Below are 57671 nucleotides of genomic sequence, written 5' to 3' on the forward strand. Positions count from 1 at the left end.
TTCGCCCCGCCCGGTGAGATGAACCCCATGACACCGAAGACGGCTGCGAGGAGGACGGCGACCATGGCACCCGAGAACGCCGCCACGGACAGCCGGCGCATCGGCGACTCGGAGACGTCCGGCTCCCCCTGCAGCAGCGCCAGGCCGACCCGCTGCATCATCAGCTTGTGGGCCTGGTAGAGATCGCGCCGGGTCTGCATCGATAACCCTTTCAGCCCTTGAGGCCGCGGATCGTGGAGTAGATGTCGAGGGCGGCCAGCGCCAGCGGGATCAGCGAGATGATCACCAGCATGTCGACGATGTCGCCCGCGCGCCCCCAGAACGGGGTCGGCCGGTGGCCGGGCAGCCACATGGCCATGCCCACGACCACGCCGGCGAGAACGAGGAGTGGGAGCAGCACGCCCGCGAGCGTGGTCACCTGGTCGCCGCGGAGCGCCAGGCCGATGTCGAGGGCCCCGAGCCCGACCAGGCCCGCGGTCAGCATCCACACGCGCTGGCCGCGTCCACGGAAGATCCGGGCGCGCAGCAGCAGCGAGATCGCCATGGCCGCCGCCGTCGTCGGACCGGACCACTTGTCGGAGGAGGCGAGGAAGAGCATGCCGCCCATGGCGACGAGTGCCACGGCGGCGACCAGGCCGGTCGCGTACCTGTCGGCCACGACCGTGCGCTTGAGAACGGCGCGGCCCTCGACCAGTTCGGTGTCGCGTCGCAGGTCCTCCGCGCTCGTCGGCACGGGCGGCAGCGGCAGCCGGGCGAGGCGGAACGACAGCGTCGGGATCAAGGCGGTGAACGCCATCACCACGGCGGCGACCGTCCCCGCCACGCCGGGCGCCGGGAGGCTCGGGAAGGCGTAAGAGAGGCCGCTGCCCACGGCGCCCATGGCGGCGGCGATGGCGACGCCGAGGAAGACGGGCACTCCGTCGGCGACCGCGAACGCCGCGATGACCGCGACCAGCATGGCCGCGCCGAAGGCCGCCAGGAGGTGCGGGGCGCCGACGTGCGTTATCTCGACGCCGCGCCGGGCCGGCGCCAGCAGGCCCGCGAGGAAGGCGTACGGCACGGCGGCGTAGCCGAGGATGGCGCCGGCGCCTGAGTCACCGAACGCGCGGGACACGGCCAGGCCGCCGATGAGCAGCAGGAGCGCGACGATGCCGGCGGCGATGGCCGGGGCGGTCCACGGCGGGCCCGACAACGCGACGGCGACGACGCCGACGGCGAGCGCGGCCCCCGCCGCGCCGAGACCGTAGCTGCGCGTGCTGTGCGGCCGCCACCGGTCGGAGCGGTCCTTGATCCCCGTGGCGATGACGTCGGCGACGTCGTCGAAGGACATCTCCGGGATCTGCGCCATCCCCGGCCGGAGGTACAGCACCTCACCGTCGCGGATCCCGAGCTGGGAAAGCGAACGCCCCGGGTCGAACGGCGCGTCGTCGAGTCGCTGCAGCACCCAGCCGGAATGGGCCAGACCGGCGTCCGCCATGTTCGCACCGGCGACGCGCAACAGCGTCGGCAGCATGTGCGCCAGCGGGACGTCCGCCGGGAGCGAAAGGTCGATCCGGCGCTGCGGGGCGACGATCGTCACCCTGCTCAGTTCCGTTCCTGCCGTCGAGCTCACCGGTCTTCCATCCTCTTCGGCTACACGGCTCGGGCTGCCTATGCGTCACACTCTTCATAGGATGGCCCCGAATACTTACAAGATCTGGCCACAGCAGGGTAACGGCCGCGGAGGCATCGGTTGAGTACGATCTTGGTACGTCGCCAGGAAAGGCGGCCCGCTCCGCCCATACCCAAGGGCGAGATCCTGCTCGAATCCCCACCGGAGATCCCCGAGGTGACCAGCGGCGGGTTCCAGGTCGTCATGACGTACCTGCCGATGGCCGCGATGGCGGGGATGAGCGGCCTGATGGTCGCGGCCGGCGGTGTCACGAATCCGTTGTCGCTGGTCAGCAGCGGTGGCATGGCCCTCGCCATGGGCGGCATGATGTTGGGCCAGCTCGGCCGCGGAGCCGGCGAGCGCAAGTTCAAGCTGAACGGCGAGCGCCGCGACTACTACCGCTACCTCGCGCAGACGCGCCGGAAGGTGCGCCGGGCGGCCAAGCAGCAACGCGAGGCGCTCGAGTGGAACAGTCCCGCTCCCGACTCGCTGTGGTCCCTCGTGATGAGCGCCCGGCTGTGGGAACGCCGCGCGCGCGACGAGGACTTCGCCAACGTCCGCATCGGGACGGGCCCGCAGAAGCTCGCCGTGCAGCTGATCGTGCCCGAGACGAAGCCGGTCGAGGACCTGGAGCCGATGACGGCGGGTGCGCTGCGCAGGTTCGTCCGCGCCCACTCGACCGTTCCCGAGCTGCCGGTGGCGGTCTCGCTGGCGTCGTTCGCCCGGATCCAGGCGATGGGAGAGCCGGAGACCACCCGCGGCCTCGTACGCGCGATGATCTCCCAGATCGCGTCGTTCCACTCGCCCGACGACGTGCGGATCTGCGTGTGCGCGTCACCGGAGCGCATGGCGCACTGGGAATGGGTCAAGTGGCTGCCGCACTCCATGCACCCGAGCGAGAACGACGCGGCCGGCCCGGTCCGGCTGATCACACGCAGCCTGTCGGAGCTGGAGTCGCTGCTCGGCCAGGAGGTGAAGGACCGGCCGAGGTTCAGCCCCGGCCTGACCCAGGACGACCTGCCGTACCACATCGTCGTCGTGGACGGCGGAATGGTCACTCCCGACTCCCAGATCGGTGCGGACGGCATCGACGGCGTCTGCGTGATCGACCTCACGGGCTCGGTGAGCCCCACCTCGGACAACACGATGCTGCGGCTGAACATCACGCCCGACCGGATGCAGATGCTCAACCGCGACCGTACGGGCAAGGACGTGCCCACCGCGATCGGCAAACCGGACCAGTTCAGTCTCGTGCAGGCGGAGGGGCTGGCCCGTCAGCTCGCGCCGCTGCGGGCCAGCGAGGCGGCGGGCGAGGAGTACGACGCGCTGTCCGGCAGCATGAACCTCACGTCGCTGCTCGGAGTCGAGGACCCCTACAGCGTCGACCCCGGGGTCACGTGGCGGTCGCGCGCGCCCCGCAACCGGTTGCGCGTACCCGTCGGCGTGGACGTCGACGGACGCCCCGTCGAGCTCGACATCAAGGAGGCCGCGCAGGGCGGCTTCGGCCCGCACGGCCTGTGCATCGGCGCCACCGGTTCCGGTAAGTCCGAGTTCCTGCGCACGTTCGTCCTCGGGCTCGCGATGACGCACTCGTCCGAGGTGCTCAACTTCGTGCTCGTCGACTTCAAGGGCGGCGCGACGTTCCTCGGCATGGACGGTCTGCAGCACGTCTCGGCCATCATCACCAACCTGGAGGACGAGCTCCCCCTGGTCGACCGGATGTACGACGCGCTGCACGGTGAGATGGTGCGGCGCCAGGAGTGGCTGCGGGCCGCCGGGAACTACGCCTCGTTGCGCGACTACGAGAAGGCCCGGGAGCAGGGCGCGCCGCTCAAGCCCATGCCGACGCTGTTCGTCGTCCTCGACGAGTTCTCCGAACTGCTGAGCGCCAAGCCCGAGTTCGCCGAGCTGTTCGTGATGATCGGCCGCCTCGGCCGGTCGCTCGGCGTGCACCTGCTGCTGGCCTCGCAACGGCTGGAGGAGGGCAAGCTCCGCGGCCTGGACGTCCACCTGTCGTACCGCATCGGCCTGCGGACGTTCTCGGCGATGGAGTCCCGGGTCGTGCTGGGCGTGCCCGACGCGTACGAACTGCCGCAGGCGCCCGGTAACGGTTACCTGAAGATCGGTACCGAGGCCATGATCCGGTTCAAGGCGGCGTACGTCTCCGGGGCGTACAACCCGGAGGGCCACGCCGGTCGCCAGGAGACCGGTCCACGCGTGGTCAAGCAGATCGTGCCCTTCGTGCCGGACTACATCCGCCCGAAGATCCTTGAGGATCCCCAGCCGGCCAAGCCGGAGCAGGACGAGAAGAACCAGGACACCCTCTTCGACATCGTGGTCCGGCGCCTGGCCGGCCAGGGCCCCCCGGCGCACGAGATCTGGCTGCCCCCGCTGGACGAGTCGTCCGCGCTCGACGAGATGCTGCCCAACCTGCAGGTGACGCCCGAGCACGGCTACACCACGGCGGGATGGGACGGCCGCGGCCGGTTGCACGCGGCGGTCGGCATCGTCGACCGCCCCTTCGACCAGCGCCGCGATCCGATGTGGCTCGACGTGTCCGGGGCCGCCGGCCACATCGGCGTCGTCGGCGCACCGCAGAGCGGCAAGTCGACCGTGCTGCGCACGATCGTCACGTCGCTGGCGCTGATGCACACCCCGCAAGAGGTGCAGTTCTACTGCCTGGACTTCGGCGGCGGCACCCTCGCCGCGCTCGACGGCCTGCCGCACGTGGGCGGCGTGGCGACGCGTCTGGACGGCGACCGCGTACGCCGGACGGTGGCCGAGGTCGCCGGGCTGCTGGAAGAGCGCGAACGCTACTTCGCCGAACGCGGCATCGACGGCATGGCCACCTACCGGCGAATGCGCGCGTCCGGTCAGATCCCCGGTGACGGCTTCGGCGACGTCTTCCTCGTCGTCGACAACTGGCTCATCGTCCGCCAGGACTTCGAGCAGGTCGAGTCGACCGTCACCGATCTGGCCGCGCGCGGGCTGGGCTACGGCATCCACGTCGTCGCGGCCACCAACAAGTGGTCGGAGTTCCGGATGAACATCCGTGACCTGTTCGGGTCGCGGATGGAGTTGCGGCTCGGCGACCCGTACGAGTCCGAGTTCGACCGGAAGATGGCCGCGAACGTCCCCGAAGGGCGCCCAGGACGTGGCATCACCCGGGAGGGCCTGCACTTCCTCGCCGCGCTGCCCAGGATCGACGGCCGGTCCACGACCGAGGACCTCTCCGACGGGGTACAGAAACTGGTCGAGACGGTGGCCGGGTCCTGGCAGGGTCCCGCCGCCCCGAAGGTGCGGATGCTGCCCGCGTCGCTGCCGCCGGCCGCCCTGCCGAGCGCGCAGGAGACGGGCCGCCGCGTGCCGATCGGCATCGATGAGGACACCCTCGGTCCGGTGTTGCTCGACTTCGACGCGGATCCCCACTTCGTCGTGTTCGGGGACAACGAGAGCGGCAAGTCGAACCTGCTGAGGATCATCGCCGACTCGATCGTCGAGCGCTACTCGCCGCAGGAGGCGCGGCTCGTCTTCCTCGACTTCCGGCGGTCCCTCCTGGACGCCGCGGAGACCGAGCACCGCATCGGCTATGCGGCGTCGTCGACGGCCGCGACGCAGTTGATCAAGGATGTGCACGGCGCGCTGATCAGGAGGCTCCCGCCGGCGGACCTGACCCCCGACCAGCTGCGGAACCGCTCCTGGTGGACCGGCTCGGACCTGTTCATCGTCATCGACGACTACGAACTCGTCGCGACGCCGTCGGGCAACCCGCTTCAGCCGCTCGCCGACCTGATCCCCCAGGCCCGGGACATCGGTCTGCACGTCGTCCTCGGGCGCAATATGGGCGGTGCGGGCCGGGCGCTGTACGACCCGATCATCCAGCGGCTGAAGGACATGGCCTCACCCGCGCTTATCATGTCCGGCAACAAGGACGAAGGCGCGCTGTTCGACGTGCGGCCCAGTCCACTGCCGCCGGGCCGCGGCACCTTCGTCGAACGGCGGACCGGGCACCGGCTCATCCAGACCGCTCACCTGGAGCCGGAGAACTCCTGAGATCCCGCGCCGCGCCACGCCGAGAGAAAGGGAGTCACATGATCCCCTATGAGGGAGCCGTCGACGCGAGCAAGGGTATGGAAGGCGTTCGTAAGCAGCTCACCGAGGAGGCCGAGCGGTTCGCGGAGATGCGGGAGAAACTCGCCGAGACGCGCGGACGGGGTGAGGCCGCGGACGGCAAGGTGGTCGTCGAGGTCGCGCCGGGTGGCGCCCTGAAAAGCCTGCAGATCGACCCGCGGGCCATGAAGCTCGGTTCCGAAGCGCTCGCCGCGGCCGTCCTCGAGGCCGCCGGCCACGCGTTCAAGGACCTCACCGACCAGACCAACGAGCTGATGAAGCCGGCGTTCGGGGACCCCGCGAAGCTGGCCGAGCAGTGGGGCGCCGGGAGTCCGGACGGGCCCGGGTCCCCCAAGGAGGCCATGTCCAAGGCCATGGGTCTGTTCGAGGACATCTTCAAGCGCTATTCCTGACCCCCGGGGGCCGGGCGCTCGGTACGGTCAGGCGGCTCCGCCGCGTTGGCGGCGGGCGTCCTCCAGGCTCTGCTGGTAGAACGCGATGTCCCGATCCAGCCGGTCGCGCGTGAAGCGATCCGGGGCCGCGCGGCGGGTCTCGGCGCCCAGCGGTGTCCAGAACGCCTCGTCGGGGACCTCGTCGGCGCCCTCTGGCAGGTGCTTCGCGGCCTCGATCGCCGCGTCCCGGGCGAACTCCCAGTCGGCGACCACGGCGCGGTGGCGTTCCTCCGACGGGTCCTGGGCGTACGCGATGCCCTCCCGCAGTGCCCGCCGCGCGTAGACCGTGCTGAGCTGGATCCACTGACCGGCGTCGATCAGTTCGGAGGTGTCCGTGCCGAACCGCAGGCCCCTGCGTCGCGCCGCCTCCTCGGTGGAGTAGCGCACCCGGACCTCGATCGGTTCCGGCCGGTCCCGGCCCGCGTCGTGGCCCTGGAGGGCGTCATGGATCCGGCCGCCCCCATGGTCTTGACCGGCCTGGCCGGCGTCATCGCCCTGGCCGGCGTCGTCCGCGCCCTCGAGGCGAAGCGTCCAGGCGTCCTGGCCCTCGGTCAGGGTCGTCCGCGCCCGTACGTCGCCGGCCGAGCCGGACTCGGCCGCCGCGAGGTCGAAGTACAGGTACGCCTCGACCAGGGTCCTCGCGTATCGCAACGTCTCAGCCCACTCCTCGCTCGCGTGCCGTACCGGTGCCGGCCCCCTGCCGGGACAGATCCTCCCGGAGCTCGACCAGCCGCGCGTGGGTGAACCGGGCCGGGTCCTGGTCGCGGACGCGCCGCCCGGTCTCCGACCAGAACGCCCGCTCCGGCACCCGCTCGGCACCGGCGCCCATGAACTTGAGGATCTCCGCCACGGCGGCGGTCGCGATGGCCAGCGTCGCTCGCGCCTCCTCCGGGTCCTCCGTCGCCGCGGCCCCCTCCGCGGACAGGTCGGCCACCCAGAGCCATTGTCCCGCATCCACCAGCTGTGACGGCTCCGGACCGCCGAACGTCGGGAAGCCGACCGGCACGGTCTCCCGCTCGGGCAGGCCGAACAGGTACTCACGCGGCCGGCCGCAGCTCGCGCAGGTGCCGGCGTACCGGTTGGCCAGCTCGCCGCCGACGTCGACCAGCGCGTTGTCCCAGGCGGTGTCCACCGACCCGCAGTCCTCGCACGGGTGCAGGTCGAGGTAGAGGTGCGCCTCGTCCCGGGTCCGCGCTACCGCGAACGGCATGGTCCGTCCCCCTTTCCGGCCCGCCGCACGCCTGGCGTACGCCCGGGATCACGGCCCGCCACGATCGTGCCGTCACCCGTCGGGGCGGCGGCCCGCTCTCGCGGCGGAGTCACGCGCCGCCTCCCGGCGCGTGGCCCGGCGACACGCTGCCCTCGCCGGTCACCTCGCCCTGCCCGGGCTTCGGCCGGCCACCGGCCCCAGACGTCAGCGTGGCCGGCGCGGCCGCCTCCGGCGGGATCGGGATGCCCCGCGCGGTGAACTCGGCTCGTACCTTGTCGGCGAACGTGCCCTCACCACGTTGGTTGAACACCCTGTGCAGATCGATCCCCCGCTCGTCCGCCGTGACCGCTAGGGCCGGGTGCAACCTGCCGAACCCGTCGGCGAACCCTCCGTCGATCCAGGGTTCGTCGTCGCTGCGCAGCGTGCCGTCCGGCAAGGCGGTGTAGCGTCGCACGCCGTCCGGGCCACCGGGCACCTCGATCGAGACCGCTCTGTCGTCCATGCGGGCGTCGATGAGCGCTCGCCGCAGTGGCGCCGACGGCTCCGCCGGATCGAACTCGACCGGCTCCCAGCCGCCGGCCGCACGCCGCCCGGTCCCACGGCGGGCGCGCCGCCGTCCGGGATCTCGGGCGGCGGCGTCGTCTCCTGCCGTGCCCGGGCGTCCGCGAGCTCATGCCCGGCGACCGTCAGGTTGACGCCGCCGTGCGTCACCGCCTCGTGCATGAACTTGCCGTCCCGGCTGAAGGTGATCCGGTACTTGGCGGTGAAACCGCCGCTGTGCGCCTCGTTGGTGGTGGCGAACACGTTGTGCTCGAACCGGGCGCCGCCGCTGTCCGAGATGGACCTGGACGCCTGGGCGCCGGAGGACTGTTTGACCCCGAGCCCCAGCTCGCCGCTGACTCCGACGCTGCGGCTCGGCGGGAGCAGCTCGCTCCGCGACGCGGACGAGGACTCGGTGTACTCCCGCCGGTCGACCTGGCTGAGCTCGGCGCCGCCGACGTCGCGGATCCGCGGGTCCGACAGCTCCATCCGGACGACGGCCTCCACCTCGTGCCGGCCGACCTTGACGCGGATCGGGTAGCCGTCCTCGCCCATCATCTGCTCGACCCGGCCCTGCCGCTGCAGCGCCGACCATTCGTGCTCGAGTCGCCTGTCGACCTCCCACTCCGATCCCTTGCCGAGCAGGTCGACGAAGTTCTCCCGCATGGCCTGGTGTGGGCCTTCGGGCGCCACCCGCTCGACGGCGAAGTCGCTGCCGATCGTGAGCGGCCGGTGATCGGGCACGTGGTCGGCCGCCGAAGGGCCGGGCTCGGCGGCGTCCCGGACCATCCGCGCCGGCAGTGTGCGACCCACCGTGCCGTGCACCTCGACCGGGATGGGGGCCGGGCGTTCCCCGCTCGGCGGCTTCACCTGTCCCGGCTCCAAGGGGACGGTCTCGGCGGTGACGGTGATCTTGACCGCGTGCTCGAGCTGTGCCATGCCCGTCTTGTCGTCGAGCAGGCTGCGCTTCCCCGTCTCGTTCGTGGCCTTGGCGGCGTTCGCCGCTGGGCTGTCGGCGTCCGTCCACATCAGCCGCTTCACTCTGATGTTCTCGTGACCGACGGACGTGGTGACGGACCTGCTACGGCCGGTCCCGACCGAGCCGTTCACCGAGCCGCCGGCAGCAGTGCCGTGAGTCGCGTTGACGTCACCGCCGAGGGACTGGCTGAGGGACTTGGTCGCGCCGTGTCCCTTGTAGCCGTACGCCTGGAAGATCGGCACCTTCCCGGGGATCTTGTCGTACATGACCGGCCGGCCGTTCCATTCGGCCTTCACCCTGATGGTCACCATGTGGCTACGGCCGGTCTCGTCCACCACCCGCACGTCGTCCCTGGCTCCCCAGGGGTCGAACATGTTGTCGCTGGGGCCTTCCCAGCGTGCGCCCTCGTACATCTGGGACAGCGCCTGCCGCAGCGTCGGGTCCCGGTCCAGCGCGCCGGGCGAGTTCTTCTCGACCGCCTCCAGGACCGCGGTATGGATGGGCTTGTCGAGGCTGACGTGGTCGTACAGGCTCATGCCCACCCCCTTCTCGTACGCCTCGGGCACCGCTACCTCCACAGGCGGCATTTCCAGATCCGCGGCGTGGGTGGCCACCTCGTTCAGGCGGTGTTCCTCGGGCGTCCCGGTCAGATCGTGGCCGACTCCCGTCACCTTCTCCAGCACGTCGCCGAGGAACTCCGGCGTGTGCGACTGGGCCAACGGCGGCAGTTCCTCGCCGGAGTGGATGGCCGCCCGCAGGTCCTCGGCGTACCGGCCGACCACCTTGACGGCGAGGTTCGGACCGAGTTCGGAGGCACCGTTGCCGAGCCGCTCGACGAGGTCGGACATGCGATCCAGGGGGAGGTGGTACTCGTCGTTCAGATGCATCGCGAGCATGTCGTTCTCGCGCACGGCCAGCCGTGCCCCGACGTCACCCGACGACTCCCAGCTCTTGCCGGTGCGGTCGTCGGTAACGGTGATCTTCAGGTGTGCGCTCGCGTGGACTCCGACATCCTTGCCGACCTGGATGTCCAGCCGTTCCAGCCCGGAAGAGGAGTTCTTCGACTCTCCGGTCGTCGTGCTTCCGGACCGGGTGAGGTCCGCGCCGCCGTCCAGGCTCGATCCGTCGGCACCATGGTGGCCGCCGCCGGCCGAGCCGCTGACGTTCCCGCCCTTCGTGTGCGACGAGGAGGTCGACGTGCCCTCGACCGTCAGGTTGACGTCTCCGGTCACCGAGTCGTGCGCATCGGTGACCTTGGACGGCCCCATTTCGACCTCGGCCTTGATCGTGTAGCTGCGTGGCCGCGGCCCATGCGGGTCGACGACCACGCTGGTCTCGTATCCGCTCCCCAGCAACTTCTCCTTGGCGCCGCGGAGACTCGACGAGCTGAGGAACGCCTTGGCGCCCTCCGTCGCCAGCACTCGGGGGGGCGCCTTCTCGCCGAGGTCTTTGAGCACCGGGCCGGCGTCGATCTGCTCCCAGTACGCGTCCTTCGCCAGCTTCTTCGGCGTCGGCTGCGTGCCCTCCGGGGACTGGAGACGTTCCACCTCGGCCGGCCGGGCCTGGGCATCCGGCAGGATCTCGCTCGGCCACCTGACCGCGGCCGTACCGTCCGCGGTGAACCGGCCGACCAGCTTTTGGTGGCGGTCCCGGATCTCCACGACGGCCTCGTGCTTCCCCTCGAAGAGGCGCACCTGCTTGAGCTCCTTGAGCCCGACGTGGTTGACGAAGGCCGTGTCCGACCGGCCTTCGGAGTGGCCGCGGTTCACTCCGCCACTACCGCCGAGATTCGCGTCGAAGCCGGCCTTGTGGTCGCCGAAGTTCTTCCAGGCGCCGGAGACGCCACCGCCGCCGGACAAGGACACCGAGTCGTTGACGCCGGTGCTGGACGACTGAGAGTCGATGTTCAGCCCGACGAGGTTCCTCGACCCGTCCGGGCCGAGATCGGTGAACTCGTCGAAGCGCTGTTCCAGCCGTACCGTGAGGGAGTGCCCGTTGGGCAGCTCGAAGCCCATGCCCTCCTGGCAGAGCTGGTCGTAATGAGGATCGAAGAACCGCTCCGGGAAGTCCTCCAGTCTCCGCAGGTTCGCGAGTTCGTGCAGGAACTCCAGCCGATCGGGATGGTTCGGCGCGATCGGCATCTCGTTGCCGTCCAGCTTCGGGACGAGTTTTAGATCCCGCATCATCGGCATCGCCTTGGTCACGGCTTCGCCGATGCCCGTGATGTCCCGGACCAGCGCGAACCCGGCCCCGCGCAGCTGGCCGGGGCCGTCGCCGATGTGCACCGGGATGCCCTTGCGCTCCGACGGCGCGACCGGGCCGTGGTCCTCCGGCGTCGCCACCGAACCGTCGGGGTTGCGGACGATCGCACCCGACTGGTCCACCTTGACCGCCGCCACGTCGACGGGCATGCCGGCCTCGGCGGCATCCTTCGCGGACAGCCGGATCAATCCGCCGAGGTCCCCAGAAACGGTTCCCAGCGGCCGGTTGTCCGACAGCGAATAGAGGTGGGCCTTGACCACCACTCCGCCCGGCTGGATGAGCTCGGCCTGGGTCCGCCCCACGAAGCGCTCGACGAACACCGCCACCGACGTGCCGCCGACGTTCACCGACTCGGAGTGCGTGACGCCACGGCTGCCGTTCAGCTTCCCGCTGATGCCGACGTTGACCTCGTGCGGTCCGGGCATCAGGTCCTTGGCGCCGCCCCACAGCTTGTCGATGGGGAGCGGGATCGAGCCGCCGACCTGCTTGGACACGTTGAACGACTGGTTTCCGGACGTGCCCGAGAGGCCGACGTCGACCTTCTCTATCCAGTCCACCTTGCTGGAGTGCATGGCGACGAACTTGCCCAGGTCGAGTTCGGCCTCGAACCGTACGGCCAGGTCCGTGCCGGGGATGGCCCGACGCTCGCCGTTCGGCTTGTTGACCATCTGCCCCAGATGTTCCTTGGCCTCCTGAGTCAGGATGTTCCGCAGCTGGTCCCTGGTGACAGGGTCGACCTCGCCCTTCTCCTGGGTGATGGCCGCGACGACGTCGTCGTGCCATTTCTCGAGGCCGCTCAGCTCGGCCACGTGGTGGTGGGGCATCTTCCCGGTGCCCTCGCCTGCGGGGAGTTGCACGCTCTCCGGCAGGTCCCGTCCGGTGAAGCTGTTGGACAGCAGCACCTGCATGGTCGGGGAGTCCTCCCGGGTGCCCTCGGTGACATGCGTGACCGGTGTCTCCGGAACGTCATGCCCGGGAATCACCGACACCTTGTAGGTGACGCGGCCGTCCAGCACCCGCACCTCACCGTTCCGGATGTCGACGACCGCTCCGGGCTGCCCGTGCTGGAGGCCGTTTCCGCTGACCGACCGGCCCCGGCCGACGTCGACCTCGACGCCGGGACCGAAGTTCTTCAGCACCGCCTTGGCGCCGTCCAGGATCGGGTGGACGCCATCGGGGATCAGCATGGCCAGCTTCGACGAGTCGACCGAGACCGCCGTGGTCTGGGTGTGCGCGGCGGTCGCTCCGTGCCCGTGGCCGCCCTCCGCGAATCCTCCGCTCATCGACTCGGCGGGGTCCATCTCCGGCTTGACCTCGACCAGGTCGGTCACCTCGGCCTGGATCCGCACGAACGCGCCGGACTCGTCCAGGGGCACCAGCACGCCGCTTTCGGACAGGAGGTCGTGGGTGCTCCCGCGCAGGGTCTTCTCCAGCGCGTCGGGAGCGAACCTGCTGGTGGAACCGGCCGCTTCGACGCACTTGTTCGTCGTCTCGGTGAGCCCGTTCAGGTGGGCCAGCGGACCCATGATCTCGCCGCCGGCCAGGGCGGCGTCCGGCGGCATGGTCTTGTCCATCGCATGGCCGTACGACGCCATTTCCTCCGCGCCCCTCTTGACGAGGATGGCGGCGGCGGCCGCGGTGGTCTTGGCGGTGGCGGGGTCCGGATGCTCCGTGAGCTGGTTCAGGCAGCGCTGCGCCGCGTCGTAGGAGATGTCGGCCTGCCGCGCCTCCTTCAGCGCCTTGTCGTACCCGTCGGCGATCTCCGTATGGCGCACCTGCCGGTCCAGCGCCGCCCGGCCGTCGGCGACCGCGTCGGTGGCGCGGGTGGCCGCGGCGTGGTCACGCTCGCCCGCGGCCTTGGTGACGCTGTCGAAGGCGGCCTGCACGTCCTTGCCGGCCTCGTCGGCCAGCTTCCGGTGCTCGGCCACCCGGTCTTCCAGCGCCGTGATGTCGTTCCGCAGCGATTCACGGACCTTGCCGACCTGGTCGGTCAGCTCGGCGACCCTGGCGGCCTCCGGCGTCGTCGAAGTGGCCGGCCGCTCGGCCGGCCGGATGCCGTCGGCTCCGCTGACCCACGGCGGTGACGGAGGAGTACGGCCCTTCGCGTGCATGTCACGCGCCAGGTCGTTGATCTCCCGTACGTAGTGCGCTTGCTCCACCGGGTCGGTGGTGTGCAGGTACTTGTCCGCGAGGTATCGGTGCTGGTTGTAGCCCGACGCCGACCGGTCCCCGTGCCGTCCGGGACCGACCGCTTCCAGGCAGCGGCGGATGATGCCGTGGCCGGCCCTCGCTTCGGCGGCCGAGACCCGCTGCAGCGTGTCGGTCATCTGGTGCAGCACCGTCCGCGGCAGCTCGTCCGCGGCCTCGGCGACCCGCTCGGGCGACAGGTGGGCGGCCTGCGCCGCCTCTTTCGACATCATCCACGGCGCGCACGTCATCTCGTGCGTCCGGCCGTCCGCGCCGACCCGCGTCCGCGCCGCCGCTCCGTCCGTATCGCCGACGCTCACGTGGAAGTCGTGCACCGCTCCCGACTCGGTCCGCACCCGCAGCGTCGCCGTGTCCGGATTCCACTCCAAGCCGGTCACTCCACGGCCCAGATGTGCCGGCCGCAGTTCCGCGATCGCCGACCCGACCTCGTCGATGCTCAGGGGCTGTAGGTGTGCCGGCCGGTCCGGCGCGGGCACCGTGCTCCCCGCCGCGTCCGGTGCCGAATGGACGCCGCCGGGGGTACTCCCCGGCCCGGTACGCGGCGCCTGCGACGCGCCCGGATCGGGCGTGACCGGAGTGGACAGAGCGGAGGCCAGTTCGTCCGCTTGGTGGACGAGCTCCTGGGCCGCCGGCTCGTGCATGCCCGGCCGCATCACCGGGCTCGGTTCGGGCCTGGTCTCACTCACGGGCCAGTTCGCGGCCAGGTCCGCCCGCTCCGGGTGGGCCGCCAGGGTCTGGTGAGCCAGCTCGGTGGCGACCGGACGCGTCTCCGGGGAGTTCTCGGCGAGCCGGTGCAGGGCGTCCAGCCCGCCCTCGAGCGGATGCCCACCGGTCGACCGGGCGAGCTCGGCGCCCAGCCACCTGGCCGCCTCCGCACACAGGCGTTCGTTCGTGACGCCCTCGGCCGCCCGCGCCGCGAGCCGGTCCTGCGCCTCGCGAAGGCGTTCGTACGGCAGGTGGACCGACCGGCCGTCGGCGCCGGTCACCCGCACACCGCCGTCCCGCAGCGGCATGCCGTCCGGCACGACCGCCCGCCGCGCCTCGTCCATCGCGTTCCGTGCCATGCCGGCCGGGTCGGACGTCGCGTGGGGCGTCCGCCCCGTGGGGGCCGTGGGGTCGTCCGGCCTGGTGCCGGTGGACCCTTCTTCGGGTTTTGTGCCGTGGCCGTTTCCGCCCGGCTTCGGGCTTTCTCCCGTTCCTGGGCCGGTCTCGTGCTGCCGGGGGGCGTTGCCGGTGGTTCCGTCGGGATGGCCGGGGTTGGTGCCGGGCCGGTTTCCGGTCCGGCCGTCGCCGTTCAACGCCTCGGCGATGCTCGGGCGTGCCGACTCACCGGGGCGGACGCCGGGGGGCCCGGCCTCAGGCGGTCGTCCCGGGAGCGCGGCCGGGCCGAGCTGGCCCGGCGGCGTCTGCCCGCGGTCGGGACCACCGGTGCCGCCGACGTCACCGCCGCTGATCGGCCTGCCCTGCCCGCCCGTGAGCGGTGAGTCGAGCGAGTGGCCCGTCCCGCCGCCACCGGAGGATTCCTGCCTGCCGACAGACGCGAGGTCGGTGCCATGCGTACCGCCGGTGCCACCACTGGTGGGGCGTTCGGGGAGGGTGGTGATGTTGTGGACGGGCCCGCTGACGTTGGTGGGGTTGGGGTTGTCGTGGGCTTCGCCCTTGATGTCGTAACCGACGCCGGTGTCGGATTTGTGGGGGTAGGTGGGGCGGTCGTTGGGGATGCCGCTGTCGGAAACCGGAGGCACGGGCACCTGGCCGTCATCGCCACCGTTACGGAACCGGCCTGCCGTGTACTGGCCGGCCTCCTTGGCGGCCCCGAACCCGGCCATGCCGAACCCGAACGCCGCGGCCTGACCCACGTTCATGTGATCACGGTCGAAGACCGCCTGACCGGCCAGGTTCCCCGCCGTACCCGTGGTGCCCGCGAACCCGAACCGGGCACCGACCCCCTTCATCCCCGGCGCGCCCATCCAATCGGCCAGCTTCGTCGCCACCGGATTACCCCGCCCGGCCAACGCTGGCACCGCACGCCCCGCGGCCCCCATCACTCCACCGGCGATCGCACCCATCCCGACGGACTTGCCGAACTCTCCCCAGTTCCAGCCCTTCTGCACGCCCTCATGAATCCGCGCGTACTGCCCAGCGCTGTCCATTCCAGCCCCGAACCAGGCACCCACCGCCGCCGCGCTCAAAATCTGATGCTGGCCCGCCCACACCGCGATCCGCTGAAGGAACGCCTTCAACGCGAAACCCTCAGCCTCCGACGCACCGATCGCGGCGGCTTCAGAGGCGCCGGCGGTGATGAACGACCACGCGAACCCGATCGCCATCGTGATCACAATGAACGCGCACGAAAGCTCGAACTGCAACCGCGCCGCCCGCTTCTGGGCCTGCAGTCCCTCCACCGAGGAGGCCAGCCCCCGCAACACCTGCTCCAGGAACCGCAGCCCCCCGGCCTCACCGCCACCGGACAGGGCCTGGGCGAACGTCTTGAACTTGTCCGTGGCCTCACCCGCGTTCGCGTTCACCACCACACCGGCGTGAGCGTCCAACTCCCCCGCCGCCGTACCGAAGGCGTCCGCACATGTGGTCAGCGCCGACTGGATGCGGCCCAGACCATCCATGCTTCCGTCTGGCCACTGACACCCACCGACCAGCATCTCCAGGAAGAACAAGCCCTTCTGCACGATCTCCGGCAGCGTGTCGAACTCCCCCACCGGCTGATCGAAATTCCCCTCCGGCAACCGATACGGATCCTTGGCCGCCACCGCGTCCTGATCCGCACCCTGCGGCACGTCGCCCCCGACCGTGGACGCCGACTCGGCCACCTTGTACTGGTGACCGGCCACCACCAACATCCCACCCGTCGCCCGCACCAGATTCACCGCATCCGCGAGCGCCGCCAAACACCCATCCCGCGCCGTACCAAACCCAGCCGAACCCTCAGATCCATTCAGGAACGCCTGACCGATGTCATCGTTCCCCCAAGCCGCCCCCGCCCCCGACAACTCACCCACCAGCGTGTCCACCGCCGTGGCCAACGTGTCAGACAACCCCGAAAAACCCCGACCCGACTTCCCCCACGACGCGAAATCAATATCGAGATCAGTACTCACCACTCACCCCCGTCAAACGTCGCCCGCACCGGGCCGACTCGGCCGAGGGTCGGCCGATCGCCCGTGTCGTTCGACCGTCCAGTGGCGATGGACTTCTAGAACGGGTCACGCCGGGTCATGCATTCGGTCGGACGTTTACCGCGTGGTCGGCGCGGGTATGCGGTCGTTCACCAATGGCCGCCCTGCGCTATCACCACCTCGGCCGGATCCTGTGTCCGCCAAACAGCCGGTGGGACCGGGCCCGATCCCCGTGCGTGCTCACTCGACTCCTCGCGGATTATGTCCACGAGGTTAACTGCGTTTCGGGCAAGTAAACCATTGCCGAATTTGCGAGGCAATGGGTAAGTCACAGGTGAATCGATCAAGTAACAACGAATGTGACGGAACGGTTACGGTGCGGCACGGGCTTTTCACCAGGGCCGGTTCGACCTCGTCCCCACCGGCCGTGAACCGCCCGCATGAACGACGTGACGCCCGCGCACGGTCGCGGAACGGCGATGATCTCGCGGAGGGGAAACGCCCTGTCAGGTCGAGTCGTCGTCGGGCGGGAGCTTCGCGCGGCCCGGTCGCCAGCCTCGGCGCACGCCGAGCGGCACGACGACCCCCGCGAACGCGACCAGCAGCGCACCGCCGATGGCGCAGACCGCGATCAGCGCACCGACATCACGGGTCCGGTGATCGACCGGCGGTGGACCGCCGATGTCGATCGGCTGGGCGCCCACGCGAGGTGACGTGGAGGGGCCGCCCGTGTCGCTGATGAGCGCGGTCACCGCCTCACGCGGATTGACCATCCCGCCGCCGCTGCCGGCCCCGACGCTGCCATCGGCGGTGGCGACGATGCGCCTGAGGAGCTCCGGCGCGGTCAGGTTCGGCTTTTCGGACTTGACCAGAGCCGCGACGCCAGTGACGTACGGCGCGGAGTAACTCGTGCCCCGAAGATCGCCGACGTAGCCGTCGCCCTCCGTGCTGATGATGCTGTCGCCGGGCGCGGACACGTCCACCTTCGAGGTGGTGTTGGAGAAGTCGGACAACGGACCGTCGGGTCCGATGGCTCCGACGGAGAGCACGCCGGGGTACGACGCGGGGTAGGCCTGCTGCTCGCTCGCCTTCTTGGTCGGGTCGGTGTTCCCCGCCGAGGCCACGATCAGGACGCCCTTCTTCCGCGCTTTCTCGACCGCCTGCCGGAGGAGGGGGTAGTCGGTGTTGGTGGCGGAGACGTTGATGATGTCCGCCCCTTCGTCCACGGCCCGCATGATGCCCTTGGCGAGCAGCGTGCCGTCGTCGTTCGACGCCTCTTGGTTCTGAATCTTGACCGAGATCAGGTGGACGTCGGGGGCGACTCCCACGAACGGCATCGACCTGCTGTTGCGCTCGTCCTGGGCCGCGATGATGCCTGCGACCGCCGTACCGTGGCCGTAGCAGTCGGTGTTGTGGGTGTGGGTGAGGTCGATGCTCTTCACGACCCGGCCGGCCAACTGCGGGTGCGTCTGATCGATACCGCTGTCGACGACGGCGACCGTGACGCCCTTCCCCCGGGTGATGTTCCAGACGTTGGTGAAGTCGAGCCTCGACTGCGCCCACGGCACCTGCTGAACGCGCGACGCCGGGAAGGACTGCGGGGTGGGACAGGGAGGGACGGGCGTCGCCGTCTTGATCTTGGTCTTGGTGACCGTCGGGGCGGGGGTGGGCTTGGTGGCCGACTTTGTCGGAGACTTTGGATGGGCGGATGGCGACGGTTTGGCCCGGCCGGGAAGCGCGAGGGCCGCCGGTGCGCACACGCTCGCCGAGAGCGCCAGCGAGCCCGCGACGGCAAGCCCCGCCAGTCGTACCGCCCGCATGCCTCGCCTCCCCCGGGAACGCACCGACCAGAGTCGCACTTTAGACGATCGACGCGACGACAGGTTCCGATCGCGGTCATTCCGGGCAGACGGCCCGTTAGCATCAGTCCTCGTGGCCCATCACGACCACTCCGAGACCGCACCGCGCCGGAGGCCGACGGTGCTACTCAGCGTGGTCGGCGTCGCCGCGGTCGCGATCGCGCTGGCCAGTGCCTTCGGCGGCCTGGGCGCCCGGCCGAGCGGGCCCGCCACCGTGTCCCCGGGCGCGACGGTGGATCAGGGACTCTTCAAGGTGCAGGTCCTCGACGCCCGCGCGGGCCGGTTCAAGTTCGGGGCTTTCGGCAAGGCCGACAACAAACTGGTCGTACGGACGCGCGTGACCAACACCGGGAACCGCTCGTGGGGCGTGGGCTCGTTCCTGAGCGGAGTCGTCGCCGAGCCCAAGCCCGGCAAGTACGTGCAGCCGGACCTGATGCAGTCGAACGGCGACCTCCTCGGCGGCACGACCACCGAGATCCACCCGCGGCTCCCGGTGGTCGTCCAGCTGGTGTGGCCGCTCCCGGACACGACGACGCCGCAGTCCGTCACCCTCGCGCTGCGCGCGTGGCAGTACGGCCAGGCGTTCAGCACGAACGAGATCGCCTGGAGCGTCACGAGCACCTCTCCCGTCACCGCGACGGTGACCCTTCCGGTGCGGCCGGGGGCGACCTCATGAAGACCTTGGTCAGGGCCGCCTCCTGGCTCGTCGCCGTGGCGCTCATGGCCGCCGCCATGTGGCTGCACGGGGACAAGCCGCGCCAGGACGCCAAGATGCTCGACCCGATAGCGAGCCGGGGCCGCATCGGCGCCGTGGTCAGCAACCGCGTCTTCAGCGTCCAGGTCGACCGGGTCGACGTGGCGACCGCGATCGTCAAGGACAGCATCGTCAAGCGGACGGCCGTCCCCAGCCCCGGCCTCTTCGTCATCGTCTACCTGCGGATCAAGAGCAACCAGAAGCCGTTCACGCCCGGGCACGTCCGGCTGACCACACCCGGTGGCCTGTCGTACGACGAGAGCGGCCGCCCGGACATCTCCGGTCGTTCCGGCAGCTACGAGCCGATGTTCTGGAGTCCCGCGTCGTACGTCTTCGAGATCCCGAAGGACCGGCTGGCCGGGGCGCGGTTCATCGTCGGGGACTCCAACCTGCTCAACCAGTTGAGCGCCGAGGCCGACGTGGACCTGGGCATCGACGCCCGAAAGGCGGCGGATCTGATCGGCCGTGCTCCCCGCGACTACGTCTTGAAGACGACATGACGTTCGACCCATACGATCAGCGATCGGCGCGCTCGCGGGCACCCCGCGACCCGTACGAGCACACGACCCGGGACCCGTACGAGTTCACGGTCCGGGATTCGTACGAGCACACGACCCGGGATCCGCGCGCGCCCGTGGCGCGGGATCCGCTCGAGGACACGGTGCCCGACGCGCTGCAGCCCCTGGACTCCGGAGCCCACCCGTCCGAACCGGCGGTGATGTCACGGGCGGAGGGTGGACGGCGCGGCCGGCGCCTGATCGAGGCCGCCGTGCTGCTCGTCCTGGCGCCCGGCCTGCTCACCGTCCAATGGATCGACGACGGCCACCAGGCCGCGAACATACAGCCGGCGGAGCGCGACACGACCGTACGCCTCGGCCAGACCGGAGTGCTCGGCCACGCCCAGTGGAGAATGCTCGGCCGGGACACGACCACGCCCCCGAGGGACTCGACGACACCGGCCGGTGCCGTGCACATCAAACTGATCCTGCAGGTGCGGCCACTCGACGCCCAGGGGGTCAAGAACGTCCAGGCGACCGGCTACCGGCTGCGGGACGGCGCCGGGCACGAGTGGACGGGGGGCCCGCTCGGACCAGACCCGGTCGCGGGGCGTACCGCCCAGATCGCGGTCACCTCCGACGTACCGGCCGCCCTGGTCAACTCCGTGCTACTGGCGATATCGCAGAAGTCGACGACGAAGGCGGGCCAGTCGCTGAACGGTCTCGTTTTCGCGCATTGACGCGGGCCACCACCAGGTCGAACGCCGCCGCCATCAGGCACACGCGCAGCGCCTGATGGACGAAGTCGACACCGAAGTCGACGAGGGACAGGCGCGCCTCCCACCAGGCGACCGGATGCGGGCCGAGCAGGTCGTAGACACCCCGCTTCCCCAGATCCGCGACGACCTCCAGACCCATGAACAGGGCGCAGAAAACGCCGAACGGGAGTATTCCCGCGCGGATGACCATACGGACCCCGTACACCGTCGGAAGCCACTTGTCGCGCAACTCCCGGGTGAAAACCTCGAGCGGCGTACGCGGCCGGTCCATGCCGCTGGCCGCGATGATCCGCCGGGCCAGCCGGCCGCTGCCGAGCGCGGCCTCCTCGGTGGCGTCGACACCGAGGATCACTCCCGCGATCACCAGCCATACGAGCGAACCGAGCACCGCCTCCTTGAGGGACGGCCACAGCGCACTCACCCAGCCGAAGAGGGGGCCGGTGAGGTCGGCGAGCCATCCCCACGCGACCCGCCCCTGCAGCCAGTTGGTGCCGGCGTTCCGGGCCTGGTTGACGGTGAAGAGGCCGAACAGCGTCCAGTTGACCTCACAGAAGGCGATCAACACCCCGCCCGCTCGCGCCCACCGCGGTTCCACCACGCGCTCGGCGACGAATTTGGCGATGAGGAAAGCGACGGTCAGTGCGATCGCGATGTACAGGTGATCCTGGAGAGCGCCGATCGACTTCAAGGCGTCCATCTGGCCGCCGAGGCCCTGCTCTCCGAATCCGCGGCCGGTGACGCTCTGCGCGTAGTCCCGTGCGTCGTCGACGTACCAGTTCCAGGCCAGGTAGAAGATCATGAAGGGCAGCAACGCGCGCGCCAGCGCGTCGAGGATGGTCTCCTCGTCCTGCACCGCCCATGAGGTGAGGGACTCGTCGAGTTCGTGCTGTCGGACCGCGGGCAGGCCGTCCTTGACACTGTGGACCATGAGCACCGTCACCGACAGGGCGGCCAGCACGGTGAAGCTCATCACAAAAACCGGCACGACGGCGTTGTGCAGCCCGAACCGATAACCGCTGTAGAACAGCGCGTACCGGAGCGCCTGACCGACCGTGTACCAGAGCGCCAGCGGCAGCACGAACCGGCCGGCCAGCCGGAGCGTGGCCCACGGCAGGATCACCGGGGACGTGGCGAGGACCGAGCGGCCCACCGGCCCGCGGTTCGGCGATGGAAGGGCTTGCGATTCCGGGTTCACAGCGGATCCAGGGGGACGTTGACGATGGTCTCGGGGGCGTTCATGGTGGTCTCAGCGTCACGACCGGCCCGGCCGCACGCGATGCGGGAGGAAGGCGACTAGCTTATGCTCAGCGGGGACAAAGCGGACAAGGGGAACCGATCGCGCGACTGACGAGTCTGTTCTAAGCGTCAAGCGTTTCGACATTATCGGAGGGGCATGAGTAGCGGAGCTTCGCGTGTCGCTCGAAGAGCTGCTGGAGAATTACCTCCGGCAGGTCGAGCGACCGAAGGAGATGCGCCGCGCGCTCGACGAGGTCAGCCCGACGGCGACCCGCCGCGACGGCCTGGTGACGGTCGCCGTCGGCCCCAGACGGCGACCGCAGGACATCCACTTCGACCCGAAGGTCTCTCACAAGCCGATGCCCAGCGAGCCGCCCCCTTCGATGATGACGAAGAACCATCAGCAGGCCGAGCACTCCCGGACTATTTCACGATCACGCGAGCACTGTGCGGGTGTAGTGGAGTGGCGAATGACAATCTGAGGCGCATTTTCCTCGGGAATGGACCGCGATTCTCGACGCGTCCGCCCGAGATTTACGAGGTCGACCGGCAACGAGCGCCCCTGGCGTGTGGGCTCGTGCGGGCGATGTTGACGGGGGTGAGTGGTGAGTACTGATCTCGATATTGATTTCGCGTCGTGGGGGAAGTCGGGTCGGGGTTTTTCGGGGTTGTCCGACACGTTGGCCACGGCGGTGGACACGCTGGTGGGTGAGTTGTCGGGGGCGGGGGCGGCTTGGGGGAACGATGACATCGGTCAGGCGTTCCTGAATGGGAGTGAGGGTTCGGCGGGGTTTGGTACGGCGCGGGACGGGTGTTTGGCGGCGCTTGCTGATGCGGTGAATCTGGTGCGGGCGACCGGGGGGATGTTGACGGTTGCCGGTCACCAGTACAAGTTGGCCGAGTCGGCGTCCACGGTCGGGGGTGACGTGCCGCAGGGTGCGGATCAGGACGCGGTGGCGGCCAAGGATCCGTATCGGTTGCCGGAGGGGAATTTCGATCAGCCGGTGGGGGAGTTCGACACGCTGCCGGAGATCGTGCAGAAGGGCTTGTTCTTCCTGGAGATGCTGGTCGGTGGGTGTCAGTGGCCGGACGGGAGCATGGATGGTCTGGGCCGGATCCAGTCGGCGCTGACCACGTGCGCGGACGCGTTCAGCCGGGGCGCGTCCGAACTGGATGATCATGCGGGTGTGGTCGTCAGCGCCAACGCGGGTGACGCCACCGACAAGTTCAAGACGTTCGCCCAGGCCCTGTCCGGTGGGGGTGAGGCTGGGGGGCTGCGGTTCCTGGAACAGTCTCTGCGGGATCTGGCGTCGTGGGTGGGGAGTTTGCAGGCGCAGAAGCGGGCGGCGCGGTTGCAGTTCGAGCTTTCGTGCGCGTTCGTAGTGATCACGATGGCGATCGGGTTCGCGTGGTCGTTCATCACCGCCGGTGCTTCGGAGGCCGCCGCGATCGGTGCGTCGGAGGCTGAGGGTTTCGCGTTGAAGACGTTCCTTCAGCGGGTGGCGTTGTGGATGGGCCGCCATCAGATCATGACGGCTGCCGGGGTCGGTGCCTGGTTCGGTGGGGGGATGGACGCGGCGGGGCAGTACGCGCGGATTCATGAGGGTGTTCAGAAGGGCTGGAACTGGGGAGAGTTCGGCAAGTCGGTCGGGATGGGCGCGGTCGCCGGTGGGGTGATGGGTGCCGCGGGGCGTGTGGTGGCCCGGCAGGGCAACCCGTTGACCACCAAGTTGGCCGACTGGATGGGCGCGCCGGGGATGAAGGGGGTCGGTGCCCGGTTCGGCTTCGCGGGCACCACCGGGACCGCGGGGAACCTGGCCGGTCAGGCGATCTTCGACCGCGACCACATGAACGTCGGCCAGGCCGCGGCGTTCGGGTTCGGCATGGCCGGACTCGGGGGTGCTAAAGAGGCCGGTCAGTACGCAGCCGGGCGGTTCCGCAACGGCGGCGCTACGCCCACCGGCGGTGGTGATGACGGGGGCCCACCGCCCCCACCGTCTGGCGGGTCATCACAGGGCAAACCATCGCACGGCGATGATGGGCCACCCCCGCCACCTCCGTCGTCGGGGGGATCATCACACGGCGGGTCGTCGCACGGCGATGACGGGCCACCCCCACCACCGCCGGGTGGAGGCGGGGGCCACGTTCTGACGTCCGACGGCACGCATGGCACCGACCTCGCGTCTGCCGGGCAGGCCGGAATCCCCCACAGGCGGCGGGACGGGCAACCTGTCCGAGTCGCCGTCCACAGGCGGGCAGGGTAGGCCGGTCCTCGGCGGCCAGGAGGGGTACACCGGCGGTTCCGACCGCGGGCCGGCCACGCCGGGCCAGCCCGGCCCGGCCGCGTTCCCGGTACGACCGCCGGAGACCGGACCCCCTGGCAGCTCGGCGCGGCCGAGCATCGCCGAGATGTTGAACGGTGACGGCCGGACCGGACGACAGCCTGGCGCGACCCCCGGCCGTCCCGAAGGAACGACCGGCAGCGGCCCCCGGCCGAGCGAGACCGGCCCAGGAGCCGGAGAGGGCCAGAGGCCGGGCGGAAGCGGCAGCGGCACGAGACCCGGTGAGGGGCCCACCGGCGGCCGGCCCCAGCCCGCCGAGTCCGGCCCCCCGTCCACCGCGACTCCCACCGACCGGGCGAAACCCGCCCCTTACGCCACCGACGACCGCCCTGCCGGTCAGACCCCGGGACAGCCTCGCCCGGGCGAGCCCGTTACACCACGCGGCGAGCCGACCCCGCCGGCGAACACCGCTTCACGCCCCGAGGTCCGCGAAACGGGCGTCGTCGGCGTGCCGACGGACCCCCGCGCATCGGGTGCCGCTCCCCCTCCAGGACATGGTGCGGCCGACGGCGGCCGGGCCGAGGCCGTCGGCGGCTCCCCCAGAATCGATGCATTCGGTGACCAGTCGCCGGAAGGACGGTCCCCGCAGGGTCATTCACCGCTTACACCAGAGTCTCTGCAGAAAAGCTTCGAGTCGGGGCCGGTGCATGAACTGAAACTCGGTGGCGGCAACGAAGCAGTATCGGTCAAGCTCCTCACCTGCGCGGACGGCCGGCAGGTCGTCGAAAAGGTGGTCCGTACACCGGAAGACCTGCATGGCGAGCTGCTCACGTCCATGCTCGGACAGAAGATCGGCGCGCCGGTGCCACGGGCGATCACCGACGGCAATCGCACGATCTACATGGATTACGCGGACGGCAAGCCGATCCGAGAGGTGCACCAGGACTACGAGTACCGCACGGATCTGCCGTACTGGAACAGCCCGGAGGGCCGCCGGCTCGGGCTCTTGGACCTGATCGTCGGGAACGGCGACCGGAGAGACAACTTCCTGATCGGTCCTGACGGCAACGTCATTGGGATCGATCACGCATTGGCCTTCTTCGACACGATGGGCGCCAATCCTCTCGATAACCCCTTCGTCCAGAAGTTCGCCGAACCCAACGGGCTGGGCGGCTACCGGATGATCGATAGTCCGCTCACCCATTCCGACGTCGCCTACCTGCGCCAGGCGCTCGAAAGTCTGCGCCCGGAGTTCGAAAGACTCGGACGACTGGACGACTGGTACGACCAGGCGATGGGCCGGGTGAACGAGCTCGGACAACATGCCACGGGGACCGACCCGCTCTATGGCGACTTGGGAGATCACCCCTCACAGCCGCATGACGGCACCGGCGGCCGACCCGAGGAGCCCGGGGGACGCGCCCCGGAACCCGACCGGCCGGCCACGGGCTCCGCGCACGATGGCGAGAACGCCCCGCCCTCGGAGCCTGCCACCCGATCCGTCCCGGAGCACGCGACTCCCGACCCGACCCGTCTCGCGGAACACGAGCCCGGCGACGCCTCGGCGCCCATCACGTCCGAGGTCCACACGCCGACGGCGGGCAAGTCGATCAACGACTTCCTCAATCCGCCGGACCACGGGCAGCGGGCCGAGGACGTCCCTCCCGCCGAGGGCGCACACGACCGGTCCGGCCCGCCCCCGGAGACGCCACGCGGTGAGAATCCCGCCGAGGCGCCACCGAGCGGAGAGAATCGAGCAGGGACCATCGCCGAGCCGCATCGGTCCGCTTCCCTCACGGACGGGGCGCGAGACACGCCCCCTTCGGATTCCCCTGGGCGCAGGGCCGAGCCGACGGTTCTGGATGGCACGCCGTCCGTTGACCACGGCCCCGCAGCGGACCACGCTCCGTCAGCCCGGTCGCTGGCCGACAGCGTCGCATCGGGCGTTCGCCACGAGGAGCCGCTGATCGTCGGCAGACCGGGTTACGTGGACCGGGTGACATTCAACGATGGCACCACTGCGGTCCGTAAACAGTTCCGGTTCCCGCGCGAGGCGGATGCCGAGACGCTCGCCTCCCGAGTCGGTGAGGCCCTCGGGGTACGCGTACCGAGAGTGCACCAGGACGGGCTCACCGTCTACATGGACGAGGTCGGCGGCCGGAACTCCCGTGGGGTCGTCGGTGAGGAGCACCAGCCGGCGTGGGCGGACAGCCCCGAGGGCCGGATGCTCGGTGTTTTCGACGTGCTCGTCCAGAACCCGGACCGCACCCCCAACTGGCACGTGGATGAGAACGACCACATCTACGCCATTGACCACAGCGATTCGTTCGGAGGGCTGCTTCCGGGCCCCAAGCTCAATCCGTTCGCTGCGCACTATCTGAAGGAAGACCGTCCGGCCCGACCCGAATTCGCCGACGAGAACCCCCTGTCATCCCACGACATCCACGACGTACGGCAGCGGTTGCAGGACGTCAAGCCCGAGTTCGACCGCCTCCGCCGCACCGATTGGTACGACGGCATGATGGAGCGGCTCGACGAGCTCGGCCGGCATACCACCGGCACCGAGCCCTATCTCGTCCCGGATCCCAGCCCGCGAGAGCCTCTCCCCCGGCGTCACACGAACGCCGCCTCCTCGGAGCCCGAAGCGCCGGCAGGAGCGGAGGACGCGGCACCGCCATCGACGGACCCGGTCGACGGTGCGCCGCATGGGAACCCACCGCACGAGCCGCCTCCCGGGCACCTGGCCAGCGAGCACCTGTCCGGTGGACACGAGCCCGCCGGCAGAGGCCCGGCCGGCCATCCGTCCGAGGGCGGCCCTACCGGTCACGAGCCGCCATCCGCCGGCACGCCCCCGGCGGGGCATCAGGATGCCGCTGGGCGAGAGCCCACAGGGCATGATCAGCCCACGACGAACGAAGCCCGGTTCAGGTTCCGGCGAGGCCGAGACGACGACCCGACGCCGTCTCCTGAACAGGATCAGCGCCCGACCGACGAGCAAGGCGTCCACGACAAGCGGACGAAGGGAGACCACACCGACCAGGAGCCTCGCACTGCCGACGGCTCCGACGCGCGGCGGTCGACGCCGACCGGCGAGCCGGACCCCGCCGGCACGACTGACGGCACCGGCCGTACCGATGAGGTCGGTGACCACCGAGCGGACGCTCTCGACGGCGGCCCCGATGTCCTCGAAGACCTTCCACCGCACCAGAGGGACGCCGTCGAGCGGCTCCTCGACGACGATGGCGTCCGCCGCCTGAACGAGGCGCTGGCCAGCGACGACCCCCAGGTACGCGCCGAAGCCCAGGCGTGGGCCCAGGATGCGAGTGAGGGACTGAGCGCCTGCCCGGTCGCCGATCGGGAGACGGTCTACCACTACACATCGCTACCGGCCGACCGGCTGGCCGAACTGGTCCCCGGCGCCGACGTGACGATGCACGGCGTGCTGGACGCAGAGGCCGCCCATACCCCCGACCACGGACAGCCCGTCGAGTTGGTGGTCCACTCCCGCAGTGGTGCCGTGATCACAGACCGAGTGTTCTTCCACCCGGAAACCCGCTTCCGCGTGCTGGCCGAAGAGCACTACACGTTGCCGATGCATGGTAAGGGTTGGCGGCCGATCCACCGCATCTTCCTCGCGGAGCTACCGGCCGACGGCTCTCCGCTGCCTGGCACGGTGGGGCATCCCGGCATCGACGCTCCTCGGCGACCCATGGACGAGCGTCTGCAGCAGGTTCACACATACCGTGAGCCCACCGACGCCGGCGTGGCCTACTTCCACCCGGGCGACGACGACCACAACTACAACATCCAGATTTCGCAAGGCATCAAACCGATCGATGGTGTCTTCCACATCGACATGCACGCGGACCCCGTAGTGGGCTTCGTCGGCGACGAAGCGCTCACCGGTAAGGACATCGCAACGCTGCTCAGCCACGAGCCCGCGCTCGCGGATCCACCGGCGGACAGCCGCCTGGTCCTCCTTCGTTCAGGAGCTTGCGACAGTGGTCAAGAGCGGCATGGCCTGGCGCAGGACATCGCCAACGAGACCGGCCTCATCGTCATAGCCCCGGACAAAGAGGTCTGGTACTCGACGGACGGCACCGCCCACGTCTCCGAGCCGATGACCTTCGACGCCAATGGGCGCCCTCGCGTGATCTACCCCCCAGAGGGCGCATGGCGGATCTTCGTTCCCGAGGGGGGCCACGCCCCTCCGGCGGGCCACGAGCCGGCGCCGACGGGCCACGAGCCGGTGCCGAGCCCGAAGGACGGCGGGACGCGAGAGCCCGGACCGGCCACGGGCGAACCGCATGGGTCCCAGCAGCCCCGGCCGCACGAACCCCCGGCAGATTCACACGGGTCCCGGCCATCCGAGTCGCACGAGCCCCCGGCAGATCCGTACCACCAGCGGCGGAGCGCACCCGAGAGCCGGGAGCCCGGTGAGCATCCAGTCGGAACGGATTCACACGCTCAGCGCCGCGAGGAACTCGCGCGGAGCGTCGCCACCGGCATCGACCCTGCCCAGACCAGACTCCTCGGGCGCGCCGACACGGCCTCGAGTCACGCCACGGGGTCCGAGCGGGTGGAGCTCGTCACCTTCAACGACGACACGCACGCGGTCCGCAAGGAGTTGAAGGCCGGCAAGGAGGACCAGGGCGACCGCGAGGAACTCGGCGCGCTGGTGGGCGGCGCCGTCGATGCGCCGGTGCCACGCGTGTACCGGGAGAGTGACCGTGTCCTCTTCATGGACCACGTGGACGGCGACACTGCGCTCGCCCAGCATCCGGACTCCTGGGACCCTTCGGACCTGGACCATCTCGGCTATCAGAACACCCATGGCGCCAAGATCCTCGGTCTACTCGACATCCTGATCCAAAACAACGATCGGCACAACGGCAACTGGATCATCATCGACGGAAACGTCTTTGGAATCGACCACAACCTGGCCTTCCACGATAGAGCCATCGACACCACCGCGAACTCGTTCGCCGAGCATTACGCGGACCTCGTGAAAGTCAGCGACGGGCACTACGAATACGTCTGGAAGCACAACGAGCTGTCCAGCAGCGATGTCGCGCTGATCAGGAGCAGGCTCGAAGCGCTGCGCCCAGAATTCGAACGGCTCAAGCACCCAGGCTGGTACGAGGAGATGATGGACCGCTTCGGACACATCGAGGAGAACGCCAAGGGAAAGACCTCGTTTCTGGCCTCCGATGACCTCCCGGCCAACCGGCCGGAGTCTGCCCCGGCCCACGGCGCCGTGGAACCCCCCAGAGAGAACCGGGACGATGGGGATGACGGGCCGACCGCTCCCCCGGCACCGCCGAGGCCTACCGGTCCGCAAGACCCCGCCGGCGGCGGCTCGACCCTCCGGCCGGACCAGGGTGACCGGCATTCTCCCGACCAGGACGGCCGGTCGTCCGACCCGCCCGCTCGGCCGACGGCCGAGACGCAGCCGGCGCCAGGCGGCTCGCGGGAGGACGCGCGGCTGTTGGTAGAAGGAAGGCGGGTCGCCCGGGAGTGTTTCATCTCCGATCCGAGCGACTCTTCACTCCGAGCGCTGGCCCGGATGAACCGCATTCTCGAAGCAGACGCAGGGACGTCGGCGCACGGCATGTCGGTAGGCCACCCTCTGGCGGATCTCGCCACGTCCGTGGGACTGGACGACCTGGCCGTGGGAAACCTGGGGAGGCTCTTCAACGAGGCCCAGGCGCACGGATTCGACCCTGCCGGCGCCGCTGACCGAGCCGGGCTGGTGGACGCGTTGAACCGCCATCGGGCGGCGGATCCGCATGTCTGGGACGGGATGGCCCTCATCGACGAATTGGACTTCCTCTCCGACAGCGACACCTCCACCCTGCGGGCACTCGCGCAGGTGGACGGGATCCTCGGTTCCGTACGCGGTTCGTTCATGTACGGTCTGCGCGACGATCCTCTCCTGGTCCTGTCGAACGACGTGGGCATGGGTACGGCGCTCCGTGCCCTCGGGCACCTGTTCGATGACGTACGCGCGCATGGTCTCGATCCCGCCACGGTCACCGACCGCGATTCGCTGCTGACCGCTCTGGACGCGCATCGCCGGTCCGACCCCCGCCGGTGGGAGGGAATGGTGATCGCGGACCATCTGAAGATCACGGCTGCCGACGACTCGGTCGCGCGTGCGCTGAGTCACATGGATGAGATCTACCGATCGGGCCGTGACGGAAACGGCCATTCACCGGGTGAGGCACTGACGGGCCTCGGCGCTCAGGCCGGCGGTGGCGGTCGTTCGATCGAACGCTTCGCCGCTGCCTTCGTCGAAGCCGAGAAGCAGGGTTTCGAACCCGCGCGGGCCGCCGATCATGAGGAGTTCATGGCCATCCTGGACCGGCTCGCCGAGTCTGATCCCCTCCTGTGGAACGGACTGTCGGTCGCAGAGCATCTCGGCATGCCGCAGGTCGACGCCAACACGGCCCGTAAGTTCGGGCGGCTGGACGAGATCATCGGCACCGATCCGCAGCTGCGGGGTGACCGGCGGCAGGGCATCGACCCGCTGCTGCGCCTGGCCGATGACCTCGGCCTCGGCTACTCGACCGACCGTCTGATTCGGATGTTCGACGAGGCCGAGAATCACGGATTCCGGCCGGCCGAGGCCGCCGATCGTGATGCGCTCATCGCGGCTTTCGATCGGCTGCGCGCGACGGACCCGTTGTGGGACGGCATCCGGATCACCGAACGCTACGGCGTCGAGGGCGTGTCGGACTCCACCGCGCGGGCGCTGGGCGAAATGGCGAGAATCGTCGGTTCGGACCGCGGATCTCGGCCCTTCGCCGTCGACCCGTTGGCGCGTATGACCGAGGAGATGGGCCTCGACTATTCGCTCAGAGATCTCGCGCAGCTCTACACCGACGCTCAGGAACGCGGATACGCGCCGGAGAGGGCGGCCGCCCGAACCGAATTGGTCGACGTTCTGAACCGGCACCGAGAGTCCTCGGACCCGGGGCCGAGTGCGCACGCCCCGGCGGACCGCCCGCCCGACGCGACGACCACTTCTGCGGCCGAGGATCCCCCGGGGCCCATGTCCGACGCACGAGGCGACGCATCGGCGCACAGCGCCCGTGACGCGGTTCAGGAGTCCCGCCTCGCGGCCGACGCGGAGCTTGGTCACGCCCGTGAGGAGGTCTCTCCTCTCACTCGGTACGGCGACGGCGAGCGAGAGCTCGCGATGGAACGCCTCCGGTCGCTGGAGGCACGCGTCGATGCCTGGGCACGGTGGCCGGATGAACCCGAGGTGTCCTACACCGCGGACCACGAGGCATTCCGGCAGGACTATCTGCGGGCCCTCTCTCGCGCGGAACGGGGCGAGCCGGTCGTTCCCTACCTGTACGAGAACGCCACGGGTGGTCTGGGGGCCCGTGACGGCGGTCGCGCCTTCGGCCTCGAACTGGAGATCAGCGGGCCCGCGGCCAACTCCACGGAAATGCTGAATGCCATCGCTCGAGACCTTCATGCGCATGGTCTGGCTCAGAGCGCCGACGTTCACAGCTACCACGCCGCGAAGGAGGCGGGCTACAGCGACGCCAGGAACACCTGGCGGGTCGAGTTCGATGACAGCGTCGCCGGAGAGCTCGTGTCGCCGATCCTCTTCGACGAGCCGGAGACCTGGCAGGCCATCGCCAAGGTGTGCGAGATCGTCACGTCGCACGGCGGAAAGGTCGACTTCTCGACGGGTGGACATATTCATGTCAGCACCCACGACTACGACCACATCGTCGAAAATCACCACAGCGTCATGCGGATGGCCGACTCCTACATGGACACGCTGTTCAGGCTCGGCCAGAACCCGGACGCCTACCAACACCGCGGCGTGGCATACTGCCAGCCGAATGAACAGCTGACGACCGGCTACGCCTCCATCGGCGAGGTCACCGCCGGGGACGACGGCCACAGCCTCGCCGTCAACATGAGCGGGATGCACGAGGGCAAGCAGACCGACCACATCGAATTCCGCATGTGGGACGGCTCCCTCGACCCGGCGGTGATCCAGACGAGGGTCAAGCTGTCGCTGGCTCTCACCGAGGCGGCCTTCCGGCAGGCGAACGGCCTCCTGCCGCCCAACGGCGGGCTGCGCGACCCCCTGGGCGCCCATCTCGAGGAGCGTAGGCTGGGCGCGGACCACGAACATCCGCAAGGGATCGGGCCGGCAGAGAGCTTGTCCTTCCGCCGTCTGATGGACGACATCTTCCACCGCGCCATCGACAAGGAACAGGCCACCGCACTGTTCGCGATCACCCGCTGGAGCTTGGCTGCGTAATGACACCTGAAAAGGAATCTCTTCCCATGGCAGTCAGCGTTCGTAACACGGAGGCGGCGGGTGCCCCTCCGACCGCGCCTACGAAGGCGAATGGCCGTCCATACGCGTACGAGATGATCTATGCGGGTGGCAGCCTCCGTGGCTACGCCGACGCCGTCGTCGAGCTGATCGAGATGCTCATCCCCGCGTACACGGCGCTGGCGAACGACGACGAACGCGCTGCGGCCCGTCTCCGCCTCACACTGGACGTCCAGGTCAGGCTGCAGGCGCGGCTGGCCGCCGGCGGCATGCTGCAGGACTGCACGCCCGAGCAACGCGCACTGATCCTCGGCCGCAGGGATGTCCAACCGAGCCCGCTCCGATGGGATGCGCCCGTTCCGCTCGTACTGATCACTTCGTTCTATGAGCCGGTCGGGTCAGCGGCACGGCCGGAGGGGCCCGCCGACCGGCAGATATGGCTGGACCCGAGTACCGATTGGACGCTTCTGACCAGCCTCCACGCTGCGGGAGCCATCCACGTCGGCGCCCGTGGTGCACAGAACCGAACCCAGGAATCCGAGAGCGATACTTAAACCATGGCAGCGCCAGAAGTGCTCGCGGTCCTGAACGTACGCGACCGCCGTCAGCTCGGGACGATCGAGCTGACGGCCGACGGCGAGCTGCTCGCCGCTCCCCGCGGCGTTCGCCGAATGGTCGAGCAGATGTCGGAGACGCGAGGATGGAGCCCGCGGGAGGCGTTCGACGGGCTTCGCGGGTGGAGCAACGGCTACCTCGAGATCGTCGCGACGGTGCCCGTCGCGCGGACGTTCGACGGTGCCGACCCGGAGACCGGTGAGCCGTTCTTCAACTCCGACCACCCGATCGTCGAGGACGACGCCGAGCGCCGGCGGCTGGCGGACTATCTGCGGGCCGGGCGGCCCATCCTGACGACCACCGCCCTGGAGATCGACCGGGTCGACCGCTCACGTGGCAAGGCCGTGCCGCAAAGCTTCCGGACGGACGGCGGCTGGATCTGGACCGACACGGTCACCTACTACCTGGAAGTGCACGGGCTGGCACCCGATCCCGAGCTCCGCGCGCACATCGCCGCCGCGCGATACGAATGCCCGGAGGTCGACGACGCCTCGGCCGAACGCGCGCTGAGACACCTTTACCGCTCATCGGGCGGCGAACGGCAGGCGCCACCGGCCGCCGACGGCGGCGGCTCCCCCGCCTTCACCGTCTCCGGCGACCCGGCACCGCCGCCGATCACGTTGCGGAGCGGCGACGGCACCCTCAACGTGGCATCGAACCTCACGCCCGAGGAGTTCGAGATCCTCGAGCGCATGCGGCAAGGTGTACGGGATCGGCCGCCGGGAGAGCAGCCGACCTGAAAGACCGTCGGGAGACCAGCCGGTCTGAAACACCGTCGGGAGACCGGCCGACCTAAAAAGACAAGTCCCGCCGCCACGCGAGCGTGACGGCGGGACCTTCGATCTCTGCGCCTAGATGGCGACCTCGAGCTTGGCGACCTCACCGGTCTCAGCGGTCACCTGCGAGTCGATGCTGACGCCGCCAGGGGCGAGCACCCGGATCGTCCAGTCGCCCGGCGCGGCGAAGAAGCGGAAGACCCCTTCGTCGCTGGTGACGACCTCACCGGTGAACTCCCCGGTCGCGTCGAGCAGGCGCGCGTAGGCGCCGGACACCGGCGCGCCCTCGCGTACGACCGTGCCCTGGATGACCGCTTCGTTCGCCAGGTCGACCGTGGCAGGCAGGCTCGCCGTCTGGGCCGGCGCTCCGCAACTGTCGCTCATTTGTTCCTCCTTGGGATGCGCGTCCTTGTGCGACGACCGGCTACTTGGCGTCGCCGAGCTCGATCGGCACGCCCACGAGCGAGCCGTACTCGGTCCAGGAGCCGTCGTAGTTCTTGACGTCGGGCAGGCCCAGCAGCTCGTGCAGGGCGAACCAGGTGTGCGACGAGCGCTCGCCGATGCGGCAGTAGGCGATGGTCGGCTTCGACAGGTCGACGCCGGCCTCTTCGTACAGCTTCTGCAGCTCGTCGTCGGACTTGAAGGTGCCGTCGTCGTTGGCGGCCTTCGACCACGGGATGTTGCGCGCGGTCGGGACGTGGCCGGCCCGCTGCGCCTGCTCCTGCGGCAGGTGCGCAGGAGCGAGGAGCTTGCCGGAGAACTCGTCGGGCGAGCGGACGTCCACGAGGTTCTTCGAGCTGATGGCGTCGACGACCTCGTCGCGGAACGCGCGGATCGTCAGGTCCTGCTCCTGGGCGACGTAGTCCGTCTTCGGCCGCGACGGGACCGCCTCGACGAGCTCCCGGGAGTCCAGCTCCCACTTCTTACGGCCGCCGTCGAGCAGCTTGACGTTCTGGTGCCCGTACAGCCGGAAGTACCAGTACGCGTACGCGGCGAACCAGTTGTTGTTGCCCCCGTAGAGGATCACGAGGTCGTCGCCGGCGATGCCCTTCTCGGAGAGAAGGTTCTCGAACCCGGTCTTGTCGACGAAGTCGCGGCGGACCGGGTCCTGGAGTTCGGTCTTCCAGTCGATGCGAACGGCGCCACGGATGTGGCCCTTCTCATAGGCGCTGGTGTCCTCGTCGACCTCGACGAGGACGACACCCGGGTCGTCGAGGTGAGCCTGCACCCAGTCGGAATCGACCAGGACGTCGGAGCGGCTCATGCGTTGGTCCTCCTTGGTGGAGTTCGGCGGATCGTTCTTCGGGTGTTCGTGGCATGGCCGTGTTGTTGGAAAGAACCCGGCCTACGGTGCGGCCCGCCTCGGAGCGAGCCGCCGGATGAGCAGATAAGCCTCACAGCCCAGGCAGAACCCGAAGGCGGCGTTGAGGACCGCCGCGACGAGCGCGAGCGCCGTCGCGGTCATCCCCAGTGCCGGAACCTTCGCGGCGTATCCGACCACCCCGATGAGGGCGAACGCCGCTCCCACTCCCTGTGCGAAGCGCGGCGGCGCCTCCGGCTCGAGCTCACGGGGAGCATCGAGCCGGGGTCGGACGAGTGCCTGGTAGATCAGGCCGTACGGGGCGTTACGGAGACCGAAGAAGACTCCGACGAGGAACACGACGGCCTGGGCCGCCAGTAGCAACCAACTACTGCTCACGAGGACGACGATCAAGACGATTGCGGTGAGGGTCGCGCCGAAACGCTGACCCCGTGGGTCGACCTGCATCGGCTGATGCTCCTGGTGACTGCGGTGGTGCGACGGGCTGGACGGGCTAACTGCCTCAGGCCGCAGGACAGAGCGCGGTGGCGACGCGGCAGAAATCGACCGCCCGTCGCTTCGTCAGCAGCTCTGTCCAGGAACGCACGGACACGATGGTAAGCGCCGTCTCGCTCCGCGTAAAACCCCGTCTCGACCATCGAGACGTGAAACACTCCCCCAGGACACCCCAGGACCTGGGCTGACGCCCGCAGAAGGATCTTGAATCCGCCGGGCGCAGGGGCCGCGCCGCGCCCGGGACGCGCCTCACGCGACGGCCTCGCCGAGAGCGGCGATGATGTCGACCTTGCGGGGCAGGCCGGAGGCGCGGCGTACGATCCGGCCGGAGGCGTCGAGCACGAACACGGTCGGGGTGCGCAGGACGTTCAGTCGCCGTACGAGGTCGAGGTTGGCCTCCGCGTCGAGCTCCACGTGCGCCACGCCGTCGACCATTTCGGCCACCTCGCCGAGGACCCGCCGGGTCCCGCGGCAGGGCGCGCAGAACGCCGAGGAGAACTGCACCAGGGTCGCCCGGTCGCCGAGGTCGGCGCCGAGGTCGGCGGCGTCGAGACGCTCCACGTCACCATCCTTCCGCGCGCGCAGCACACCATTGCGGTGCCGCCAGATCAGGCCGAACACCGTGGCGAAAATGAGCGCCGCCACCGCGACGTATACGCCGGTCATCACCTGTCACAAGGCGCGCACGGCCCCCGGCATTCCCGCGACTCTCCGTGAAGTCGCCGCTCGCCCGTCTCCGGGCCTTCCCGCAGCTCGCCGCGGCCTCGCCACTCGGCCCGGATCCGGGTGTTCTCGCGGGTCTCAGACCCGTACGCTGAGCAGCCGTTTGCCGTCGACGGTGCGCACCTCCACGGCGGCGATCCGGTCCCGGGGGATCATGGAGGATCCGGCGAACTCGGCGGACCCCTCGTACTCCACCTGCCAGCCTCCCGCGACGTCCCGCCGTCCGTCCCGGTCGACGGCGACCAGCCGGCACCGGGACCCCGCCGGCGCCCCGGTCAGGCGGACCGTGAAGGCCGTCCCCCACTCCTTGGACCACATGGTGATCTGGGCGCTGACGCCCGTCGCGGCGTCCTTGCCCCGTACGGTCGTGCCGCCGGCCACCGTCGGGCCGGGCGTGGCCGTCCAGCCGGGGGTGGGAGTGGCGACCGGCCGGTCTTCGCCGAGCCGGAGGCCTCCCGCGACCCCCGCCCCTCCCATGATCACGGCGGCGGCCGCGGCCACCGCCAGCCACCTGCGGCTCCGGCGGTCCCGGGTCCGGTGCTCGGCGGCGGCGCGGCCGAGCATCGACTCGAGCAGTTCCCGCGGCGGAGCGGCGACCTGCGCGATCTGCTCCTCGGTCACCCGGCCCAGCAGGGCGGGCAGGCCCGCCAGGCCCGCCAGCTCGTCGCGGCACCGGCGGCAGTGGGTCAGGTGGGCGTCGACCACGGCGCGTTCGGCGGGGTCGATCGCGCCCAGGACGTACACCCCGAGCAACGCCCGGAGATCGGCGCACTGGGTGTTCCGCATCATGGCGCCAACCCCCGCTCCTCCAATGCCAGTTTCAGCGCCCGTAGCGCGTAGTACGTCCGTGACTTGACCGTCCCGGGCGGTATTCCGAGGACCGCCGCCGTCTCGGCGACCGAACGTCCGCGGTAGTACGTCTCGACCAGCACGGCCCGGTGCTCGACGCTGAGGTCCGCGAGCGCCTCGGCGACCGTCCACGACTCGAGGGCACGGTCGATGTCGTCGCCCGCCGGCACGGCGGCGAGCGCCTCCTCACCGGTCTCCGGCGGCCGCGATCTTCGCGCCCGGTGCCCGTCCACCACGAGGTTGCGGGCGACCGTGAACAGCCAGGGCCGTACGGGACGGCCGACCAGCGCGCCCGGATGACGCCAGGCACGGAGCAGCGTCTCCTGGACGATGTCCTCGGCCTGCTGACGGTCGCCGCCGGTCAGCCGCAGGACGTAGCCCAGGAGCGGCCCACCGTGCTCCGCGTACAGTGCGCGCAGCAGCCGATCGTCCGCAGTCGGTCCCACACTCAGAACACGTACGGCGGGGACGGAAGGTTCACACCGATCAGTGGACGTTCAGGCTCGAAAGTTTGACGTTCTGTGCGGTGGTCGATACGCGCAGGCCCTCGGGCTTGACCTGGACGTCACTGATCCGCGTGCCGAGCGGCAGACCCTTGACGGGCATCGTGAAGGTGAACGCCTGACGGACGAGGCCGACCGGCACGGCCATCCCGCCCGCCTTGACCTTCTGCGGGACCACGCGGACGCTCCGGCCGGACGGCTCCACCGTCACGGTCGCGGTGACGGTCCGGGTGACGCCCAGCACGGTGTACGGGCCGCGCACCTGCAGCTCGGACCCCTGGGCCGAGACCTTCATGTTGTTCGGCGCCTGCTTGTTCACGTCGTCGTAGCCGATGGTCGCCGTGGAGGTCGCGGTGTCGGCGACCATCTTCGAGGCGTCGCCGTGCATCGCGTCGGACATCGGCGCGGTGACGCCCTTCAGCGCGACCGTCGTGTCGGTGAGCCGTACCCCTTGCTCGGTGAGCTCGCCGACGTTGACGTCGATCTCGTCGTACCGCCCGTCGAGCGCCTGGGTGAGGAACGGGAAGCCCTTGATGGACACCTTGGGGGTGTGGTCGAGCGTGTACTGCGCACGGACGTTCTTGGCGATCTCGTTCTGCGCGACCCGGCGGCCGATGATGTCGCCGGCGATGAAGACCCCGCCGAGCACGACCAGCAGAATCAGGCAGGTCACCAGTGCTTTGCGCATGTCTCTCCCGATCGGCGGTAGGCGAACACCCTATCGAGGGCGCGGCGTCCGTCGAATCACACTGAATGGTGAGATCGGCTGAACACCGGATCGGCCGCGAGGACCACCTCACCCGCCCGCGAACGGGGGCAGGACCTCGACCGTGCCGTCGTCGGGCAGCGCCACACGGGCGGGGTCCCTCGTGCCGACCGGAGCGCCGTCCACCAGGAAGGAACTGCGGGCGAGCACCCGCTCGAACTCCGCTCCCCGCCCGGCCGAGGCGGTCGCCAGCGCCTCCGCCAGAGTCGCGGCGTCATAGGGCTCCTCCGCGGTCCCCGCCGCCGCGCGAGCGGCGGCCCAGTACCTGATCAGGCCCTTCGCCATGTTCTCTCTCCCGTGGTCTACACCACTCCGGTAGTGAGCTCTTTCCCTCTGTCCGATATCCTCGCCTACTAGGGATCCGGGCAGCGTCGCCCTCGGATCCTCGACGTCTTTTTAGGGCCACCAGATCGGGAGGCCGTATGAGTAGCCTGCTGTTGCTGACCAACGTGCTTGAACCCTCTGACGAGGTCCTGCCCGCTCTGGGCCTCCTTCTGCACTCCGTTCGGGTCGCACCGGCGGAGGGCTCGGCCCTCATCGACGCGCCTCCGTGCGACCTGGTGCTCGTGGACGCGCGCCGGGACCTCGCCCAGGCCAAGAGCCTCTGCCGCCTCCTGCGCACCACCGGTCTCGACGCTCCGCTGGTCGCGATCGTCACCGAGGGCGGACTCGCCGCGCTCACACCGGAATGGGGGCTGGACGACGTCTTCCTCCAGACCGCCGGACCGGCCGAGGTCGAGGCGCGGATCCGGCTGGCGCTGGGAAGGGTGGCCGCCGCCGAGCCCGAGGACGTGCCCGGGGAGATCCGCAGCGGCGAGCTGACGATCGACGAGGCGACGTACACCGCGCGGCTGCGCGGGCGCGTGCTCGACCTGACGTTCAAGGAGTTCGAGCTGCTCAAGTACCTCGCGCAGCACCCCGGCCGGGTCTTCACCCGCGCCCAGCTGCTGCAAGAGGTCTGGGGCTACGACTACTTCGGCGGCACCCGGACCGTGGACGTCCACGTCCGGCGGCTCCGGGCGAAGCTCGGCGCCGAGTACGAGTCGCTCATCGGAACGGTCCGAAACGTCGGCTACCGCTTCGTCGCCGACCACCGGCCGCCCACCGAGGAAGAGGTACCGGCCCACCACTGAGTGACGGCCGGTGAGGGTCAGCTCGGCGGCACGGCCGGTCCGGGTCCCTCCGGTGGCGGTCCTGCGGGGTACGGTCCAGCCGGCCCGTAGGGACCGCCCGGCTGTGGCGGTGGATACCCGCCCGGGGCGTAGGGACCCGCCTGCGGCGGCGGACCGTACGGAGCGTTCGGACCCGGCGGGAAGGGCGGCTGCTGCGAGCCGGGGCCGTACGGACCGGGCTGCTGCCGGTTACGACGTGCGCTCGAGGCGATAGCGACGATCACGCAGGTGAATATGCCGACCAGCAGCACCAGGATGATCAGCAATTCAAAGATCGACATCGTGTCTCCGTCTCGGCTCGGCCGTCTTCCGTAGAAGCGCGCTCAGCGAGAGCCGTAGGGGCCGTACGGGAAGTCCTGCGGGTCCTCGGGCGGGGCGTGCCGTGGCCCCCCGTACGCGGGCGGGTCGTCGTAGGCCCTGCGGCCGTAGGTGTCAGATGACCCGTACGAGTCGCGAGCGGCGCCGTACCGGTCCTGAGACGATCCGTACGGGTCCGCTGCGGGCCAGGAGGAGCCTCCGCCGTACTGATCGGCGGCCGGGCCGTAGTCGGGCCGAGAGGGCCGCTCCTGCGGGCGTCGCTGGGCGGGGACGTACGGCTCCCAGTCGGAGACGCCGGACGAGCCCGACCGGGGCGACGCGTACGGCTCACGCGCGGGCGAACCGTGCGGGTCGCTCGCGCGCGGTGGGTACGGGTCGCGGGGTTCGGCGTACTGGTCCCGCGTGCCGTACGGGTCTCGGGGCTCGGCGTACCGGTCGGGCGCCTCGGCGTACGTCTTCTCGGGGGCGAATCCGTACGGGTCGCGGGCCGGCTCGGCGTACGTCTCCTGAGGGGTGAATCCGTAAGGGTCGCGGGCCGGCTCGCCGTGGCCGTGGCGGTCACGGGCCGCCTCCGCGTACGAGGAGCCGTACGGGTCGTACGCCGGTCGGTGCGACGGCGCGGGCTCGAGTTCGAGATCGTCGTCCTCGTACCCGGCGTCGTACTCCGCCACGAACGCCTCGTCCGGCCCGGCGAGCGCCCAGCGGCGCCCCATCATCGCGAGCAGGAGAACGAAGAGCAGCACTCCGACGGGCACGGCGAGCACACCGGCCATGATCGGGAGTCCGGGATCGCCCACGAAGACCGCCTTCCGCGCAGGTGAGGGCCTGATCGTATGGCACCATGACCCCCCGATGGAACGGGTGCGGACAGATCTCCTGACATCGATGGTCAGACGACGGAGGGTTACGCTGCCGTTCGTGGACGTGATGACGCGGGAACTGCTGACGGATGACGAGGTCAGGGCCGCGCTGGCGGTCGTGGAGGCGGCGGCCGAGGCCGACGGGGTACGGCCGCTCGGCGAGAGTGCGCTGTTGCGGCTGCGCGACGGCGGCGGCGCGGTGCTCACCCGCGACGGCGAGGAACTGGCCGGGGTCGGCGTCCTCGACGGCGACGCCGCCGAGTTCGTGGTCCACCCCGCCTTCCGGCGACGAGGGCACGGCCGTGCCGTGGCCACCGCGCTGCTCGAGCAGGCCGGGTCGCTGCGGGTCTGGGCGCACGGGGAGCTGCCGGGTGCGGTGGCGCTGGCCGGATCACTCGGCTTCGTACGGTTCCGGGCGCTGTGGAAGATGCGGCGGCCCCTCGACACGCCGCTGCCGGAGGTGACGTGGCCGGACGGCGTACGGCTGCGCACGTTCGACGTGGGCGCGGACGAGGACGCGTGGGTGCGGGTCAACGCGCGGGCGTTCGCGGACCATCCCGAGCAGGGCGCGTGGACCCGTACGGATCTGGAGCGCCGGGAGCGCGAGCCGTGGTTCTCCCCGGAGGGGTTCTTCCTCGCGGAACGGGACGGCGAGCTGATCGGCTTCCACTGGACCAAGGTCCACGAGGGAGGGGTCGGCGAGGTCTACGTCGTCGGCGTCGACCCGGCGGCGCAGGGACTCGGGCTGGGCCGGGCGCTGACCCTTGCGGGTCTGCACCACCTGAAGGCGCTGGGCCTGCCGACGGTCATGCTCTACGCGGACGAGTCGAATACCCCCGCGACCAGGCTCTATGAGAGGCTCGGGTTCGAGCACTTCGCCACGGACGCGATGTACCGCGCCCCGGCTCCTTCGCCCCGCACCGGCTCGGCCACGAACGGCGATCGGTTCTGACGGGGCCGCATTCAGGCGTGTTAACCATACGGATGCCGCAAGGAACCCCTTCTTTTGCGAGAAGTCACTACCGCGTTCACCTTCCGTTCATCTGGATCGGAGTGAGTGGTCATCTCTCCTCCTTAGCGTCGGGTCGACGGTGCCCCCCGGCCTGAGACAGACCGGGGCCCCGCACGACTAAACCTTGAGGAGAATCTTCGGTGATCAACAGCACACGGCTGGCCGCCCTTGGCGGAGTGGCCCTTGCGGGTGCGCTCGCGCTGACCGCGTGCGGTACCGACAATAACGGCGGCAAGACCAGCACCGGTGGCGGCACGGCCGCGAGCGGTGACTGTGTGAAGACCCAGGTCAACGCCGCCGGGTCGACCGCCCAGGCCAACGCCATCAGCGAGTGGACCAAGGGGTACCAGCAGAACTGCGCCGGGGCGAACCTCAACTACAACGCCAACGGCTCGGGTGCCGGCATCCAGGCGTTCACGCAGGGCCAGGTGGCCTTCGCGGGTTCGGACTCGGCGCTGAAGCCCGAGGAGCACGGCCCCGCCGACGCGCGCTGCAAGACCGGCAAGGCCCTTGACCTGCCGATGGTCATCGGCCCGATCGCGGTCGTCTACAACCTGAAGGGCGTCGACGGCCTGCAGCTGTCGCCGACCACCCTCGCGAGCATCTTCGCCGGCAAGATCAAGACCTGGGACGACGCCGCGATCAAGAAGGACAACCCGCAGGCGAAGCTCCCGAGCAGCCCGATCAAGACGGTGCACCGCGCCGACGACTCCGGCACGACGGACAACTTCACCAAGTTCCTGACCGCCACCGCCCCCGACATCTGGAAGTTCGAGGGTGGCAAGAAGTGGACCGCTCCGGGCGGCCAGGGCGCGACCAAGTCCGACGGTGTCTCCACGGTCGTGAAGCAGACCGACGGCGCGATCTCCTACACGGAGATGTCCTACGCGACCAACGGCAAGCTGCAGGTCGCGAAGGTCGGCAACGGCGCGAACCAGTTCGTCGAGGCCTCCCCCGACACCGCGTCGAAGGGTGCGGCGGGCGCCCAGATCGTCGGGACCGGCAATGACCTCTCCCTCAAGGTCGACTACAAGACCAAGGACGGTTACCCGATCATTCTGTTCACGTACGAGATCGTCTGCGAGAAGGGCCTTCCCGACCAGCAGGCGAAGTTCGTCAAGTCGTACCTGACCTACACCTCCAGCCAGCAGGGCCAGTCGGTCCTCAGCGGCCTCGGCTACGCGCCGCTGCCCGACGCGATCCTGACCAAGGTCCAGGCCGCCGTTAAGGGCCTGTCCTGACCGAGCAGAGTGCCGAGCCGGTGCGGGTGACCCGTACCGGCTCGGCCGCATGTACGTAGTGAAGAGATCTCTATGAACGACAGGGTGAACCGGTGGGCACGGGAGGTCGAATGACCAGCGAGACCCTCGAACAGGGCGCGACCGGCGCTCTGGGCGGCAGAGCCCGCAAGATGAGTACCGGGCGCATGGGAGACCGGGTGTTCGGTCTGTCCGCCAAGGGCTCCGGGATCCTGCTCCTCGCCATCATGGCGGCGATCGCGGCGTTCCTGATCGTGAAGGCCCTGCCCGCCCTGCGAGCGGACAAGGCCAACTTCCTGACCTCGCAGGAGTGGAACCCCGACGCCGCACAATCACGCTTCGGTATCGCGCAACTGACCTTCGGCACCATCCTGTCGTCCGTGCTCGCGCTGATCATGGCCACGCCGGTCGCAGTCGGCATCGCGCTGTTCATCGCCTTCTACGCGCCGCGGAGACTGGCCGACGGGCTGGGCTATGTCGTCGACCTGCTCGCCGCAGTGCCCAGCATCGTGTACGGCCTGTGGGGTCTGCAGTTCTTCGTGCCGAAGATGAACACCGTCGCGACCTTCCTCCACGACCACGCGAGCTGGATCCCGCTGTTCGGCGGCGACTCCGTCGGCGGGCGATGCATGCTGACGGCCGGCATCGTGCTGGCGATCATGATCCTGCCGATCATCTCCTCGATCACCCGTGAGGTCTTCCTGCAGGTGCCGCGGCCCAATGTCGAGGCGGCCCTCGCCCTCGGCGCGACCCGCTGGGAGGTGATCCGGATGGCCGTCCTGCCGTTCGGACGCTCCGGCATGATCAGCGCCTCGATGCTCGGGCTCGGCCGCGCGCTCGGCGAGACGATCGCGGTCGCGCTGGTGCTCGGCTCGGCGGCGGGCATCAGCCTGCACCTGCTGAAGCCGGGCGGTAACACCTTCGCCGCCAACATCGCCAACACGTTCGCGATGGCAGGGAAGACCGGGCAGAGCGCGCTGATCGCCTCCGGCCTGGTGCTCTTCGTGATCACCCTCATCGTGAACATGGCCGCCCGGGCGGTCATCGCACGCCGGAAGGAATTCGTGTGAGCACCGTCAACCTCGCCGCCCGTCCGGGATCCGTAAGTTCAAGGACAAGCTCGCCCTCGTCCTGGTCTGCGTCGCGTTCGCGCTCGCCGTCATCCCCCTGGTCGCCGTGCTGTGGACGGTGGTCAAGAACGGCCTCAAGCGGTTCGACGGAACGTTCTTCAGCCACTCGATGAACGCGATCGGCCCCCGCGACGCCGGCGGTGGCGCTTACCACGCGATCATCGGCACCATCGAGCAGGTCGGCCTGGCCAGCGTCATCGCCATCCCCATCGGCGTCCTCACCGCGGTCTACCTCGTTGAGTACGGCGGCAACGGCAGGCTGGCGAAGGTCGTCACCTTCTTCGTGGACGTCATGACGGGCGTGCCCTCGATCGTGTCGGGCATGTTCGTCTTCGCCTTCTGGATCCTGCTGCTCGGCTTCGAGTACATGGGCTTCGCCGGCTCGATGGCGCTGTCGGTGCTGATGATGCCGACCGTCGTCCGGGCCGCGGAGGAGATGCTCAAGCTGGTCCCGAACGACCTGCGCGAAGCCTCGTTCGCGCTGGGCGTGCCGCGCTGGCGGACCATCTGCTTCGTCGTGCTTCCCACCGCGTTCACCGGCATCATCACCGGTGTGATGCTGGCCGTCGCTCGGGTCATGGGCGAGACGGCGCCCCTGCTGATGACCGTGTTCGTCACCACCGCCATCAACAACGACCCGTTCCAGGGCCCGCAGATGTCGCTCCCGCTGTTCGTCTGGGACCAGGCCCAGCTGCCGCAGCAGGTCGCCATCGACCGGGCGTGGGCCGGCGCGCTCACGCTGATCCTCTTCGTCATGGTGCTCAACCTGGCGGCGCGCCTCATCGCCCGCCTCCGCAAGCCCGTTACCCGATAGGAGTAGTCCCCACATGGCCAAGCGGATCGAGGTCTCCGGGCTGAACGCCTACTACGGCAAGACCCGGGCCATCGAGGACATCTCGATGACGATCGAACCGCGCTCGGTGACCGCGTTCATCGGCCCCTCCGGGTGCGGCAAGTCGACCTTCCTGCGGACCCTCAACCGGATGCACGAGGTGATCCCGAGTGCTCGCGTCGAGGGCAAGGTGCTCCTCGACGACCTGGACCTGTACGGAGCGGGCGTCGACCCCGTCGCCGTGCGCCGGGTGATCGGCATGGTGTTCCAGCGCCCGAACCCGTTCCCGACGATGTCGATCTACGAGAACGTCGTCGCGGGCCTGAAGCTCAACGGCGTCCGCCGCAAGGGGCAGCTCGACGAGATCGTGGAGAAGTCCCTGCGCGGCGCGAACCTGTGGAACGAGGTCAAGGACCGGCTGGGCCGCCCGGGGGCGGGCCTGTCCGGTGGTCAGCAGCAGCGGCTGTGCATCGCCCGCGCCATCGCGGTCGAGCCGCAGGTGCTCCTGATGGACGAGCCGTGCTCGGCGCTGGACCCGATCTCCACGCTGGCGATCGAGGACCTCATCGCCAACCTGAAGGACCAGTACACGATCGTCATCGTCACCCACAACATGCAGCAGGCGGCGCGGGTGAGCGACCGTACGGCCTTCTTCAACCTCGCCGGGCCGGGCAAGCCGGGCCGGATGGTGGAGATCGACGAGACCAACAAGATCTTCACGAACCCGGGCGAGAAGGCCACGGAGGACTACATCACCGGTCGCTTCGGCTGATGGAAACGGCAGGGGCGGGGCCGTCGGCCCCGCCCGCGGACCGGCGGCCCGTCGTGCCGCCGGTCACCGCTTTCCGGAGTCAGGCGAACAGGTGCATGACCCAGTACGCGATCGCGGCGACGATCCCCGCCGCGGGAATGGTGAGGACCCACGCCATCACGATGTTGCCCGCGACGCCCCAGCGGACCGCCGACAGGCGTTTGGTCGATCCGACGCCCATGATGGCCGCGGTGATCGTGTGAGTCGTGGAGACCGGGGCCTGCCAGATGAACGCGGTCGCGTACAGGATGCTGGCCGCGGTGGCCTCGGCGGCGAAGCCCTTCGGGGGGTCGAGTTCGATCACCTTGCGGCCGAGGGTCCGCATGATGCGCCAGCCGCCGGCGTACGTGCCGAAGGAGAGCACGGCCGCGCAGACCAGGATCACCCAGACCGGGACGTGCGAGTCGCCGCTCGCCTGGTAGCCCGTCGTGACCAGCGCGAGCACGATGATGCCCATGGTCTTCTGGGCGTCCTGCAGACCGTGACCGAGGGCCATGGCCGCAGCGGACAGCGACTGCGCGATACGGAACCGGCGGCCGACCTTGCCGGGAGTGGCGTTCCGGAAGATCCACAGCATCGCGACCATGATCAGGTAGCCGAGGACCAGGCCGATCAGCGGCGACAGCACCATCCACAGCACGATCTTGTAGAACACCCCGTGCCACAGCACGGTCGTGGACGCCGCCAGGGCCGCCCCGATCAGGCCGCCGACCAGTCCGTGCGTGGACGAGGACGGCAGGCCGAAGTACCAGGTGATGAGGTTCCAGACGATCGCGCCGATCAGTGCGGCGGCGACGATCGACAGGCCGTGCATGTCCTTGGGCGGATCGATGATGCCGCTGCCGACCGTCTTGGCGACGCCGGTGCCGAGGAACGCTCCGAGGAGGTTCATCACGGCGGCCATCGCCAGGGCCGCTCGGGGGGTGAGCGCCCGGGTGGAGACGGAGGTGGCGATCGCGTTCGCGGCGTCGTGGAAGCCGTTCGTGTAGTTGAAGAACAGCGCGATGCCCACGACGACGATGAGGGCCGTCAACTCCACGCCGGCGTTCCCTTCCTCGCTGCGGACGGACATCGCATGGTGGTCGACCGCTCTGACGACACGATGCTCACGATTCCTTGACCGCGATCGTCTCGACGATGTTCGCGACGTGCTCGAACGCGTCCGCGGCGGCCTCGAGCTGGTCGACGACCTCCTTGACCTTCAGGACGGTCAGCGCGTCGTACTTGCCGCTGAACAGCTCGGCCAGGAGCCGCCGGTAGGTCTGGTCGCCCTGGTTCTCCAGCCGGTTGATCTCGATCCAGTACTCGCTGAGGTCGCGCAGCCCGCGCAGCCGCGGCATGGCGTCGGCGGTCAGCTCGGCCGCGCGTTCGAGCACTTCAACCTGCGCGATGACGTCACGGGGCAGTTCCTCGATCTTGTACAGCAGGACGAGGTCGGCCGCCGCCTCCATGAAGTCCATGACGTCGTCGAGCGTCGAGGCGAGCCGGTAGATGTCCTCCCGATCGAAGGGCGTGATGAAGCTCTCGTTGAGCCTGCGCATGATCGCGTGAGTGAACTCGTCGCCGGCGTGTTCGCAGGCGCGCATCTTCTCCGCGATCCCCTCACGGTCGGCCCCTTCGCTGATCAGCTCCACGAGCAGCCTGGCCCCTGTGACCAAGTTGTTCGCGGAATCCGCGAACATGTCGTAGTAGCTGTCCTCACGCGGGGTGAGTCGGAATCGCACGTCCTTCTCCTGAAGTGCGGGAACAGTCCGCAGAGGATGGTACGGCTAACCAGCGGGAAAGCGAACCTTCGCCCCCCTGTTACTTCACCGCAACACGCCTCGCGCGGTCCGCTCCGTCGGCGAATCCCTCGGATCCATGGGCCATACGTGCCCCTGGTGCCCCGGTTTCGGACGTCTCAAACGATCTCTTGGTGGTCTACCCCTAGGGGGTATACAGTGGCCGGTATGCACGGGTATACGAACGACAAGGACGCCTACCTCGTCCGCCTGCGCCGCATCGAGGGTCAGGTGCGTGGACTCCAGCGGATGGTATCGGAGGACGAGTACTGCATCGACGTCCTCACCCAGGTGTCGGCCGTCACCCGTGCGCTGCAGTCCGTCGCACTGGGTCTGCTCGAGGACCATCTCGGCCACTGCGTCGCCGAAGCGATCAACGAGGGTGGCCCGGCGGCCGAGGAGAAGGTGAAGGAGGCGTCGGCGGCCATCGCGCGCCTCGTCAAATCGTGAGCCGGATCAGCGCGTGACGTCGCCGGGTCGGGCGTTCGCGAAGTGAGCAGTCGGCGCATCCCCGCGTGCGCCGACTGTGACGTCGCTCACAACCGTGTGCTGTGGCCGATCCCGAGCACCATGTCGATCTCATCGATCGTCAACGGCCGATCCGCCGTCGCGACAGCGCTGAGCATCTCGGAGTACAGCTCGATCTCATCCAACGCGACACGGTCATGGACGCGCATATCGAGGTTCTGGCGCACCGCGTCCACCTCCGTTCGTCCCCACACCTGTGGAAAGGCTACGCGCCTGATCCGCGTCGGCACATGACCCAAGAGGGCCATTCGGCGGCCACCCACCAAGGTGGGTCGGGGGCGTGGGTCGGGGGCCACCTCGGACTACCGACGGGTACGGTCCTCGTGGAGATGCTGCAGCAGCCGCTCGGCCGATGACTCGGGCAGGTCACGTACGGTGAGCCGCGCCACCGTGGCGGCGTCCACGCGCGCTCCGGCCAGCCGCGCCGCCTGCCGCGCCACGATCGCGTCGAACAGCCGGCGCACCGTCTCGGCGAACGCGAACCCCCGCGACCCACGCATCTCACCGAAACGCCCCAGCAGCTCGACGCGGAGCTCCTCGTCGAGCAGGTAGAGCTCGCGTTCGGCGAAACGCGAGAACAACTTCACGAGCTGCCGGTCCGTCGGCTCCCGGAACTCCACGACCGCCCCGAACTCCGCGCGGAACTCCGGGTTGGCGAGCAGGAAGCCGTCCATCTCGTCCGGCTCACTCGAACAGATCACCAGGAACTTGTCGCGCCGCTCCTCGATGTTCCGCAGCAGCGCCGTCACCGCGGCGGACGTCCGGTCGAGCAGCGACGCGTCCTCGATGAGCAGCACGCCACCGACCGCCCGGTCCACCTGGGCCGCGACCTTCGCCGCCGCGTCGGCGCCGGCGAGGTCGCGGGCGCTGCACACCACCACCTGCCCGGAGTCGAGGAGGTTCAGCGCGGCGTACATGCCGCCGATCAGCCCCGCCACGGTCCGCTTACCGGTGCCCGGCCGGCCCAGGAAGACCAGGTGACGGCTCGGGTGACCGGAGGGCACTCCCTGCGCCGCCCGCTCCGCCACGAGCCGCGCCTCGGTGACCAGGTCCCCGACGGTCTGCTTCACCTCGTCCAAGCCGATCATCTCGTCGAGGGAGCGCAGGAAGCCGTCGACGTCCCCCGGGGCTCGCAGGGCCGGCTCGATCTCCTCGGCGACTCCACTGAAGTCCTCCGGCGTCAGCACCAGGCGGTCGCGGGACGCCGCCCCGTACCGGTCGGTGTGCCGGGCGATCGCCCGGTCGAGGTACGCCTCGACCAGACGGGCGTTCACCAGGTCGCCGTACCCCCTCAGCCGCGGCAGGTCCGCCTTCACGGTCTGCAGCGCGGGCGCGTTGACCGTCACCCGCCGCTCGTCCGCCAGTACGTGGACGAGGGCCAGCCGGGTCTCGGTGTCGGACAGATCCGGCAGCCGGAACACCCGGAACATCCCGATCAACTCCGGGAAGTCGGTCGTCAGCCGCTTGTACGCGCCCGGCTCGCAGGTCGCGACCAGCGCCGCACCGTTCTGTCCGCTCTCCCGGGACCGCGTGACGGCGGAGGCCGACGCCACCGGATCGGACGCCCGCGACAGAGCCGCGTCGATCCACTCGAACAACAACGGAGTCGCGCCGGTCGGATTCCCGCCGGCCGGAGTCGTGTCGAAGACCCGCACCGGGTCGCCGTGCGCATCGGTGCCGTCGACGGTCCGCACGGAGCCGTCGCCGACACCCGCGTCGGCGAGCGTACGCGCGACGAGCCTCGCGAGCCGGCGCTGGCCGCTGTGCGGGGCACCGACGACCAGGAGCGCCGGGCTCGTCTCCTCGCCGGACGACGCCCGGCGGCGCACGTCGTCGAGCAACCCGGCGAGGGCGTCCTCACCGGAGACGAAACGGATGCCGAACCGCTCGGTCACCTCGGGCATGACCGCGCCGGAGGGCGGCGGCTCGATGTCGCCCACCGGACGCCCGGGCATCGGCGCGCCCAGGAGGTCGCCCATCATCGTCTGCGACATGATCATGGTGCCCGGCCGCTCCGGCTGCTGCCCCATCGTGCGCGTGCCCGGCGGCTCCGCGGAGCGCCCCTGTTCACCGAGGACCCGGGTACGCGGCGGCCCCGGCGCCCCGGGCGCGGCCCCGCCAGGACGAGGCGCCCCACCGGAACGCCCCACGTCACCGGGCCATGCCTCACCGCCAGGCCGCGACACGTTGCCGGGATCGGCCGCGTCACCGGGACGATGCGCACCGCCCGGGCGGGGCACGTCACCTGGGCGCGGCGGCATGTCACCGGGGCGCGAGGGCATGTCACTCGGGCTCGGAGGTACGCCACCCGGGCCCGGCGGTAGGCCACTTGGGTTCGGGGGTACGCCACCCGGGCCCGGCGGTACGAAAGGTCCGGGAGTGCCCGCTGGTATGAGCGGCGCGGGCGGCACGGGAGCACCCGCCGACGTGGGCGGCACGAAGGGCACCGGAAGACCTGGCGGCACGGGCGGACCGGAGTACGCCTGAGGCGGACCCACCATCGGAACCCCTCCGGCGTCCACTCGGGTACCACCGCCGGGGGCGTCGATGTACGTGGCGTCGGGTGGCCCGGCCGGACCGGACGGCCGGTCGAGCATGGTGGCCTCTCCGACCCGCTCCGGCTCCCACGCCACCCTGGTCGACGGCACGGCCTCAGGCCCGGCCTCGCCCGACGGACGCCACGCCTGTGTGGCGGGCGACGCAGCCGCAGAACCCGACTCGCCCGACGTAGACGCGGTCGCCGGCTCGCCCGACGGATCCCACGCCCGGGTGGCCGGCGGCGCAGACGCGGCCCCGGGCTCACTCGACGGATCCCATGCCCGGGTGGCCGGCGACACGGACGCAGAACCCGGCTCGCTCGACGCTGGGCCGGACTCCTCCGAGGCAGTCCACACTCGCGTAGCCGGCGGGGCAGCCGCCGGTGATTCGGCGTCCGCTTCCCCGGGCGCGTCGCCGGGCCGACCACCCGACGCCGCAGCGTCCGTCGTACCGCCCTCTGTGGCGGCAGACGGAGCCGCCGGACCGACTTCCGCCATGATTCCCGCAGGTCCGACACTCGCCGACTGCGGATCGGCCGTCTCGGACGAGACGTCGGAGCGAGCACCCGACGGTGCGGCGTCGCTGTCCGCCGAGGCGGCAGACCGAGTCCTCGGACCGACCTCCGCCATCGTCCCCGGAGAGCCGGGCGCTGCCGACGGCGGATCGGCGTCCGCGTCCCCGGCCGCATCGTCGGACCGAGCGCTCGACGCCGCAGCGTCCTTCGTATCTCCCATCGCGGCGGCAGAGGGAGCCGCCGAACCGACCTCCGCCACCGTCCCCGGAGAACCGGGCGCTGCCGACGGCGGATCGGCGTCCGCGTCCCCGGCCGCATCACCGGGCCGAGCGCTCGACGCCGCAGCGTCCTTCGTACCTCCCGAGGCGGCAGACGGAGTCCCGGGACCGACGTCCGCCATCATTCCCGCAGGTCCGGAACTCGCCGACTGCGGATCGGCAGTCCCGGACGAGACGTCGGAGCGAGCACCCGACGGCGCGGCGTCCTTGCCCGTCGAAGCGGCAGGCCGAGCCGCCGGACCGACGTCCGCCATCGTCGCCGCAGATCCCGCCGCCGCAGGAAGGACCACTTGTGGCGGGCCGACATCGGCCATCGTCCCCGGAGGACCGGCCGCCGCCGACCGCGAATCGGCATCGGCAGTCCCGGACGAGACGTCGGACCGAGCGCCCGGCGACGCGTCGTCCTTGGCCGCCGAGGCGGCAGGTCGAGCGACGGGAGGCGGACCGACATCCGCCATCGTCCCCGCAGACCCCGCCGCCGCAGGAGAGACCACCTGTGGCGGACCGACATCGGCCATCGTTTCCGCGGACCCCGCCGCCCCCGGCGGCGGATCGGCGGTCCCAAACGACGCGTCCGAGCCTGCGCCTGACGGCAAGGCGTCCCTGCCCGCCGAAGCGGCAGGTCGAGCGATCGGAGGCGGACCGACATCCGCCATCGTCCCCGCAGACCCCGCCGCCGCAGAAGAGGCCACCTGTGGCGGACCGACATCGGCCATCGTCCCCGCGGACCCGGCCGCTGCGGCGGGTGGTGGGGCCCAGGTGGGTGCCTGGCCCGGCGGGCCGGTGGGTGGCTGGTGGGCGACGGGTGGGGCTGCGGGCGGTGCGGCGGGTGCCTGGCGGGCGGGGTACTGCCGGGCGAGCGGGGCGAGGCCGGGCGTCGGCGTCACCGGGTCGGCGGATGCGGCGGAGCGGGCGCGGTCGGGGCCGAGGATCTCGGACAGGATCGCGACCGGGACGGGGAAGCCACGCGGCCGGGCCGGGATGCCGCCGCCCAGTCGGCACCAGGCGAGGTCCAGGGCGTACATCGTGGCCAGGAGGGCGCCCCGCGCGCTGGGCCGGAGTTTCTCGACGCGTCGCCGCAGGAGGGGCGGGAGCCGGTTGTCCTGGGGCCAGAACCGCCGGAGCGGGTGGTCCGGGCCGGTGAGGATCGCCTGGGTCGTGCGGCGGGTCTCGGGGTCGAGCCAGCCGATGACCTGTGCGGCGACGTCGCGCCGGACGACCGCGAGGTCGGCGGCCAGCAGCGCGGCCGCGATGAGGCGGGGTTCGACGTATCCCTGTTCGGCCGGATCGCCGGCGACCGGGGCGAGGGTGAGGGCGAGGTCGTAGAAGGCGTTGCGGAAGTGTTCGCCCGCGGACGCCTCGATGCGCAGCGCCGGCGCCAGGACGGGCGGGCATCGGGTGAGCCACTGCTGGACGATCGCCTGGTCGCCGTACGGAAGGGCGGCGTAGTCGACCGTGGGATTGTGCAGGGTGGATCCGAGGACGGCGAGGAGCGCGTCCGCACGGGGCCGGAAGCGGGCGTCCTGGCGCAGGGCGCTGGCCATCGCCCACATCGTGCGCAGGATGACGACGGCGGCGTCCACCCGATGGGCGCGCAGCCGCTCGGCGTACAGCCCGACCAGGGACTCCAGCGGTGGCGGGGTGAGCCAGCGAGGCCCGTCGACGTCGGGCAGCGGCCGGGCGCGGTACGGCGACCAGATGTCGAGCAGCTGGGCGTCCAGGCCGGAGTAGAACACCGGCGCGGCGGCGGACCACAGCATCACGCCCCAGCCGACGGCCACGGTGCTCGGCGTGGACGAGGAGAAGGCGCCCCACCAGTGCGGGTAGTCGAGAGGCGGGAGCGCCGCCGCCGACTCGACGGTCGCCCGTACGCGGGACGTCACGTCGGGCCGTACGTCGACGTCCACGAAGGGCAGCGCCTGCGGCGGCTCCTGGCTGAAGTCGGGGCCGGAGGGCACCAGGTGGGGTGGGATGCGCGGCACCGGCATGCCCTGTGACAGGGGGCGCGCCGACGTCCGCGTCATCGGCAGCCGGGGTGGCGGGCACAGGTGCCACTGGCCGTCGGCGGGGAGCCAGCGGTACCAGCGGGCCCACGCTCCGAACAGCCACCAGGTGCCGTCGGGCAGGACGAGCATCCGCCCGGCGGTGAGGTTCTGCCGCTGGAGGGGCGGGGTGGTGGCCCACCAGCCCGCCGTCACCATGGCGCGCGTGTCCCGCTCGACCACCGCGAAGGGATCCTGGGCGGCGGCCGAGGGCACCTCGCCGTACGCCTGCCCCCAGACCACCATGCAATGGTAAACGGCACGCCAAGCCCGCCCCGACCATCGGCCGTGGGCACTTTCCCGAGCGACCACGGCGGAACGCCGTAGCGGAGATCTTCGATCGGGAGCGAAAGCGATCGGGCGAAGGCGCGGAGTACAGGTGACCGCCCACCACCTCGCCCGGAAGGCGCCCATGACGGAGATCAAGACGTGACCGGCCTGGCCGGTGTCCACGGGGTCGGGCAGCTGAGCGACGCCGACCTCGTACGGGAGTACCGGCGAGATCCCGATCGGTTCACCGCGGTCTACGACCGGTACTTCGGCGACGTCCACCGATACGTCGCGGGGAGGCTCGACACGCAGGTCGCGGACGACATCGCGGCCGAGACGTTCCTCGTGGCGTTCCGCAAGCGCGACCGGTTCGACCCGGCGCGCGGGGCGCTGCGGCCGTGGTTGTTCGGCATCGCGACGAGGCTCGTCGCCCAGCACCGGCGCGTCGAGTCCCGGCACTACGAGACCCTCGCCCGCGCGACCGCGGCCCCCGCCGACCACGGTCACGAGAACGAGGTCGTCACGGCGGTGACCGCAGCCGGTCTCCAGCCACAACTGGCCGGCGCGATCGCCGCGCTCACCCGCAAGGAGCGGGACGTCCTGCTGCTCGTCGCCCTGGCCGACTTCAGCCATGAAGAGGTCGCCCAGGCACTGAAGATCCCGTACGGGACCGTCGGCTCGCGCCTCAACCGGGCCCGGAAGAAGCTTCGCAGCGCACTCGAGAAGGAGCTCCCCCATGGATGAGGACCTGCGGATGGTCCGTTCGCTGCTGGACAAGCCCGCACCCGACGACGCGGTCGTCGCGATGGGGCGTGACCGGCTCCGTACGGCCGCGCGAGCCCCTGGTCGCACGCGTCCCGCCCGCCGGACCATGTGGATGACGGGCGGTCTCGGCCTCACCGCCGCGGCGGCAGCGGCGGCGGTCGCGATCGCCGCGACCGGTACGCCGGGCGACCGGCCGGCCGGGCCCCGGACCGGCGGATCCACGGTGACGCTGAGCGCCCGCTCCATCCTGCTCGCGGCCGCGACCGAGGCGGACGGGCAGGCGGACAAGGTCGGCGGGTACTGGCACACCACGACCGTGAACCGGAACGCCTACCGGGTGGCCGGCGGGTACACCGTCGTCGACCGGTCTCAGCAGGAGCAGTGGACGCCGAGCCGGCCGCGGCAGGAGCAGTGGAGCCGCGATCAGCGGCTCGGCGCCGGGCCGGAGAGCCCCTCGGACGTGGCCGCGTGGAAGCGAGCGGGCTCCCCGAGCACCTTCTCGGCCCCGGCGCCGAAGCCCGCCGGAAGGGCGAAGCTCGAGCCGATGACCCTGTCGACGCAGCCGGGCCGGCCCAGCGTGAACCGTGCCCCGCTCGTCGACGGCGACAAGGTGTTCTGGCTCGGCCGCAACGTCAGCATGAAGGACCTCCGTGCGCTGCCCGCCGACCCGCAGCGGCTCAAGGCCTCCCTGACGCGCTGGTACGCCGGACACGGCACCGAGTCGTCGAGCGAGCCGATGTCCTCGGACCTGTGGCTGTACACCGTCGTCAAGGGCCTGATCACGGACATGCCGGTGACCCCGAAGGTCCGGGGCGCGGCGTTCCGGATGCTCGCGGACCTGAAGACGGTGACGGCGGTCGGTCCGGTCAAGGACGCCCAGGGACGGCCGGGCACCGCGATCGCGATCGTCGAGCACACCAAGTTCGGTGGCGTGCAGCAGCACCGCCTGATCCTCGACACCTCCACCGGCCGGGCCCTCGGCGAGGAGATCGTCGTCGTGCGGCCGAGCGGCACCACGGCGGGCCTGGCCCCCGGTTCGGTGTGGATCTCCTCGACGGTGGCCGCGCAGGACTGGACGGACTCGGCGCCCGGCAGCACCACGGGGGCGCAGCGCGGGCACTGAGCCCACCTCCGATCGCACGGATCGGGCCGCGGGCGTACGGGGCCCGGTCCGTGCGTCTCCGCGTCAGCCCAGTGGGCAGCGCGAGCGCTGAGCCACGGGCGACGTCCGATCGCGCGGACCGGGACCTGACGCCACCGGCGTACGGGCTCCGCGCGTCAGGCCCAGTGGGCGTCGCGGTGCCGGGCCGCCTTGCGGACGTACGTCTCCGGTGTGTGCGCGAGCACCGCCCGGTCGTCGTCGTTCAGCTCCCGGACGATCTTTCCCGGAACCCCGGCGACGAGCACCCCGGAGGGGATCTTCTTGCCCGGGCCGACGAGCGCGCCGGCCGCGACCAGCGTGCCGGCGCCGATCCGCGCGCCGTTCAGCACGATCGCCCCGATGCCGATCAGGGAGCCGGTCTCGATGTGCGCGCCGTGGACCATGGCCTTGTGCCCGAGGCTGACCCGGTCCTCCAGGACGGCGGGCATGCCGGCGTCGCAGTGCAGGCAGCACAGGTCCTGGATGTTGCACTCCTCGCCGACGATGATGTCCTCGTCGTCACCGCGCAGCACCGAGCCGTACCAGACGTTGGCCGCCCGGCCGAGGCGTACGCGTCCGACGACGACGGCGCCCGGGGCCACCCACGCCTCCGGGTGGATGTCGGGCCGATGTTCGCCGAGCGTGCCATGGAAGAAATCCGTCACGGTCGCCAAGTCTAGAAGCGGGCACGCCACGGTCCCCGCGCCGGACACCGCGCCCAATGCGGCGCCGCCCCCGCCCAGTGCCGCGCCGCCCCCGCCCAGTGCCGCGCCGCCCCCGCCCAGTGCCGCGCCGCCCCCGCCCCGATACCGTGCTGTCTCCGGCCGGTCGGCGCGCCATATTTCCCATAAGCGACATTTTGCGATATTTATCCTGGGAAGACTCTCACGCTGTCGCACCGATGGGCCGGTAATTCGTGCGAGTAGCCGCATTCCCCTTGCGCGAAAGACGGGGAACCCTCGAGAGTCGTCAGAGACGTTCCTTCGACCCCCTAGGGCAATGAGCAACGAAGCCGAGATCCTGCCGAACCTCTTCCGCGAGGAAGTCCGCGAAGAGTCGTTCGAGATCGTCATGCGCGGCTACAACCGCCGTCAGGTCGACGAATACATCGCCCGTACCCGCAACCAGATCCGCGAGCTCGAGGCACGGCTGTCGCGCGCCCTCGACGAGGTCGAACGCACCCGCCGGGAAATGTCCGAGGTCCGCGAGGCCCGGCGCCCCACCGGCGACGACCTCAGCGAGCGGCTTCGCCAGATCATCAACCTCGCCGAAGAAGAGGCCCAGTCGAAGCTGGGTGAGGCCGAGCGCAAGGTCGCCCAGATCCAGCAGGAGGCCGAGCGCGAGGCCAAGCGCGTCGTCGACGAGGCCCAGAGCAGGTCTGAGCACGCCATCGCCCAGGCTCAGGAGAACGCCGGCCACATGCTGTCGGCGGCTCAGCAGGAGTCCGAGCGCGTCATGTCCGCGGCCAAGAACGAGGCGGACAGCCTGGTCACCGAGGCCCGCACGGAGGCCGAACGTACGCTCACCACCGCCGAGCGCCGTTCCTCGGTCATCAACGAGGGCGCCACCGAGCGGCTCTCCCAGCTGACGAAGCAGCACACGCAGGCGCTGACCCGGCTCAACGAGATCACCGACACGCTGGTGACGCTCCTGGAGCAGGAGGAGAAGGCCGGCCCGCTGGAGCAGATGGTCGCCAACGCCGTCGCGCCGCAGGGCGAGCAGGACCCGCCCGCCGCCCACCCCGAGCCGCAGCAGTCCCCGGGGGGCCGTCACCACCAGGCCCAGATGCCGCTCCAGGTCCCGGCCCAGCCGCAGCCGCAGCCGCAACAGCCCCAGGAACGCAACGTCCAGGTCTTCCCCGCCACCGGCGACCAGACCGCGGAGTGAATTGATCAGGCCGGTGATGTTGGCCGGTCACCGGCCTGATCATCTACAGTCCTGAGCTGTGAGACGACAACGCGACGGCGTGGGCACCGTCCGCCCGATCCGCTACATGGGCGACCCTGTGCTGCGCACCGAATGCGACCCGGTACGGTCCTTCGACGACGACCTGCGGCGGCTGATCGACGACATGTTCGCGTCGATGTACGCCAACGACGGCGCGGGGCTGG

At 70.3% G+C, this 57671-nt stretch carries 45 protein-coding genes (2 of these 45 only partly in view); 21 read left to right on the forward strand and 24 right to left on the reverse strand.

Annotated features, from left to right (window positions below; all coding sequences use genetic code 11):
* Both eccB and eccD read right to left on the reverse strand, forming a co-directional pair.
* On the reverse strand, positions 1–200 hold the 5' portion of the coding sequence (eccB, locus tag ACYVF7_RS54360) for a type VII secretion protein EccB (protein ID WP_460355605.1). It extends 1207 nt beyond the left edge of the window; 200 of the gene's 1407 nt are visible here — the first part of the coding sequence; it begins with the start codon at positions 198–200; its stop codon lies beyond the left edge, outside the window.
* An 11-nt stretch (positions 201–211) separates the two neighbouring features.
* Positions 212–1612, reverse strand: coding sequence for a type VII secretion integral membrane protein EccD (gene eccD, locus ACYVF7_RS54365; RefSeq protein ID WP_460355607.1), 1401 nt, complete (start codon positions 1610–1612; stop codon positions 212–214).
* A 120-nt stretch (positions 1613–1732) separates the two neighbouring features.
* Between eccD and eccCa the strand changes: the two genes are divergently transcribed.
* The gene (eccCa, locus tag ACYVF7_RS54370; protein WP_460355610.1) at positions 1733–5704 is read left to right on the forward strand and encodes a type VII secretion protein EccCa; all 3972 of its coding nucleotides are present in this window, start codon (positions 1733–1735) and stop codon (positions 5702–5704) included.
* 38 nt (positions 5705–5742) lie between these two features.
* On the forward strand, positions 5743–6174 hold the full coding sequence (locus ACYVF7_RS54375; RefSeq protein WP_460355613.1) for a YbaB/EbfC family nucleoid-associated protein: 432 nt from the start codon (positions 5743–5745) through the stop codon (positions 6172–6174).
* 27 nt (positions 6175–6201) lie between these two features.
* Here ACYVF7_RS54375 and ACYVF7_RS54380 read toward each other — a convergent pair whose 3' ends face one another.
* From ACYVF7_RS54380 to ACYVF7_RS54400, 5 genes are all read right to left on the reverse strand, one after another.
* Positions 6202–6864 (reverse strand): hypothetical protein, encoded by a 663-nt coding sequence (locus ACYVF7_RS54380; RefSeq protein WP_460355615.1) that lies wholly within the window; start codon positions 6862–6864, stop codon positions 6202–6204.
* 4 nt (positions 6865–6868) lie between these two features.
* Complete coding sequence (locus ACYVF7_RS54385) at positions 6869–7423, reverse strand: hypothetical protein (protein ID WP_460355617.1); 555 nt, start codon at positions 7421–7423, stop codon at positions 6869–6871.
* A gap of 109 nt (positions 7424–7532) precedes the next feature.
* On the reverse strand, positions 7533–7733 hold the full coding sequence (locus tag ACYVF7_RS54390; protein ID WP_460355619.1) for a hypothetical protein: 201 nt from the start codon (positions 7731–7733) through the stop codon (positions 7533–7535).
* A gap of 38 nt (positions 7734–7771) precedes the next feature.
* Positions 7772–16288 (reverse strand): hypothetical protein, encoded by an 8517-nt coding sequence (locus ACYVF7_RS54395; RefSeq protein WP_460355621.1) that lies wholly within the window; start codon positions 16286–16288, stop codon positions 7772–7774.
* Between the two features lie 764 nt (positions 16289–17052).
* The gene (locus tag ACYVF7_RS54400) at positions 17053–18366 is read right to left on the reverse strand and encodes a S8 family peptidase (RefSeq protein WP_460355624.1); all 1314 of its coding nucleotides are present in this window, start codon (positions 18364–18366) and stop codon (positions 17053–17055) included.
* A gap of 112 nt (positions 18367–18478) precedes the next feature.
* Here ACYVF7_RS54400 and ACYVF7_RS54405 point away from each other — a divergent pair, with 112 nt between their 5' ends.
* The 3 genes from ACYVF7_RS54405 to ACYVF7_RS54415 are packed head-to-tail and all read left to right on the forward strand — an operon-like array spanning position 18479 to position 20396.
* Positions 18479–19081 (forward strand): hypothetical protein, encoded by a 603-nt coding sequence (locus tag ACYVF7_RS54405; protein WP_460355627.1) that lies wholly within the window; start codon positions 18479–18481, stop codon positions 19079–19081.
* On the forward strand, positions 19078–19659 hold the full coding sequence (locus ACYVF7_RS54410; RefSeq protein WP_460355630.1) for a hypothetical protein: 582 nt from the start codon (positions 19078–19080) through the stop codon (positions 19657–19659). Before ACYVF7_RS54405 ends, ACYVF7_RS54410 begins: the two co-directional genes overlap by 4 nt.
* Complete coding sequence (locus ACYVF7_RS54415; protein ID WP_460355632.1) at positions 19656–20396, forward strand: hypothetical protein; 741 nt, start codon at positions 19656–19658, stop codon at positions 20394–20396. The genes ACYVF7_RS54410 and ACYVF7_RS54415 overlap by 4 nt, the downstream gene beginning before the upstream one ends.
* Here ACYVF7_RS54415 and ACYVF7_RS54420 read toward each other — a convergent pair.
* Complete coding sequence (locus tag ACYVF7_RS54420; protein ID WP_460355633.1) at positions 20314–21585, reverse strand: hypothetical protein; 1272 nt, start codon at positions 21583–21585, stop codon at positions 20314–20316. The genes ACYVF7_RS54415 and ACYVF7_RS54420 overlap by 83 nt on opposite strands.
* Positions 21586–21847: 262 nt before the next feature.
* On the opposite strand from ACYVF7_RS54420, the gene ACYVF7_RS54425 reads away from it, so the two are divergent.
* The 5 genes from ACYVF7_RS54425 (at position 21848) to ACYVF7_RS54445 (ending at position 33616) form a co-directional block, all read left to right on the forward strand.
* Positions 21848–22153 carry a YbaB/EbfC family nucleoid-associated protein gene (locus ACYVF7_RS54425; RefSeq protein ID WP_460355634.1) on the forward strand — a complete coding sequence of 102 codons (306 nt, stop codon included), beginning with the start codon at positions 21848–21850 and terminating at the stop codon, positions 22151–22153.
* A gap of 123 nt (positions 22154–22276) precedes the next feature.
* Positions 22277–23935, forward strand: coding sequence for a hypothetical protein (locus ACYVF7_RS54430; RefSeq protein ID WP_460355636.1), 1659 nt, complete (start codon positions 22277–22279; stop codon positions 23933–23935).
* A gap of 721 nt (positions 23936–24656) precedes the next feature.
* Positions 24657–32243: an ICP22 family protein gene (locus ACYVF7_RS54435; RefSeq protein ID WP_460355639.1), complete on the forward strand. Its 7587-nt coding sequence runs from the start codon at positions 24657–24659 to the stop codon at positions 32241–32243.
* Positions 32244–32356: 113 nt separating this feature from the next.
* Complete coding sequence (locus tag ACYVF7_RS54440; protein ID WP_460355642.1) at positions 32357–32815, forward strand: hypothetical protein; 459 nt, start codon at positions 32357–32359, stop codon at positions 32813–32815.
* A 3-nt stretch (positions 32816–32818) separates the two neighbouring features.
* On the forward strand, positions 32819–33616 hold the full coding sequence (locus ACYVF7_RS54445; RefSeq protein WP_460355643.1) for a hypothetical protein: 798 nt from the start codon (positions 32819–32821) through the stop codon (positions 33614–33616).
* Between the two features lie 111 nt (positions 33617–33727).
* Here the strand turns inward: ACYVF7_RS54445 and ACYVF7_RS54450 are convergent, their stop codons facing one another.
* The 9 genes from ACYVF7_RS54450 to ACYVF7_RS54490 form a co-directional block, all read right to left on the reverse strand.
* Positions 33728–34036, reverse strand: a complete 309-nt coding sequence (locus ACYVF7_RS54450; protein WP_460355645.1) for a DUF1416 domain-containing protein — start codon at positions 34034–34036, stop codon at positions 33728–33730.
* A gap of 40 nt (positions 34037–34076) precedes the next feature.
* Positions 34077–34916: a sulfurtransferase gene (locus ACYVF7_RS54455; RefSeq protein ID WP_460355647.1), complete on the reverse strand. Its 840-nt coding sequence runs from the start codon at positions 34914–34916 to the stop codon at positions 34077–34079.
* 81 nt (positions 34917–34997) lie between these two features.
* Positions 34998–35420 carry a DUF4395 domain-containing protein gene (locus ACYVF7_RS54460; protein ID WP_460355649.1) on the reverse strand — a complete coding sequence of 141 codons (423 nt, stop codon included), beginning with the start codon at positions 35418–35420 and terminating at the stop codon, positions 34998–35000.
* Positions 35421–35475: 55 nt separating this feature from the next.
* Positions 35476–35721, reverse strand: coding sequence for a putative leader peptide (locus tag ACYVF7_RS54465; protein ID WP_460355651.1), 246 nt, complete (start codon positions 35719–35721; stop codon positions 35476–35478).
* The gene (locus tag ACYVF7_RS54470; protein ID WP_460355654.1) at positions 35718–36134 is read right to left on the reverse strand and encodes a TlpA family protein disulfide reductase; all 417 of its coding nucleotides are present in this window, start codon (positions 36132–36134) and stop codon (positions 35718–35720) included. The genes ACYVF7_RS54465 and ACYVF7_RS54470 overlap by 4 nt, the downstream gene beginning before the upstream one ends.
* Positions 36135–36269: 135 nt before the next feature.
* Positions 36270–36980, reverse strand: a complete 711-nt coding sequence (locus ACYVF7_RS54475) for a zf-HC2 domain-containing protein (RefSeq protein WP_460355656.1) — start codon at positions 36978–36980, stop codon at positions 36270–36272.
* Positions 36977–37492 carry a sigma-70 family RNA polymerase sigma factor gene (locus ACYVF7_RS54480; RefSeq protein WP_360887961.1) on the reverse strand — a complete coding sequence of 172 codons (516 nt, stop codon included), beginning with the start codon at positions 37490–37492 and terminating at the stop codon, positions 36977–36979. The genes ACYVF7_RS54475 and ACYVF7_RS54480 overlap by 4 nt, the downstream gene beginning before the upstream one ends.
* A gap of 34 nt (positions 37493–37526) precedes the next feature.
* The gene (locus ACYVF7_RS54485) at positions 37527–38231 is read right to left on the reverse strand and encodes an LmeA family phospholipid-binding protein (protein ID WP_460355659.1); all 705 of its coding nucleotides are present in this window, start codon (positions 38229–38231) and stop codon (positions 37527–37529) included.
* Positions 38232–38339: 108 nt separating this feature from the next.
* Positions 38340–38594, reverse strand: coding sequence for a MoaD/ThiS family protein (locus tag ACYVF7_RS54490; protein WP_460355661.1), 255 nt, complete (start codon positions 38592–38594; stop codon positions 38340–38342).
* Positions 38595–38731: 137 nt separating this feature from the next.
* On the opposite strand from ACYVF7_RS54490, the gene ACYVF7_RS54495 reads away from it, so the two are divergent.
* The gene (locus ACYVF7_RS54495) at positions 38732–39442 is read left to right on the forward strand and encodes a winged helix-turn-helix transcriptional regulator (RefSeq protein WP_460355663.1); all 711 of its coding nucleotides are present in this window, start codon (positions 38732–38734) and stop codon (positions 39440–39442) included.
* A 17-nt stretch (positions 39443–39459) separates the two neighbouring features.
* On the opposite strand, the gene ACYVF7_RS54500 is transcribed toward ACYVF7_RS54495, so the two are convergent.
* A complete protein-coding gene (locus ACYVF7_RS54500; protein WP_460355666.1) occupies positions 39460–39762 on the reverse strand; it encodes a hypothetical protein in 303 nt (100 codons plus the stop codon).
* A 42-nt stretch (positions 39763–39804) separates the two neighbouring features.
* Positions 39805–40596 (reverse strand): hypothetical protein, encoded by a 792-nt coding sequence (locus ACYVF7_RS54505; protein ID WP_460355667.1) that lies wholly within the window; start codon positions 40594–40596, stop codon positions 39805–39807.
* Between the two features lie 130 nt (positions 40597–40726).
* On the opposite strand from ACYVF7_RS54505, the gene mshD reads away from it, so the two are divergent.
* The 5 genes from mshD to pstB all read left to right on the forward strand — a co-directional run bounded on the left by mshD (position 40727) and on the right by pstB (position 45664).
* Positions 40727–41611 carry a mycothiol synthase gene (gene mshD, locus ACYVF7_RS54510; RefSeq protein WP_460358586.1) on the forward strand — a complete coding sequence of 295 codons (885 nt, stop codon included), beginning with the start codon at positions 40727–40729 and terminating at the stop codon, positions 41609–41611.
* A gap of 200 nt (positions 41612–41811) precedes the next feature.
* Positions 41812–42912, forward strand: coding sequence for a phosphate ABC transporter substrate-binding protein PstS (gene pstS, locus ACYVF7_RS54515; protein ID WP_460355669.1), 1101 nt, complete (start codon positions 41812–41814; stop codon positions 42910–42912).
* Between the two features lie 110 nt (positions 42913–43022).
* A complete protein-coding gene (gene pstC / locus ACYVF7_RS54520; protein ID WP_460355672.1) occupies positions 43023–44000 on the forward strand; it encodes a phosphate ABC transporter permease subunit PstC in 978 nt (325 codons plus the stop codon).
* Between the two features lie 61 nt (positions 44001–44061).
* The gene (gene pstA, locus ACYVF7_RS54525) at positions 44062–44874 is read left to right on the forward strand and encodes a phosphate ABC transporter permease PstA (protein ID WP_460358587.1); all 813 of its coding nucleotides are present in this window, start codon (positions 44062–44064) and stop codon (positions 44872–44874) included.
* 13 nt (positions 44875–44887) lie between these two features.
* Positions 44888–45664: a phosphate ABC transporter ATP-binding protein PstB gene (gene pstB / locus ACYVF7_RS54530; protein WP_460355674.1), complete on the forward strand. Its 777-nt coding sequence runs from the start codon at positions 44888–44890 to the stop codon at positions 45662–45664.
* Between the two features lie 79 nt (positions 45665–45743).
* Here pstB and ACYVF7_RS54535 read toward each other — a convergent pair whose 3' ends face one another.
* Both ACYVF7_RS54535 and ACYVF7_RS54540 read right to left on the reverse strand, forming a co-directional pair.
* On the reverse strand, positions 45744–46775 hold the full coding sequence (locus ACYVF7_RS54535) for an inorganic phosphate transporter (protein ID WP_460355677.1): 1032 nt from the start codon (positions 46773–46775) through the stop codon (positions 45744–45746).
* 34 nt (positions 46776–46809) lie between these two features.
* Positions 46810–47427 carry a DUF47 domain-containing protein gene (locus tag ACYVF7_RS54540; RefSeq protein WP_460355680.1) on the reverse strand — a complete coding sequence of 206 codons (618 nt, stop codon included), beginning with the start codon at positions 47425–47427 and terminating at the stop codon, positions 46810–46812.
* Between the two features lie 225 nt (positions 47428–47652).
* Here ACYVF7_RS54540 and ACYVF7_RS54545 point away from each other — a divergent pair, with 225 nt between their 5' ends.
* Complete coding sequence (locus ACYVF7_RS54545) at positions 47653–47934, forward strand: metal-sensitive transcriptional regulator (RefSeq protein WP_433180068.1); 282 nt, start codon at positions 47653–47655, stop codon at positions 47932–47934.
* 86 nt (positions 47935–48020) lie between these two features.
* Here the strand turns inward: ACYVF7_RS54545 and ACYVF7_RS54550 are convergent, their stop codons facing one another.
* Entirely contained in the window at positions 48021–48179 is a 159-nt protein-coding gene (locus ACYVF7_RS54550) for a hypothetical protein (RefSeq protein ID WP_460355682.1), read from the reverse strand.
* Positions 48180–48314: 135 nt separating this feature from the next.
* Complete coding sequence (locus ACYVF7_RS54555) at positions 48315–53630, reverse strand: hypothetical protein (protein ID WP_460355684.1); 5316 nt, start codon at positions 53628–53630, stop codon at positions 48315–48317.
* A 183-nt stretch (positions 53631–53813) separates the two neighbouring features.
* Between ACYVF7_RS54555 and ACYVF7_RS54560 the strand changes: the two genes are divergently transcribed.
* Both ACYVF7_RS54560 and ACYVF7_RS54565 read left to right on the forward strand, forming a co-directional pair.
* Positions 53814–54398 carry an RNA polymerase sigma factor gene (locus ACYVF7_RS54560; protein WP_460355687.1) on the forward strand — a complete coding sequence of 195 codons (585 nt, stop codon included), beginning with the start codon at positions 53814–53816 and terminating at the stop codon, positions 54396–54398.
* Positions 54391–55542: a CU044_5270 family protein gene (locus ACYVF7_RS54565; RefSeq protein ID WP_460355689.1), complete on the forward strand. Its 1152-nt coding sequence runs from the start codon at positions 54391–54393 to the stop codon at positions 55540–55542. The genes ACYVF7_RS54560 and ACYVF7_RS54565 overlap by 8 nt, the downstream gene beginning before the upstream one ends.
* A 155-nt stretch (positions 55543–55697) precedes the next feature.
* Here ACYVF7_RS54565 and ACYVF7_RS54570 read toward each other — a convergent pair whose 3' ends face one another.
* A complete protein-coding gene (locus ACYVF7_RS54570; RefSeq protein ID WP_460355690.1) occupies positions 55698–56225 on the reverse strand; it encodes a gamma carbonic anhydrase family protein in 528 nt (175 codons plus the stop codon).
* 334 nt (positions 56226–56559) lie between these two features.
* Between ACYVF7_RS54570 and ACYVF7_RS54575 the strand changes: the two genes are divergently transcribed.
* Both ACYVF7_RS54575 and def read left to right on the forward strand, forming a co-directional pair.
* A complete protein-coding gene (locus ACYVF7_RS54575; protein ID WP_460355692.1) occupies positions 56560–57447 on the forward strand; it encodes a DivIVA domain-containing protein in 888 nt (295 codons plus the stop codon).
* Between the two features lie 58 nt (positions 57448–57505).
* Positions 57506–57671, forward strand: partial view of a peptide deformylase gene (gene def, locus ACYVF7_RS54580; protein WP_460355695.1) — the 5' portion only. The gene runs 365 nt beyond the window's last position; the window shows 166 of its 531 coding nt (coding positions 1–166); the start codon lies at positions 57506–57508; the stop codon falls past the right edge of the window.

This window comes from Actinoallomurus acanthiterrae (assembly GCF_054775715.1).

What these genes read in the sequence shown, in the direction of transcription:
- ACYVF7_RS54375 (WP_460355613.1), top strand. Translation starts at nt 5,743, where the DNA reads ATGATCCCCTATGAGGGAGCCGTCGACGCGAGCAAGGGTATGGAAGGC.
- ACYVF7_RS54385 (WP_460355617.1), bottom strand. Translation starts at nt 7,423, where the DNA reads ATGCCGTTCGCGGTAGCGCGGACCCGGGACGAGGCGCACCTCTACCTC.
- ACYVF7_RS54400 (WP_460355624.1), bottom strand. Translation starts at nt 18,366, where the DNA reads ATGCGGGCGGTACGACTGGCGGGGCTTGCCGTCGCGGGCTCGCTGGCG.
- ACYVF7_RS54410 (WP_460355630.1), top strand. Translation starts at nt 19,078, where the DNA reads ATGAAGACCTTGGTCAGGGCCGCCTCCTGGCTCGTCGCCGTGGCGCTC.
- ACYVF7_RS54415 (WP_460355632.1), top strand. Translation starts at nt 19,656, where the DNA reads ATGACGTTCGACCCATACGATCAGCGATCGGCGCGCTCGCGGGCACCC.
- ACYVF7_RS54440 (WP_460355642.1), top strand. Translation starts at nt 32,357, where the DNA reads ATGATCTATGCGGGTGGCAGCCTCCGTGGCTACGCCGACGCCGTCGTC.
- ACYVF7_RS54445 (WP_460355643.1), top strand. Translation starts at nt 32,819, where the DNA reads ATGGCAGCGCCAGAAGTGCTCGCGGTCCTGAACGTACGCGACCGCCGT.
- ACYVF7_RS54450 (WP_460355645.1), bottom strand. Translation starts at nt 34,036, where the DNA reads ATGAGCGACAGTTGCGGAGCGCCGGCCCAGACGGCGAGCCTGCCTGCC.
- ACYVF7_RS54455 (WP_460355647.1), bottom strand. Translation starts at nt 34,916, where the DNA reads ATGAGCCGCTCCGACGTCCTGGTCGATTCCGACTGGGTGCAGGCTCAC.
- ACYVF7_RS54460 (WP_460355649.1), bottom strand. Translation starts at nt 35,420, where the DNA reads ATGCAGGTCGACCCACGGGGTCAGCGTTTCGGCGCGACCCTCACCGCA.
- ACYVF7_RS54470 (WP_460355654.1), bottom strand. Translation starts at nt 36,134, where the DNA reads ATGACCGGCGTATACGTCGCGGTGGCGGCGCTCATTTTCGCCACGGTG.
- ACYVF7_RS54475 (WP_460355656.1), bottom strand. Translation starts at nt 36,980, where the DNA reads ATGATGCGGAACACCCAGTGCGCCGATCTCCGGGCGTTGCTCGGGGTG.
- ACYVF7_RS54485 (WP_460355659.1), bottom strand. Translation starts at nt 38,231, where the DNA reads ATGCGCAAAGCACTGGTGACCTGCCTGATTCTGCTGGTCGTGCTCGGC.
- ACYVF7_RS54490 (WP_460355661.1), bottom strand. Translation starts at nt 38,594, where the DNA reads ATGGCGAAGGGCCTGATCAGGTACTGGGCCGCCGCTCGCGCGGCGGCG.
- ACYVF7_RS54495 (WP_460355663.1), top strand. Translation starts at nt 38,732, where the DNA reads ATGAGTAGCCTGCTGTTGCTGACCAACGTGCTTGAACCCTCTGACGAG.
- ACYVF7_RS54500 (WP_460355666.1), bottom strand. Translation starts at nt 39,762, where the DNA reads ATGTCGATCTTTGAATTGCTGATCATCCTGGTGCTGCTGGTCGGCATA.
- mshD (WP_460358586.1), top strand. Translation starts at nt 40,727, where the DNA reads ATGACGCGGGAACTGCTGACGGATGACGAGGTCAGGGCCGCGCTGGCG.
- pstC (WP_460355672.1), top strand. Translation starts at nt 43,023, where the DNA reads ATGACCAGCGAGACCCTCGAACAGGGCGCGACCGGCGCTCTGGGCGGC.
- pstB (WP_460355674.1), top strand. Translation starts at nt 44,888, where the DNA reads ATGGCCAAGCGGATCGAGGTCTCCGGGCTGAACGCCTACTACGGCAAG.
- ACYVF7_RS54535 (WP_460355677.1), bottom strand. Translation starts at nt 46,775, where the DNA reads ATGTCCGTCCGCAGCGAGGAAGGGAACGCCGGCGTGGAGTTGACGGCC.
- ACYVF7_RS54545 (WP_433180068.1), top strand. Translation starts at nt 47,653, where the DNA reads ATGCACGGGTATACGAACGACAAGGACGCCTACCTCGTCCGCCTGCGC.
- ACYVF7_RS54555 (WP_460355684.1), bottom strand. Translation starts at nt 53,630, where the DNA reads ATGGTGGTCTGGGGGCAGGCGTACGGCGAGGTGCCCTCGGCCGCCGCC.
- ACYVF7_RS54565 (WP_460355689.1), top strand. Translation starts at nt 54,391, where the DNA reads ATGGATGAGGACCTGCGGATGGTCCGTTCGCTGCTGGACAAGCCCGCA.
- ACYVF7_RS54575 (WP_460355692.1), top strand. Translation starts at nt 56,560, where the DNA reads ATGAGCAACGAAGCCGAGATCCTGCCGAACCTCTTCCGCGAGGAAGTC.